This window comes from Pseudomonas sp. CGJS7 (assembly GCF_036961695.1).
Map to the genome: position 1 here is coordinate 1 of NZ_JBAMDI010000089.1, position 46,792 is coordinate 46,792.

The following is a 46,792-nucleotide window of genomic DNA, read 5'->3' on the forward strand; positions in this document are numbered from 1 at the left end:
GCCGGCGCCGCATCCGTCCCCGCTAGAGCGCCACCATGACCGATACCCCGCCCGACCACCTGTCCAACGACCCGCGCAGCAAGTTCTACGACCCGACCGTGCTCGAACGCGGCATCGGCATCCGCTTCAACGGCGTGGAGCGCAGCAATGTCGAGGAATACTGCATCAGCGAAGGCTGGGTGCGCCTGCCGGTCGGCAAGGCCCTGGACCGCCGCGGCAATCCGATGACGATGAAGCACAAAGGTCAGGTCGAAGCGTATTACCTGACGCCCGCGCCCGACGCGGAGTGAGCCCCGTCGCGGGGATGCCGGTGTAACGGCGCCCCTCGGCCGATGCAGCCGCCACGACCGCTGGCGGCTGCCGGCGCCCGCGAGAACCACGGACCGGCGATTTTTTTCCGCGCCGATGTCGCAAACGCGCCGCCTGGATCGTCGTAAGAGCATGAACCCCGAATCGCCGTCCGGCGCGGGGCCACACTCAGACCTTCCGGAGTATCGCCATGTCGCTCGCCGCCAGCCTGCTGCTGTTCAAACTGATCCTGCTCGCCGGACTGGCGCTGTGGATCAGCCTGATCGCCTTCAACAACCTCATCGCCTTCCGCAACGGCGTGTTCGCGATCGGCCAGCTCATGCGCATGGCGCCGCTGGAACAGGCGCCTGCGATCCAGACCCCGCTGCTGGCGCGCAAGATCGACAACCCGCGGCTGCATCGCGCGGTGCTGAGCATCGTGCTGGCCGCCGAGATCGTCAGCGGGTTGTTGCTGTGGTCGGCGGTGGCCGCGCTGGCCGGCGCCGGTGGGTTCGCCGATCCGGTGGCCCAGGCCAACCTGGCGCTGAGCGCGTTCATGGCCACCTGCTTCCTGATGCTGATCGGCGGCAGCTGGTTCGCCTACTACATCCGTCAAGACAACGTGCAGCTGCTGCACTTCGTGCTGATCGGCGTGTCGGCGCTGGCGCTGCTGGCGGTGAATCTGCGGGTCTGAGCGCGACTCAGGCCGCCGCGGTCTCGCGCAATTGCTGGCACAGCCGCCGCATGTCCTGGGCCAGCGTCGGCACCGTCTGCGGCAGGCGCAAGGCCGCTTCGATCAGCGCGCAGGCGCGCGCCGGCTCGCCGTCGATCGCCGCCAGCAAGCCTTCGGCGTAGGCGCCCAGCGGCGCCGGCTCATCCAACAGCGGCAGCAGCCATTCGCGCGCATCCTTGGCGGTACCACGCATCACCAACAGCTGGGCCAGTTGAAAACGCGCGACGACGAAGTGCGGCACCGCCGTCAACACCGCACGCAAGCGTTCTTCGGCGCGCTCGAACAGACCCAACTGCGCGTGCTGGATCGCCAACAGATATTGCGCGTGCAGATTGCCCGGGTCGCGTTCCAGCACGGTCTTGAGCAAGCGCACGGCCTCGACATCGCGCGCCTGGGCGATGGCGGCGAACGCGAGTTGCAGCAAGGCCGGGTTGTCGAGCCGGGTCGGGTCCATGGCGGGCCGGCGCCTCCCCGGCGCCGGCTATCGGTTGCGAGCGGGCATTGTGCCTTGGACCGGGCCAACGAAAAACCAACGCGCGTCATAACGAAAAGCGAAGACCCGCTTTCGTATGTTTCGCTCGCCGCCGCCCGGAGTGGAACCCCGAAGCGCCGCGACCGACGTTGTTACGTCGTACCACCGCCGCACAGCCCGATCATTGGAGGATCACCATGTTGCCGCGAACCGCGTCCCCGCTCGCCCTGCCCACCCGTCGCCTGCCCGCCGCCGCCCTCGCCGCGGGCATCGCCCTGTCGCTGATCCTGGCCGGGTGCAGCCGCAAGATCGAACATACCGACGAAGCCGCCTCCGCCGAACCCGCCTATGTCGAGAAGGCGCTGATGGCGGCCGACGCGCAGCCGGCATACGCCCCGCCTGCGTCGGCCAACACCGAGCGTTACGCCAAGACCGAGACCAACCCGATCCACCGCGCCGCCGAACAACCGGTATCGACCTTCTCCATCGACGTGGACACCGGCAGCTACGCCAACGTGCGGCGCATGCTCGCCGCCGGCGAACTGCCGCCCAAGGACGCGGTGCGGGTGGAGGAACTGATCAACTACTTCGACTACGGCTATCCGCGCCCGTCGTCCAAGGACACGCCGTTCAAGGTCTCCACCGAACTGGCGCCGTCGCCGTGGAACGCCAAGCGCGTGCTGATGCAGATCGGCATCCAGGGCTATGACGTCGACAAGAGCGAGCTGCCGCCGGCCAATCTGGTGCTGCTGATCGACACCTCCGGCTCGATGGATGAGCCCGACAAGCTGCCGCTGCTCAAGCGCGCCTTCGCCCAGTTGGTTCCGCAGCTGCGCGAACAGGACCGCATCTCGATCGTCGCCTACGCCGGCTCGGCCGGGCTGGTGCTGCCGCCGACCCCGGGCGATCACGGCGGGGAAATCCTCGACGCGCTCGAACGTCTGCAAGCCGGCGGATCGACCAACGGCGGCGAAGGCATCCAACTGGCCTACGCGACCGCGCGCCAGGCCTTCGTCAAGGGCGGCATCAACCGCGTGCTGCTGGCCACCGACGGCGATTTCAATGTCGGCGTGTCCGATCAATCGGCGCTGGAAACCATCGTCGCCGATCAGCGCAAGTCCGGGATCGCCTTGAGCACGCTCGGCTTCGGCACCGGCAACTACAACGACGCCATGGCCGAGCAATTGGCCGACATCGGCGACGGCAACCACGTCTACATCGATACGGCGCTGGAAGCGCAGAAGGTGTTGAACGAGGAATTGGGTTCGACCTTGTTGACCATCGCCGGCGACGTCAAGGTGCAGGTGGAGTTCAATCCGGCGGTGGTGGCCGAGTACCGGCTGATCGGTTACGAGAACCGTGTGCTCAAGCGTGAGGATTTCAACAACGATCGCGTCGACGCCGGCGACATCGGCGCCGGGCACGACGTGACCGCGTTGTACGAGCTGGCGTTGGTCGGTTCCGGCGGCGAATCGGTCGATCCGCTGCGTTACGGCAAGGGCAAACAGGCCGAAGCGGCTGGGCCGGCGTCGGCAGACGGCAAGGCCGGCGAAGTTGCGCTGCTGCGTCTGCGCTACAAGCGGCCGGGCGAAAGCGACAGCCGTCTGATCGAAGCGCCGCTGTTGCGCAGCGACATCGCCGGCGAACCCAGCGAGCGCATGCGCTTCGCCGCGGCGGTGGCCGGCTACGGCGACATGCTGCGCGGCGGCACCTATGTAGGGCAGAACTTCGGCTGGGACGGGGTGATCGGGCTCGCGCGCAGCGCGCGCGGGGACGATCGCGATGGGTATCGCGGGGAGTTTTTGCAGTTGGTGCAGACGGCCAAAAGTTTGCAGGCTGCGGGTGGGGCTACTCAGAGTGCGGCTGTGGCTGCGGAGTAAGCCCGGCGGCCCTCACCCTAGCCCTCTCCCGCGCTCCGAAGGAAGTCACCTTGGGTGGCGAGCGGGAGAGGGAACAGATGCGCCGCGTCTAAAGCCCCTCTCCCGCTTGCGGGAGAGGGGTTGGGGTGAGGGCAGCTCTAAGCGCCCTGCACCACCGCGCTATCGCGCTTGTTCAACCCAACCGCGTAATACAGCACCACCAGCAAAATCAAAAACGCCGGCCCGACGTACAACGCCACCCGCGTATCCGGGAAGTACGCCATCAACCCGATCACCAGCACCAGGAACCCCAGCGCGATCCACGACGCGACCGGAAACATCGGCATCTTGAACGCCAACGCCTCACGCTCGGCGGCGCTGAGACGCGCACGGAACTTCATGTGCGACACCAGGATAACGCCCCAGGTCCAGATCGCGCCGAAGGTCGCGATCGAAGTCACCCACACGAACACCTTGGCCGGCGCCACATAGTTCAGCACCACGCCGATCAGCAACGCCGCCACCGACACCAGGATCGCCGCGCGCGGCACGCCGCCGGGCGAGGTGTTGGCGAAGAACGCCGGCGCCTGCTTCTGCTGGGCCAGGTTGTAGAGCATGCGCCCGGTGCTGAAGATGCCGCCGTTGCACGAGGACAACGCCGCGGTCAGCACCACGAAGTTGATGATGCCGGCCGCCTCGCGGATGCCCATGCGTTCGAAGGTCATCACGAACGGGCTGCCGGTGGTGCCCAACTCGTTCCAGGGGTACAGCGACAGAATCACGAACAACGCGCCGACGTAGAAGATCACGATCCGCCAGAACACCGAGTTGATCGCGTCGGGAATCGACTTGGCCGGATTGGCCGCCTCGCCCGCGGTCAGGCCGATCATCTCCACGCCCAGGTAGGCGAACATCACCATCTGCAGCGACATCAGCACGCCCTGCGCGCCGTTGGGGAAGAAGCCGCCGTGCGCCCACAGATTGCTGATGCCGGTGGCCACGCCGTTGTTGCCGAAGCCGAACACGATCATCGCAAGGCCCGCCAGGATCATGCCGACGATGGTCACGACCTTGATCATCGCGAACCAGAACTCGAACTCGCCGTAGGCCTTGACCGTGATCAGGTTGACCGAGCCCATCGCCACCAGCGCGGCCAGCGCCCACGCCCACTGCGGCGAATCGGGGAACCACACCTGCATGTACACGCCGACCGCGGTGATCTCGGCCACGCAGGTCACCAGCCACAGGAACCAGTAGTTCCAGCCGGTCAGATAGCCCGACAGCGGGCCCAGGTAGTCGCGCGCATAGCGGCTGAAGGAACCGGCGACGGGGTTGTGCACCGCCATCTCGCCGAGCGCGCGCATGATGATGAAGATCGCGCCGCCGCCGAGCAGATAGGCCAGCAGGATGCCGGGGCCGGCGAGCTTGATCGCGTTGGCCGAACCCAGGAACAGGCCGACGCCGATCGCCGCGCCCAGCGCCATCAGGCGGATATGGCGCTCACTGAGGCCACGGTGGAGTTGCTGCTGGTTGTTCTGCATCCGCGGGGCTCCCGGCTGCTCCCGACGCGACGACCGCGCTGCGCTCAACGCGGCCGGGCCGGAATCGGCGAAGCATACTCCGGGCGTTGCGGACGCGGCAGGGCGGGGGTTCCTGATTTTTTCGTTTTTTCTTCCTTTTGGGGTTTCGCGGTGCTGACAGAAGCCTCAGGGCACTGTGCTGTGTCGCGACCTTGTCCCCTCATCCGCCCCTTCGGGGCACCTTCTCCCGCTTGCGGGAGAAGGGCTCCAACCACCCCTCTCCCGCCGCTCCAGGCTCCCTCTCCCTCTCCCTCTCCCTCTCCCTCTCCCTCTCCCGCTCGCGGGAGAGGGCTGGGGTGAGGGCACGCGAAAAACCAACAACGACGCAAGCCCCTCCCCAAACTCAACTCTTGAGCTTGTACCCCGTCCGGAAAATCCACCAAACCGCCGCCAGACACAGCAGCATGAATCCCGCCGTCATCCCCACGCTCAGCACGATGTCCACATCGGACTTGCCGTAAAAACTCCAGCGAAACCCATTGACCAGATACACCACCGGATTGAACAGCGACAGCCCGCGCCAGAACGGCGGCAGCATATCGATCGAATAGAAGCTGCCGCCCAGGAACGTCAGCGGCATCACGATCATCATCGGAATCATCTGCAACTTCTCGAACCCGTCCGCCCACACCCCGATGATGAAGCCGAACAGGCTGAAGGTGACCGCGGTCAGCACCAGGAACACCGCCATCCACACCGGATGGACGATGGTGAAATCGACGAAGCAGCGCGCAGTGACCAGCATCAACAGCCCCAGAATCACCGACTTGGTCGCCGCCGCGCCGACATAACCGCAGATCACCTCGACGAACGACACCGGCGCCGACAACAGCTCATAGATCGTCCCCGACCACTTGGGCAGGTAAATGCCGAACGACGCATTGGAAATGCTCTCGGTCAGCAGCGACATCATGATCAAGCCCGGCACGATGAACGCGCCGTAGCTGATCCCGCCGATTTCCACCATCCGCGAGCCGATCGCCGAGCCGAACACGATGAAGTACAACGAGGTCGACAGCACCGGCGTGGCGATCGACTGCATCAGCGTGCGGAAGGTGCGGTGCATCTCGAAGAAATAGATCGCCTTGATCGCATGCAGGTTCATGCGCGCGCCTCCGCCGTTTTCGCCGCTTGCGGCGACTTGACCAGATTCACGAAGATTTCCTCCAGCGAGCTCTGGCTGGTGTTGAGATCCTTGAACTCGATCCCGTGCTCGCCCAGCCGCTTGAGCAACGCCGCGATGCCGGTGTCCTCGGCCTGGGCGTCGAAGGTGTAGATCAGTTCGTTGCCGTCCTGGGCCAGACTCAACGAGTCGTGGACCAGTTCCGCCGGCAGCGCCGCCAGCGGCGCCTGCAACTGCAGGCTCAGCTGCTTCTTGCCGAGTTTGCGCATCAAGGTGCGCTTGTCCTCGACCAGGACGATCTCGCCCTTGTTGATCACCCCGACCCGGTCGGCCATTTCCTCGGCTTCGTCGATGTAGTGGGTGGTCAGAATGATGGTCACCCCGCTGTCGCGCAGTCGCGACACCATCGCCCACATCTCCCGGCGCAGTTCCACGTCCACGCCCGCGGTGGGTTCGTCCAGAAACAGAATGCTGGGCTCGTGCGACAGCGCCTTGGCGATCAGCACCCGCCGCTTCATCCCGCCCGACAGCGCCATGATCTTTTCGCCGCGCTTGTCCCACAGCGACAGCTCGCGCAGGATCCGCTCCAGGTACGCGGCATCCGGCGCCTTGCCGTACAGGCCGCGGCTGAAGCGCACCGTGTCCCACACGGTTTCGAACGCGTCGGTGTGCAGCTCCTGCGGCACCAGCCCGATCGCCGAACGCGCGGCGCGGTAGTCGCGGACGATGTCGTGACCATCGGCGAACACCTTGCCTTCGCCCGGATTGACGATGCCGCAGACGATGCTGATCAAGGTGGTCTTGCCGGCGCCGTTGGGGCCGAGCAAGGCGAAGATCTCGCCGCGGCGGATGTCCAGGTCGACCCGTTTGAGCGCCTGAAAACCGCCGGCGTAGGTCTTGGTCAGGCCCTGGATGGAAACGATGTTGGCGGTGGGTGTAGCGGCCGGTTCGGCAACGGACGGCATGGCGACTCCGCGAAAGACGGCACTTGCGTGCGTTCGCCGGCGCGATGGCGCCGGCACGGACCGCGCACGATCCGCGGTCGATTCATGCGAAGCGGCGACACCGCTTCGCGCGCGGGCCAGTGTACGGCGCGCGCGCGCCGGCCGGTTGCGCGGCGCACGCGCGATCGGCCGCGCTGGCGCAACTCAGCGTTCGGCCAGGTACGCGTCCAGGCGTTCGAAGGTCTCGGCCCAGCCGGGAATGATCTGCTGCGATTCCATCTCGACGCGTTCGGCTTCGCTGGCGAAAACAATCTCCAGGCTCAGCAAGGTCCGCTCCGGACCGTCGTCGGCGAAACTCACCGTCACCCGCGATGGCTGCGACGGCCGCTCATCGTCCCAATCGTCGACATAGACCAGGCGCTCGGGTTCAAGGATCTGCTGATACACGCCCTTGATCGGATACTCGGTGCCGTCCGGGGCGATCATGCAGATGCGGAATTGGCCGCCGACGGCCACATCCATCTGCCGCACCACACTGCGGAACCCGTGCGGGCCCCACCAGCGCGCGACGTGGACCGGATCGGTCCAGGCCAGAAACACCAGATCGCGCGGCGCATGGATGATGCGTTGCAGGGTGATGCTGCGTTCTTCGATGCGGTGAGTGGTGCGGGCGGGAGGAACGGCGAGCGTGCTGGAACCGTCTGACGTCATGTCGGAACTCCTGAGCAGGAAAATCCGCGCCGCGCCTCGGGGGAGCGAGGCCACTGCGGCACGAACCGAATTGAATCGATCTAATCAACCGCTTTATATTTAACCGCCAAGGAAACTACAACCCGTAGGGGTTCGCGTCAAGGCGGCCGACAAACAGCATCCAGCTACTCGTCCCAGACGCTGAGACCGGCGAACGCAACCACCTTCTCCGTCATTCCGGCGCAAGCCGGAACCCATTTTGATTTCACCTCCGCCAGCGCGCCCGACGCTACCTATCGCCGCATCCCGCGGCTCACTGCTGCGGCTCCACCGGCGGCGGCTTGCGCGGCCGCTTCGGCCCAGGCGCCGAATGCCGCCCCTGCGCCGAATCGATCTGATCGATCCAGCCCGCGCGCGACTGCGCGAATGCATCGGCGTAGGGCACGTAAGGCTTGATATCCAGCACCGGCGTACCGTCGAGCAGATCGACCCCGCGCACCACCAACGCCCGCGCCTCCACCGCCACCAATTCCACCGCCGACAACCCCAACGGATTGGGCCGATGCGGCGAGCGCGTCGCCAACACCCCGCGCTTGGGCCCGCCGCGCGGCGGTTTGACCTGCGCCTTCCAGCCCTGACTGCGGCTGAAGGCGAAAATCAGCCAGATCCGCTCGAACCCTTCCAGATCGGCGAAGGCCTCAGCCGGCAAATCCTCGACGAACTCGACCCGCGCCTGCGCCGCATCGCCGCTCTGCGTGCCCTGCACCACGGTCGACTGATGCGGCGCGTCGATGCGCAGCGCGTAAGGCGAGCGCAGGTAGGCGATGGGCGTGCACAGATACTGTTCGGACATGTCGGGGGCAACGGCGGCGGCGGCCTGAGCAAGCGGCATTGTCGCCCTCGCCGCGGCGGTTCCACCAGCGCCGCGGCAACGCCCGATATGCGTTTTGTCACTGCTGCGCCCTGCGCCGATGGCGCTATCCTGCCGAACCACCGGCGCGACCGCCCGGTCTCCCCCGACGCCACCTCGAGGCCACGATGAAATACCTGGTGATGATCTACAACGACGACCAGCTGATCGAAGCGCTGCCCGACGGCGAATACGCGACCATGATGCGCGGCTGCCTGAGTCACGCCGACGAAATGCGCGAACAGGGCGTGCTGCTGGATTCGCAGATGCTCGCGCCGCCGGCCGAGTCCAAATCGGTGCGCACCCGCGCCGGCCGCACCACCTTCCTCGACGGCCCCTTCGCCGAAGCCAAGGAATACCTGGGCGGCTTCAACCTGATCGAAGCGGCCGACATGGACGAGGCGCTGCGGATCGCGCAGGAATTCCCGTGGAGCCGCACCGGCCGGATCGAAGTGCGCCCGGTGCTGGATTTCGAGAACGTGCGCAAGCACTTCGACGCCTGAGACCGTACCGCCAAGGCCCCGACTGAACGGGGCCATCGGCGCGCCGCGGGCGGCGAAGCGTGAATTGCCGCCAACCGCGATCGCGCGCAACGCTGCGTTTAACCCAATGACGCTAGGCAGGGCCGCCGGGCGGGCGGAGAATCGGCGCGTACCCACCGAATCGGAGTCCGCCATGCACCTCCGGACCGCAGTCGCCATCGTCCTGGCCGCCGCCGCGCTCGCGGCCGGCGAGGCCGGCGCCAAATCCCGCACCGTCACCGATCCCGACGCGCCGCGCGCCCTGCCCGAACAAGGGCCGGTCAGCGTGCGCTGGGACAATCCCGAACAATTCAGCGAAATCCGCCAAAGCCGCAATCGCTTCGAATCCCGCCGCGGCAACTGGGTCGAGCAACTGGCCGAGTACGTGCGCAAGCGCGCGCAGAAGCAGCTGCCGCCCGGCGAACGGCTGGAAGTGGAGATCACCGACATCAAGCGCGCCGGCGATTACGAGCCCTGGCACGGCCCGCAGTTCGACGACACCCGCTTCGTCCGCGACATTTACCCGCCCAAGATCGCGCTCAACTTCAAGCGAGTGAGCGAGGACGGTCAGGTGATCGAAGAAGGCCAGCGCAATCTGCGCGACATGAGCTTCCTGATGGGCCCGCGCACGATCAGCGACTCCGATCCGCTGCGTTATGAGAAGCGGCTGATCGACGACTGGCTGTACGACGAATTCAAATCCACCGACGCGCGCCGCAGCGCCTCGCGCTGAAACCCAAACGAAACGGCCGGGCAATCGCCCGGCCGTTTCGCATTCGCCCGCGGCGAAAGCGGCGCTTACTGGTCCGCGTGCGGCGGCGCGGCGTTGGGGTCCATGAAGAACACTTCCCAGGTGTGGCCGTCCAGGTCGTCGTAGGCGCGCTGGTACATGAAGCCGTAATCCTTGGGCTCGTGCGCGGTGGCGCCGGCGGCGATGGCCTTGTCGACCAGCGCATCGACCGCGGCGCGATCGGGCACGCTCACCGCCAACAGCGCCTGCACCTGCTTCTTGGCGTCGACCAGGGTCTTCTGGGTGAAGCTCTGGAAGAACGGCTCGACCAGCAGCATCACGAAGTTGTTCTCGCCGACGATCATGCAGGTGGCGTTCTCATCGGTGAATTGCGCGTTGAAGCTGTAGCCCAGCTGGGTATAGAACTCGACGGTGCGGGCGAGGTTCTTGACCGGCAGGTTGACGAACAGTTGCGAATGGGTGGTCATGGCGATGGCTCCGATATTGGGAAGGAACACGGCAGAAGGGGTTGGCTGCGGCGGGCGAGTCGGTGCGGATCGCTTGGAATCCGGTCCGTTTCCTGCCTGCTCCTGACAACGACGAACCAGGATCGCGGGAATCGACAAACTCTACGAAAAATTTTTTGCCCTCCCCAGTACCGCCTGTACCGGCCTCGGCCGGGCCGCTTGGCCCGGCGCCGGCCGGGGTTTAACGTGACCGCACTCGCGCCACCCGGACGTGGCCGAAGGGGAACCCCGTGGCCACCAACCGTATCTGGCGCACCGCGCTGCTCGCCGCCCTGCTGGCGCCGGCCGCCGCCCAAGCCTGCATCAACACCACCGCCACCGATCTGCAAGGCCGCCAGTTCGAACCCGCCTGGTACGCCGTCGGCAGCGAGATGACCGACCGCCTCAGCAAACCCTCGCGCAACCGGCCCGGCCTCAAGCAAGTGCGGGCCACCATCGCCCGCGTCCGCGCCGAGCCCAACTTCAACAACCTCAACGACCTGGGCGTGGTGCTGATCTACCAGGGCCAGTACGTGCCGGCGATCCGCCATTTCACCCGGCTGGAACAACGCTTCCCCGGCCGCCACCAGACCGCGGCCAATCTGGGCACGGCCCTGGAACTGGCCGGCTACGACGACATCGCCCTGCGCTGGATCCGCCTGGGCTTCGCCCGCAACCCCGATGAGCACTACCGCACCGAGTGGCTGCACGCGCGCATTCTGCAAGCCAAGATCGCGCTCAAGCGCGATCCGCGCTACCTCGACGCGCGTTCGATCGCCGGCGTGGACTTCGCCGCGCAGACGGTTCCGCCGATGCCGCCGATGCCGGCCGGCAACGACGGACGCCCGGTCACGCCGGGCTTGCTGGAACGCTCGCTGAGCTATCAGTTGTTCGAACGCACCCAATTCGTCGCGCCCAAGGATCCGGTGGTGGCCAATCTGCTGCGCGACTGGGCCACCTTGCATCTGATCGGCGGTTCGGTCGAGAACGCCGATGCGCTGTACGACCTGGCCGTGCGCTACGGCGCGCCGCGCGACCGGCTGCTGCAACAGCGGCAGGCGCGGGCGCGTGAGGCGCTCAAACGCGCCGGCGACGCCAATGGCGGGCAATGCGCGATTTGCGGCAGCTGAGCGCGAGGGCTGGACTGGACCTTTAGGCCGGCGAACGTGGCGAGTGCATCGACTCGCGCGAGGCACTGGTCTGAGTCGATCGCGTCGGACCGGCGCATTGTCCTCAATCCGCGTTCCCCCCCAGAACGTCATTCCCGCGAAGGCGGGAATCCAGAGCCTTAAGCGTCATCTCACCAGATCGTCATTCCCGCGAACGCGGGAATCCAGAGCCTTTCGTGCGAGAACGCTTGAAGTCGCTGGATTCCCGCCTTCGCGGGAATGACGTTCTGGAGGGATAACGCTGAAGTCTTCAGGCATCAGTCCTTCAGGGGCAAAGCGGCCCGGTCTTCGCGCCGCGGCGGCTGAGCAATCGGCAGCGCCGCCCGCGACAACCTCGAAACCCACGGCCTCAGCGACTGATCCGGCCGCGCGCACTGGCCCGGTCCGGGCGCGTGGTCGATAATCGCCGGGCGGCAACGGGCCGCGCAGCCGCAGCCAGGGGGCCGGGTGTCGCATAACGCTTGCCGGCAGTGCAAAACCCGCCTCGCGCCGGCCGCCATCGTGTGCCCGCACTGCGGTCTGGCGCGGCCGGCCTGGCAGGCGGTGCGCCCGTTCCCGTCGATGCTGCGGGTCATGCGCGCCAACGGCCTGCTGTACAAAATCATCGGCGCGATCGTGGTGGCGATGATACTGACCACCACCTGCTCGCTGGTCACCGGCGACGTCGACTACCACATCGCCGCCCTGCACAAGAAACGCAATCTGGTCGCCGACCGGCGCGAACTGCTGCTGCACGAGCAACAGCGCTTGAACCTGCCCGACGCAGCCTCGCTCAACCAGCCTCCATCGACCGCCAACACCCGCCTGCCGCCGGCGCGCGACAACCAGGCGCTGCTCGACGGCATCGGCGTCATCGCCGGCGAAGTCGGCAGCCGCAGCCGTTACCGACAGGCCCAGGCGCAGGCGCAGATCGACGCGCTGCATCTGGAAGACCAATTACTGCCGGAAAACCTGCTCGGCCCCGAGGGCATCCGCAGCGGCCGCGCCAACAACCGCCGTTACCTGGAACTGCTCAACTATTCCGTCGGCGTCAGCCGCGCCAGCCAAGCCGAATTCGAACAACGCCTGCGCGCGCTGATCGGCGAAAACCCCGAAGGCCGCCAAGTCATGACCGACTTCGTCGCCAACACCGCGCGCCTGCGCCAGGAAGACACCGCCCTGCTCAAGAACCAGCGCGCCAGCATCGCCAAGAGCGAACAAGTGCTGGACCTGGCCCAGGCCCGCCTGGGCAAGATCCAGATGCAGGACGGCACGATGATCTTCGAAGATCCCAAGGACGCCGAACAGTTCAACCGGCTGATCGCCGAGATCAAGTCATTGGCCGAACAACGCACGCTGATTGAGCGCCAGCGCCAGGTGCGCATGCACGCGTCCTTGCAAGTGATACAAAAGAGCCGCCCGCCCGAGAGCCGCTCCGACCAACCCACCAAGCGGTAAACCCACCCGCCGTAAACCCTCACACCGTCATTCCGGCGAAAGCCGGAACCCATTTTGACTTTGCTCTCACCAACCAGAGCAGCACCACTCGATCCGCGCCGCTATCCCCGCGCCCCCACCGCCAACCGCCGCCCAATCGCCTCCCCCAACTCCGGCCCAGACGGAAGCCGCAAGCCAAACTCCTCCCGCAACACCGCCATCACCGCCTGCGCACCCTCCAACTCGCGCCGCTCGCTGGCCGCGCCGATGCGATGGATCGCGAAACTGCCGTTGCTCAAGGTCTTGCGCCAACCCGGCCCGGTACGCGCGACGAACAACTGATCGCGGAACGGCGACTGCGGATGCGCCGACACGTACCAATTGCCGACCTCAAAATCGATCGCCGCCTGCGGCTGCGTATCGAACACATACAACGCCCGCCATTCACCGCCGACCTTGGCGCGCAGCACATAGCTGTCGTCGCGGCGGTCGAGCCGATAAAGCTCATGCGGCGTGCCCTGCTCGCCGCGCTCGGCCAATCGCAACGGCGCAGTCGGCACCATCCCGCCGAAACCGACATCGGCCAGATACTCCACGCCCTCGACCGTAACCAACACCACCAGATGAGTGCGCGCGGTCATCGCATCCTCCGGACCGCCCATCACCACCCGTCCGGTGATCCCGCGCGCCTGGAATCCCAGATCCTGCAGCAGCGCCAAAAACATCAGATTGAGTTCGTAGCAGTAACCGCCGCGGCCCTCGTGCAACAGCTTGCGCTGCAACGAAGGCAAGTCGATCGGCACCGGCGCGTGCACCAGCGTGGCGATGGTCTCGAAGGCGAACTCGCCGGTGTGGCGCAGCTGCAACTCGCGCAGGGTCTCCAGACTCGGAGGCGGCGCGCGCTGGAAACCCAGGCGTTGCAGATACAGCGGCAGATCCTGCAGTTGCGCGGACATCGGCTTACCCGTGATCGTTCGAATGCGGCTTACGTTAAGGCCTCAAGCGTGGTTGAGGTCAAGCCGAGCCCGCCCGAAGCCGAGACGCTCAGCGAATCACCTCGGCGCAAGCGTTGCCCTCGGTCAGATACGAGAACACCCGGTACGCGCGGGTGAACACCGCGATCTTGCACGAGCGCTGCGCGCCGGCCTTGCTTTGGAAGCTCTTGTCGTAAGTCAGCCGCGACTCGCCGCGCATGACCTCGGTGGTGTCCGACGGCTCGCCCCAATGCGCGCGGAACTCGGCCTCGGCGCGGTTGACCCACGGCTCCAGCAAGGCCGCGCCGGGCTGCCGCCCGCGATCGGTGTCGGCGGCCTTGGCGCCGGTGTGCACGCGGGCGAAATCGTAGCCGACGTAGGCGCGGCCGGCGCAATTCGGCGCCGACACCGCGCACGCGGCGCCGTGCACCGCACTGCATTGGCTCAGCGCGTCGATCCGCGCGGCTTCGGGGTAATCGCTCTCGGCCACGAACGGCGCGCCGCCCTTCTTCGGCCACGCCGCGGCCAGACAGCTGTTGCTGTGCGCGGCGATCGGCTTGCACGCGCCGCCGCCGCACTTGGCCGCGGCCTCGCTGAGCGCCTGCGCCTGCGACAAGGCATTGGCCGCGGCGTACACGGCCTTGCCGTTGCCCGCCAACGCGCCCCACAACAAGCGGTCGTCGGCGGCGACTTCGAACAAACGCGCGCGCTGCTCGCCGCTCAGACCCTGGGCATGGAACAACCCGCCCGCGGTGCCGCTGCACAGCGGCTCATCGACCAGATTGCAGAGCTTGTCCGGGCTCTTGCCGTTGCAGCCGCTCAAGGCGACCCGGCTGGCCGCGATCTCATCCGGCCCGGTACCGCTGGCGAACTGAGCATCGGCGTTGCGCGCCACCGCGACGCAAGCGTTGTTGGCGCTGGCCAACACCGCGCAACCCTGCCCGCCGCGATCCGCGCACGCCTTCAGCGCCGCGCTTTCGGCCTTGCGCTGGCTGCCCACGTCGCCGGCGCCGGCGACCTGCGCCAACCCCGGCGATGCGGCGACCGCGCCCCACCCCTTGCGCGCCTGCGCTTGCGCCCGCTCGCGCATCATCTCCATCGGAGTGGGTGGCGGCGGCGGTGGCTGATTCTGCGCCGCCGCCTGCATCGCCTGCTGATGCGGGATGATCACGTTCTGCACGAAGTTCTGCACGCATTGCTGCTGTTGCTGCGCGCCGGGCACCGAGCAGATCGCGCCGGCGTCCAGACTCCAGCCCAACAGCGCCAGTGCCGGCAACAACAGAATTTTCTTGGTCACGTCCATGAGTGCGATTCCTTGGTCGGGTTTCATCGTCGCCGCCGGAACTTCGCGCGATTCCGCGCTAGCCGCCGGCGGGTTCATCCTTGAGCCGCGGCTCGGTCAAGCCGTCGGCATCAAACACTATCAACTGCGGTGCATCCTCAAAGCCAGGCCGATGGTCGCACAGATGCTGGTGACCGTACCCGTCACCCATGCGTTCCATGGCCTCGGCCGCTTCTGCGAGAAAGGCCGCGATCTGCCGCAATTCCTCGGGACGGGCCGCCAACGTGACCTCGCGCAACCGAAGCGGACCCGGCGGCCCGATGGCCGCGCCGTCGTCGCTGTAGCCGAACAGTTGCATGCGCCCTTCCGAAGATCGATCTCGAATCGCCCGATCATAAACTCTGCCCGCCGACCTGATCGGACGCACTGGCCGCCGGCCGCGCCTTGACCGATACTCCGGCTGGCCGCCGTAGCGATGGGGATCGCCGGGCCGGCCTACTCAGCCAAACCAACTCAAGGGGACGACAGGATGTCGAACGCAGTCTGCGATCAATGCCAGTCCGAAATCGGCGCGGGCGCGCGCACCTGCGCCCGTTGCGGCGCGCCGGCCTTCGCTAACTTCATGCCCGACCCGCGCCGCACCTCTCGGAGGCAGGCACCATCGAACGCCTTCGTCACCTGGGCCGCGATCGGCGGGGCGCTGGCGATCATGGCGGTGCTGGTCGGCATCGGCATTTTCTTCGGCATGCAACAGCGTGCGGCCAGCAATCGCGAGGCCAATGCCCTGGCCGATACCAGCCGCGAGCTGCTGATGCAGCAGCAGCAACGGATCAAGAACGGCGGCGCCGGGCGCGCGCCCGACGGCCCTGCGCCCGGCGCGTCGACCGAATTGGCACCGGCGCGCAGCGAAGCCGAATTGCTGCGCGGGCTCAACGTGATCCTGCGCGAAGTCGGCCACAAGAGCCAATACCGTCAGGCCCAGATCGAGGCGCAGATGAACGCGCTGAAGATCGAGACCGTGCTGGAACCCAAGAGCCTGGTCAGCGCCGGCGCCATCCGCAACGGCCGCGACATCGCCGCGCGCTACACCGCGTTGCTGGAACAATCGGTCACCGCCAGCCGCGAAAGCAACGACGAACTCACCCGCCGGGTGCGTGCGCTCGCCAGCGGCTTGCCCGCGGGCAAGCGCCAGTTGGGCTTGTTCGAAAGCAGCACCGCCAAGCGGCTCGCGCTGGAAAGCAGCCTGATCGCCAACCAGCGCCGGATGATGGCGTTGATCGGGCAAATGCTGGATCTGGCCCAGTCGGGCCTGGGCCGCATCCAATTGCAGGACGGCAGTCTCGCGTTCCAGAACCAGAACGACCTGGACCGCTACAACCAGCTCGCCGACCAGATCCAGGCCACCGCCGCCGACGAAACCCGCATCACCCGCGAGCAGCAGGCGATGCTGCGACAGGCCATGACCCAGGTGGACCGACTCAAGCGTTCCTGAGGCGCGCGCCGCGCCGATGCACCGCGATCAAGCGCCGGCCATCTCGATCAGCTTGGCCACGGTGTTCAAGTTGCGCGCGGTGCCGGCCTTGGCCGCGGGCACGACCAGTTTGGAATCGGCCATGCCCTCGCCGTAATGCACGTAGATCTCGCGCTCGCCCAGCGCGATTTCCTCGCCGTTGCGGTGCTTGACTGCCGCCAACGCATCGGCCGGCGGCGCGCCGTCGAGAAAGATCACCACCGCGCGATTGGGCGCGGCCTGCTTGAACGGTTGCGCCGCCAGCGCGCGCGCCATCTCCGCGCCGCTGCGCAGGATCACTCCGACCGGCTTGCCCGCGTATTCGGCCAAGCGCTGCTCCAACGCCGCCTGCACGCGTGCCGCGCTTAGCGCGCTGCGGAACACCACGTTGCCGCTGGCGATGTAGGTGCGCACCTCGGTGAAACCGGCCGCTTCGCACATCGCGCGCAGTTCGGCCATCGGCAGTTTTCCGGTGCCGCCGACGTTCACGGCGCGCAGCAAGGCGATGTAGGTCTGCATGGCGGCGGCACCGCGGCGCTGAGAGAGGAAGGAAGAAGAACCGGACGGTGCGGCGGGCTACCGGTTACCAGATCAGATCGTCCGGCACCTTGAACTGGGCGTAGTACTCATCGTCCTCGCTCAGCGGTTCGGCCGGCGGGTTCTTTTGCCCACCATGATCGAGCACCACCATCGCCGCATCGCGCTCGCGCACCTTTTCCGCCGCCGCGCGCGGTATCAGTTCGTAGTCCTCGCCGTGGCGCGCGATCGCCAACGCGCCGCTGGCCAGTTGCGTGCGCAGCGCCGCGTCGATGTAGATCGTCTTGATCGCGGCGCCGTCGTTGAATCGATAGGCGATCTCGCCCTGACGCTTGACCTTGTTCTGCTCGACGATCTGATGGATCTGCGCGCGCAACTCGTGCGCGCGCGCCTGCGCCTTGCGCTCGGCCTCCAGCGCGCGGTCGCGCTCGACCTTCTCGGCGCGGACGCGTTCGGCCTCGGCCTGTTCGGCGCTGGGGCCCTGCGGCTGCTTGGACTGGCGCTGTTTGTTCTGCTCGCGCACGGCCTGGGTGGCCTGGGACTTCTTGGCCAGGCCGGCCTTGAGCAGTTGGTCTTGGAGGGGGTTTCGCATACGCCGCAGTCTAGTACGGGCGCTGGGCCGCGGAAACCAGGGCGCGCGGGCGGCACTGCGATTTCAACCGCCAACCGGGCCCTTTCTGACGAACAGCTCACGTTTGACCTGCGCCAGCGTTTTGCGTTGCGGGTCTTCGGGCAGCAGGCCGAAAGCCAGCACCATCTGCGCGAGCAGGTCCGAGTCGGTGAACAGGTAGGCCAAGGGAACTTGCAGTTCCTTCGCGATGCGTTCGACCGCGGCGATGTCGAGCGTATCGTCCGGCTTCAGGTACTGGGTGAATCGGGCTTTTTCAAAATCGAAATGCCAAGCTGCGTCCATGCTTGATCTCCTTCGCTATGTGCCCAAAGTCGGCACTGACAAATAGTCATTTATCGACTTTTATTTGTCAACCATTTCTGACGGGACAACATTCCTGGACTTATACAGACTCTGTTTATGGATACCTTCGGCTCAAGAATACGATCGCTGAGAAAGACACGAGGCTGGTCTCAAGAAAAGCTTAGTTTCGAGCTCGATGTTTCTCCTGCCACCGTGTCCAAATGGGAAACGGGCAGAATCGAGCCGAACTTAAGACAACTTGAGCGGTTTCTCCGCATATTCGCGCGAGACGGAATGACACTGGAGTGGTTGATCACCGGTAAAACCGGCGGGAATTCGGTGAGCAAGAAACCGCGCTCAGGCACAGAAACTTCACCTCGCAATGTCGAAACGCAAGACGAACAGATCTTGCTGGTGCGCTACCGCCTGCTCTCTTCCAAGAAACGCAAAATGCTTCTTGGCCTGTTGGAAGACTGAGCCAACCGCGCAACCTCATCCCGCGGGCGCATCGTTAGAATCGCCCCGACACATTTCCCTTGCTTCAAGGAACGACAGCAACCCCATGAAGATCGCCCCCTGCCTGCTCGCGCTCGCCGCCGGCTTGTTCGTCACCGCTGCCCAGGCCGAAGAGCCCAAGGCCCGGTTCCGCGTCCACACCGCGCCCGCTTCGGCGGCGCCTGCCGCCTCAACCGCTGCGGCCAGTCCCACCGCTCCTGCGGCGGCCCCGACGCTGCCGAAGTCCACGATCCCCCGCCCCGCCGGTGGCGTGCCCGCCCCGTGGCAGGGCAAACCGAAACCGGCCTCCTCGGTGCCGGCGGTCTATCTGACGGAATGGAAGAAAGCCAAGAACCGCGACCGTTGTGCGGTGCTGGCCTTGCAGGACGCGGAAAAGGAACCGGGCATCAAAGTCCGCCGCGCCGATTTCTCCGACGGCTGGGCGGTGGCTTACGACGCACCCGGCCAACGCAGCGCGTTCGGTGTCGCCGGCACGGGCCTGGACGTGGACGGCAAGGGCTACACCTTCCCCAACACCGTGGCGTGGAGCGACGGCAGCAAGGCCAGTTACGGACTGGAAGGCGGCACCGGGCCCAAGTATCTGGGGTATCTGGAAGTCGCTGGGCAGCGGTGCCTGTACAACGTGTGGTCGGCGCGCGGCAAAGAGCATCTGGAATTTCTGTTGAACAGTCTGCGTAAAGTGCAGACGCCGTAACAACGCCGAAAGATCGCGCGATACAACCACCCCGTCATTCCGGCGAAAGCCGGAATCCATTTTGACGTTGCTCTTGTTGGCCTGAGACCGCGAACAAAGCAACAGCAAGATCAAAATGGATTCCGGCTTTCGCCGGAATGACGGGTGTGTGTGAGTTCGAGGGCGGCGGCAGGTGCGCGCCGGTGACCGGAGTGTGCGAACGCGTGCTGGATGTTCTCGCAGCCAGGCTGAGCGCTTACTCCGCCTCGCTCGCCGCCACCAATTCATCCGAACGGCGCGCATCGGCACGCGCCCAGAAATAAATCAGCAACCCACCCAGCGCAGTCAGCGCACCGACCACACCGGTCGAAGTCCAGCCGTAACCCGCGGTAATCGCCATGCCGCCAAGCCACGGCCCCAGCGCATTGGCCATATTGAACGCCGAGTGGTTCGACGCCGCCGCCAAGGTTTGCGCCGAGCGCGCCACGTCCATCAGATGCGCCTGCAACACCGTCGCCAACGCACCCATCGTGCCGACCGCCAGCACCGCCGGCAGCACCGTCCACAGCGAACGCGCGGCCAACGGGAACAACAGCAAGATCGCCATCGACCACAGCAAGATCCAAGCCGCCGCGCGGAACTGCAACCGGTCGAACAACCAACCGCCGCCGAGCGTGCCGAGGATGCCGCCGATGCCGAAGGCGACCAACCCGAGCGGAACGAAGGATTCGCGCACACCGGTCACGTGCACCAGCGTCGGCGCCAGATAACTGAAGACGCAGAACATGCCGGCGAAGCCGATCGCGCCGATGCCCAGCGCCAGCCACACCGGCTTGCGATTGAAATCGCGCAGCTCGCTTAACGCATCCGGACGCGGCGCGTGCATGCCCTTGGGCAACACCCGCGCGGTCATCGTCACCGTCGCCAACGCGATCAGCGACACCAGCGCGAACGCCCAGCGCCAGCCGAAGTGCTGCCCCAGCCACGTCGCCAGCGGATTGCCCACCAGCAGCGCCACCGACAAACCCAGCATCACCCGCCCGACCGCTGCGCCGCGTTGATCCGGCGGGCTGATCCGCGCCGCCACCAACGCGGCGATGCCGAAGTACGCGCCATGCGGCAGGCCGGCGACGAAGCGCGCCAACGCCAACGTGTAGTAACCCGGCGCCAACGCGCTGGCCAGATTGCCGAATGCGTAGAACCCCATCAGCACCAGCAACAGACTGCGCCGCGACATCTTCGCGCCGAGAATCGCCAAGGTCGGCGCGCCGACCACCACGCCTAGCGCGTAGGCGCTGATCACATGCCCGACCGCCGGCTCGTTGACGCCCATCGCCCGGGCGATGTCGGTGATCAGCCCCATCACCACGAACTCGCTGGTGCCGATGGCGAAGCCGCCCATGGCCAGGGCGAACAGGATCAGGCCGACTTGGCGCGGCGACAGGACGGGGGCGGGCGCGGCGGCGCCCGGGGAGACGGGGCTGGCGGAGGTCATGGGGGCATTATTGTGCTTTGCAGCATTTGGCGCCATTGCGGGGATTGGCTGCTGGGCCTGGGGTGGGGCCAAAGCGTATGCTCCCGCCTCGCCTTTGCCTCATCGCCCCGCCCGCATGGAAGACGCCTACCGCGAAGTGGAAAAAGCGCTCGGCCGCCCGTTGTTGGAGCGCGACCGCAACAGCGTGCCCAACCTGAACGACGTGTCCGATGCGCTGCTGGCCGACGCGCGCACGGTGCTGGCCAACAGTCCGTCGCCGCTGATGGCGCATGTGTTTTTGCGCTACTACTGCGGCGGCGAGAACTTCCGCTATCTAGCCAATTTCATCGAAGACGTGGTGCGCGGAAACCAGTCGGCGGCCGAGTGGGGACTGGGCGATCACGCGTGGGCGCCCGACACCAGCCTGCAGGATCAACTGTACAAATCCCGCGACGCCCTGCTCGAGCCGATGGGCGGCTATCACGGGCTGCGGTTTCCGGCTTATTTGCAGGCATGGACCGACGGGGCCAGTCATTCCGGCGCGCCCGTCAGACCCTTGTATGGCGTGAACTACCGCAACTGGACCGAGTACTGCAAACCGGGCGTGTCGCTTTTTTCCACCTCGACGCTGGAACCCGCGCCGGACATTCACTCCACCGTCTGCCGATGGATCGCGGCCCGTATCGCGCGTTGCACCGCCGCAGGCCATCTGCCGGGAGTCGAAGGCTTGCGAGCCCGCTGGGGCGAGATCGAGATCGCCGACCTCGCCGATTGGTCGCCCGATGCACGAACCGCGCTGGCGGTGCTGTTGCGAGAGTTGCGCGAACTCGGCCCCAGCACCCAACACATTCCCGGATTCAGAGCCCCGGATGAGTGGTACCACCACGCCGCTCAGTCCGATAACGAGTAAGTCAGCCGCGCCAACCCGTCTTCGAGCGCAACCGCTTCGCGCAAACGCAGCCGCTGCCGCGCGCTCAACCCCGCGAACAGCGGCTTGCCCGCGCCCAACAACACCGGCTGCACGACCAGACACAGCTCATCGACTAAACCGGCGTTGAGCAAACTGCTTACGAACGCTGCGCCTCCGACAGCATGCATATCGCGACCGGGCAGCGCCTTCAGCCGTCGCAGCTCATCGAGTTCGCACACGATACGGGTCTGCGGCCACGCCACCGTCGACAACGTGCGCGACAGCACCACATGCGCAGTGCGCGCGGCGACCTGCGCGTACTCGATCTCATACGGCAACGCCGGCCGTCCGGCGAACGGCAACACCGCGGTGGGATCGGCCTGGATAGCGCTCCAATAGGCCTCGTAACCGGGATACATGCCGGCGCCGAGCAAAAAGGTATCGACCCGGTCGACCAGCCCGAACCGGTCTTCCCAACTGTCGACCCAATCCAGCTCGCCTTGCGGCCCCTCGATGTACCCGTCCAGCGAAATCTGCAACGCGGCGATGATCTGGCGCATACGGCGGCTCCGTCAGTCCCTGGGAAATTCCCGCGCCGGTCTCGGCGCGGGCTGTATCTGTTAGACGAACCGGCGGGCCCGGATTCGACAAACCGGCCGGCCGGGCGCGCCGGCCCCGCCCCTGCCGCATTCGCAAACCGTCATCACCGCCACGGCGGTAAGCTCCCCCCATGCGCGTCCTCCTGCTCGAAGACCAAACCGACCTGCGCGAAGCCGTCGCCGGACGCCTGCGCGGCCACGGCCACGCCGTCGATGAAGCCGGCGACCTCGGCGAGGCCGAGTCGTTCGTGCAGTCCTATGCCTACGGCGCGCTGATCCTGGACCGCACCCTGCCCGACGGCGACTCGCTGGCGTCGCTGCAGCGCTGGCGCGAGCGCGGCATCGCCACGCCGACCTTGTTCCTGACCGCGCGCGATGCCGTCGCCGACCGCATCGAAGGCTTCGCCAGCGGCGCCGACGACTATCTGGTCAAACCGTTCTCGATGGACGAACTGATCGCCCGCATCGGCGCCATCGCCCGGCGCGGCGGCGCGATCCGCCCCAGCGTGATCCGCATCGCCGATCTGGAGATCGACCTGGGCCGGCGCGAGGCGCGCCGCGCCGGCATCGCGCTGCCGCTGCGGCCGAAAGAATTCGCGCTGCTGCAATTGCTGGCCGAACGCACCGGCCAGGCGGTGCCACGCCAAGAGATTCTGGCCGCGTGCTGGGGCGAGGAGCAGCAACCCGCGTCGAATGCCGAGGAAGTATTGATCGCCACCTTGCGCCGCAAACTCGGCGACCCGCCGCTGCTGCGCACCGTGCGCGGTTCGGGCTATCTGCTGGAAGCGCCCGATGCCGCGCGCGCGTGACCGTCTGCTGCGGCGGCTGCACCTGCGCCTCACCGCGATCTGGACCGCCGCGTGGCTGCTGTGCGTGGCCGCGTTGTGCACCGTCGCCATCCTCACCCACGCGCGCCTGACTCAGCTCGACCTCGCCTCCAACCTGCGCCTGCGCGCCACCGCGGTGTACGGGCTGGCGTGGTTCGACGCCGAAGGCCGCCTGCACGACGACATGCTGCGCAAGGAACCGGGATTGCTGGACGGCGATGCCGATATCTGGATCATCGACAACGGCCTGACGCCGCGGGTGTTGCTCAAACCCGCACGTCCGCGCTTCGACCTCGCCGCCCCGTTCGCGCTCGCCGACGCGGCGATGAGCGACGGCCCCGAGGGCCTGCGCGAAGGCCGCGACCGCAACGGCCGCGCGTATCTGCTGCAGGGCAAGGAAACCTACGACGATCACGACCGCGCCGTCGCCACCATCCTGGTGCTGGCCGATCCGTCCGCGCGCGACGCCGCGCAGGCCGCGTTCGTGCGCTGGACGTTGTTGATCGCCGCGGCCTTCGCTGCGCTCGGCATCGTGGTCGGCAACGTGCTGTCGCGGCGTTCGTTGCGGCCGGCGATCGCTTCGTTCGAGCAACAAGAGCGCTTCCTCGCCGCGGCTGCGCACGAGCTGCGCACGCCGGTGGCGCGCTTGCAGGCGCTGTGCGAAACCGCGCACGACGGGCGCGAGCCGGCCGAGCAGGTGCTGGGCAAGGTCGAGCGCGTCGCCGGGCAGACGGCTGGGTTGGTCGACAAGCTGCTGCTATTGGCGCGGCTGGATGCGGCGGCTGCGCCTGCGAGCAAGGAGCCGGTTCGGTTGGATCTGTTGGTAGAGGCGGTGATTCCCGAAGACCGCGATGTGACGTTCGAGGCGACCCAATCGATCGTCGACGCCGACGTGCGGCTGATTCAGACCGCGGTGCGCAATCTGATCGAGAATGCGCTGGTGCATGCGGCGAAGGGCGATGCGAATGAGCCTGTCGCGGTCACGGTCGAGGCCAACAAGATAATCGTCGAAGACCGCGGCCCTGGATTCCCCGAGGACTTGCTCGCGCGCCTGCGCGAGCCGTTCGTTTCGGGACCGGGCAGCCCGGGTAGCGGTTTGGGATTGTCGATCGTTCAGCACATCGCGCAGTTGCATGGTGGCGAGCTGCGTTTGTTGAATCGGCCCGGCGGTGGCGCGCGGGTGGAGCTGATTCTGTAAGGCCAGATCTCTGCGCCCAGCAAAGCCGCGTCACTCACCTCCCGTAATCTCACCTACCGTCATTCCGGCGAAAGCCGGAATCCATTTTGATTCTGCTGTTGATCTCCGCAGCCTTGACGCTGAAGAGCAGCGAAAAGCAACGTCAAAATGGATTCCGGCTTTCGCCGGAATGACGGTAGGAGGGATTGCGGCAGGTGGGATTACGACGGTGGGATGACGCGGGACGGGCCGCACAGCCCGGCAAACGACGTCCAGCCAGCCCAGGTTCACGTCCAAGGACCGGTATCAGCTGGATATCAGGTTCGCCCCGTAACCTGCGCCCCGACCTCCCCCCAACAGACCCGCCGCCATGCCCACCCCGAACGTCCCCGCCGCCCGCCCGGGCTTGCTCGCCCTCGCCGCCGGCGTACTGTTCGCGCTCGCCCTCGCCCAGCCCGGCACCGCGCGCGCCCAGTCCGGCTACATGCCCGACGAAACCGCGCGCCACGACGCCACCTGGCTGCAATGGCCGCACGCCAACACCTACGGCCGCGCCTACCGCGACCGCCTCGACCCGACCTGGGTGGCGATGACCCGCGCCCTGATCGCCAGCGAGAAGGTCAACATCATCGTCTACGACCGCAACGAAGAGACCCGCGTGCGCAAGCTGCTCGGCGCGGCTGGCGTGTCGCTGACCAAGGTCAACTTCCTGATCCGCGCCACCGACGACGTGTGGGTGCGCGACAACGGCCCGCTGTTCGTCTACGACGGCAACGACCGCCTGAGCATCGGCGATTGGGGTTTCAACGGTTGGGGCCTGGACGCCTCCTACCGCAAGGACGACACCGTCCCCGCCGCCGTCGCCCGCAGCCTCGGCCTGCCCAGCGTCGACTTGAACGATGTGATCCTGGAAGGCGGCGCGATCGAAGTCGACGGCCGCGGCGTGCTGATGGCCACCCGCAGCTCCACCCGCGAACCCAACCGCAACGCCGACCTCAGCGAGGCCGAGCTGGAAGAAGTGATGCGCGATCAGCTCGGCATCAAGAAGTTCATCTGGCTCGACGGCAAGGACGGCGGCAAGGAAGACATCACCGACATGCACATCGACGGCTTCGCCCGCTTCGGCATGCCCGACACCATCGTCACCATGAGCCGCACCGATCTGCGCGAATGGGGCCTGTCGGCGACCGACGTGGAGCGGCTGTACAACGCCAGCGACGTCGACGGCAAGCCGTACCGCTTCGTGCAACTGCCGCTGACCGCGCGCGACGTGGTCACCACCTACGGCTATGAGCTTGGCTACAAGGGTTCGTACGTGAACTTCTACGTCGGCAACACCGTGGTGCTGATGCCGGAATACAAGGATCCCAACGACGCGGTGGCCAAGGCGATCCTGCAACGCGCGTTCCCGGGCCGCACCGTGATCGGCATCGACGTGCGCAACCTGTACCGCAACGGCGGCATGGTGCACTGCGTGACCCAGCAGCAACCCGCCGCGCTCTGAGCCGCGGACCGAGGTGGGCGCCCGCCATCGGGCGCCCACATCCTTGCCGATTACGTGTCACCATATTCGGCAAGGAGCTTCTCATGAGCAAATACCAAGTCACCCCACGCAAAGACAAATTCGAAGGCGAAGACCTGCCCGGCAACACGGTCTGGCACGGCACCCACGTGCATTACCTCAGCGACGCGGAACTGCCCGCTTATCGCATCACCGTTCGCGCTGGCTTGCTGTACCGCCCCGACGGCACCTTGTTCGACACCCGCGACGCTTACACCCTCTGGCACGGCGATGGCCGCGCGATCTTCGTCATGCACTGCGATGGCGCGATCTATTCCGCGCCCGAACACCGCATCGGCGTGTTCCACCATTCCAGCCTCGGCCAAGGCCGGCCGGTCGCCGGCGCCGGCGAACTGGAAGTCCACGACGGCGTGCTGCGGGCGCTCACCGATCACAGCAGCCACTACTGCCCATCACGGCAGTACACCGAGCAAGTGCTGGCGGAACTGGCGGCCGGCGGCGTGGATGTCGCGTCGGTCGAAGTGGTGCGGCGTTACTGACCGCACGCGCCCGGTTTCATAAGCCGCGCAAAACAAACGGGCCCGTCCACGCATGGACGGGCCCGTTTTGCTTTGTCGCGACCGCCGTTACAGCGCGCCGGCGACGATGCCCGACGCCGCGCCCGCCGCGGGGCCGGCGGCCGGCGCGGTCACCGGGTTGGAACCCAACACCGCGCCCACCGCCGCATCGGTGGCCACCGTCGCCACCACCTTGATCACCACCTTCAGCCACTTCGGCAGCTTCGACTGGCTTTCCTCGCGCTCGATGTAATACGGCGTCCAGAACTGCAGCGAATGCCGCGCCGTGCTCAGCGAGGCCAGAATGCCGCGCGCGCCCGGCGACTTGTCGCCCAACTGCGCCAGCGCCTGATCTTCCAGCGCCGCCAGCGCCCGGTCGATTTCCTCCGGCGACTGCGCCTGCGGCGACAGCGCGCGCTCGATCTTCGCCACGAACGCGTATTCGGCCGGGGTGAACTGGGTGCGGTACGGCGCCACGCGCTGGCTGTAGGTCGAACGCGCCTCGGTGGGCATGTACGGCTGGTAGGTGCGGATGAAATCCGACACCGAACCCTGCGGGCGGTAACCGCAGCGGGTGACCAGCAACTCCAGCGACGGCGGCGGCGCGCCATCGGCCATCAGGCAACCGAGATAAGCGTTGTGCTCGACGCCGACGTTGTCGAGCGGATTGCCGGCCCACGCCGACGAACTGAAGCAGGCGCCGAGCGCCAAAGCCAGGGTGGCGGAAAGACCGATGCGGTGTTTCGCGTTCATGAAAGCGTCCTTGGTCGATGAGAGCCCCATGCGGGGAGAAAGACCGCATCCGTACTCGTTCGGCGGTTGCGGCGTGGGCCAAGAGTTGCCACGGCGCCGACGCTTCGGCGAGGACGATTCGGGGATGTTTCGGGGACGTTTTCGGAACGGTGCGGGCGTTGCCGGGAAGGTTTTCCGGGAGGTGTGATGGGCGGCAAATCTGACTTGTTGTGCTGGTCGCGATGGCGCGCCTGCCGGAAACGCGGACTTACGCCGCGTATTCGAACACGCCGCTGCGTAGGGCGATCTGATCGATCGCCCTACGGCTCGATGCGTAACAGTCCAGACAGGGCCATTAAGCCCGCGACAGCAGGATCAAGTTGGCGTCGCTGATAAAACCTTCGGCGTCGTAATGGAACAGCCCGAACGCCGGGACATCGATCATGCAACCGTCCTTCAGATAGGCCCAATCCGCTGCCTGGTGTCCAGGCATGTCGGTCTGCTCGGCGATCATCACGACGATGGTTCCGACCTCCGTATCGCCAAAACGAATGCTGTCGCCGATGCGGACATCCTGTCCGCCGTTGTATCGAAGCGTCGTCATTGCCTTCTCAGCCGCGCCTTGCGGCTTCAATCGCCGCGATATCGATCTTGCCCATGGTCATCATCGCCTCGAACGCGCGCTTGGCCGCGGCGCGGTCGGGATCGGTGATCGCTTCGCTGAGCACGCGCGGGGTGATCTGCCACGACAGCCCCCATTTGTCCTTGCACCAGCCGCAAGCGCTTTCCTTGCCGCCGTTGCCGACGATGGCATCCCACAAGCGGTCGGTTTCGGCCTGATCGTCGGTGGCGACCTGGAACGAGAACGCCTCGCTGGGCTTGAACGTATCCCCGCCGTTCAAGCCGAGACAGGGAATACCCATCACCGTGAACTCGACCGTCAACACATCGCCCTGCTTGCCGTCGGGATAGTCGCCGGGCGCGCGATGGACCGCGTCTACCGAGCTGTCGGGGAAGGTTTTAGCGTAGAACTCGGCGGCTTCCTGGGCGGCGCCGTCGTACCAAAGACAAATCGTGTTCTTGGCGATCATCAGCTGCTCTCCTTGGGTTAGGTCGAACATCCGCACGCAAGCCGCGCGACCGGCGAAACGTATACCGATGGTGTCACGCGCACAACCCGCGACCGATCACATTTTATTAATAGGCGGTTTGACCGCCCCGAGGTGGCCGCCAGGCCGGCTCTGCTGCGTTGGTTGGACATGGCGTCGCCACGCCATTCACCTAACGGGGAGCGGACCATGAATTATCCGGATTGTCAGTACTCGCACGTCGCCTGGATCAGAAAGGACAGTGCGACGTTCAAGGCGCTCAGCGCCGGCCTGAGCAAGAAAGAAACCGCACCCGCCGCCGCGACCGCGTTCCTCACCGCCTTGAACTCGGCGCATCAGGATTTCAAAAACAAGCTGGAGCCGGGCGCGAACCTGACTGCGCTGCTGGGCGCGTATCAGGACAAGACCGGGATCATCTCGACCCGCGAATACTCGCTGCCCGACATCCCCGGCAATCCCAGCGACCCGGACAGCGGTTTCATCAGCGACCTGATCGGAGGCATCGCCGGCGCGCTGGTGACCGAGATCGGCGTGGGCATCAGCCTGTATACGCTGGCCCAGGATCTGATCGCGATGTTCGACATCAAACTGCATCTGCAGGGCGTGCTGTTCAACAACGCGGCCACCGATCTATCGGAGATTTACTTCCATTTCGGCCCCAACGGCCAGCCGAACATACTGCCGCTGTCGACCACGCTGCCGCCGGCCAAGGCGATCATGAATCCGATCGACAAGAAGAACTACGACTGCGTGCCGTTCACCTTTTTCGGCGGTATCGGCTTCCTCTCGCTGGAAGGCTTTTACATCACCATGAAGGCGCAGCGGCAGCGTAGCGAGGAGATTTCGGTGTATTGCGAGTACTACGCTGGATATCGGGGCATCGCTCCGGGGGACCACGAACGGCATCCGCCGTTGGAAGATGTGTTTTACACGCGTTCGGTCACTGGGGTGATGGTGGAGAACACGGCTAACCCTAATGGGATTGCGATGATTGTGTGTGAGTGAGGCAGCGGCGCGACCCGGGGCCATCAGAGCAAGATCAAAATGGGTTCCGGCTTTCGCCGGAATGACGGTGGGCGGGCGGCTTGCGTGGTTTGTGGAGCGGCACGGGGCGCTGAGCGTGCGAGGCGCTCAGTCGCCGAGGCCGCGCGGCAGGGCCAGACCCGAGGCGCCGGCGACTACTTTGCGCACGCTGGAGATCGCGGCCGATTGCAGCTTGCCATGCACCAGGAATGCCGGCGTATTGCCGCCAATGTCGGTCATCGAGGCGTAGGTCAATCGCGTGCCCGCGCCGCTGGGCGTCAGCGTCCATTCGCCGCGCGAGCGCAGCGCGATGCACTCGGACTTGGGTTTAGCCCCGGCCTCATCGAGCGAAGCGAACTTCACCCGGATCGCCCCGTCGGCCAGCGCCTGCCGATCAAAGCGCATGGAATAGCAGCGATCGCTGGTCACCGAAGTGCTGAGCACATCCGACCAGATCGCCGTGTCCGGCCCGCGCTGGACGAAGGTGCGGCGGATGTTCTTGTTCTTCGCGTCTAGGTACTTGCCCAGCAAGTAATCCGCGACCGCATCCGGCGCGACCTTCAGCGACGTGGTGACACGCAGTTCATCGAAGCGTTCACCGGCGATACGCCGCGCCTCCAGGCGGATCCCGTCCTTGTCGCTGACCGTCCGCCACGGCGCGGCCTGCGCGCCGGCCAGCAACGGCCATGCCGCCAGCGCGCACGCCAGACAGCCAATCAAGCGTTTGGCAACTGATGGAGCGCGACATGAAACTGAACTGCGCATCGATGCCACGGCCTGTCTCCTGGCACTGAAGCCGTTGCGCGGATTCGATGCCATGGGCATGACAGGGTGAAGACAAACGGCCATCGCACACTCGTTGACCGAACGCCACACCACAACGATGACCAACGCCGCGACGATGACCAAGGCCGCCGAAAGCCGTGTCGCAGCATCGCCGCCTAGGCGGATGCGACTTGAAGCCGCCAACTGCGCCCCGAAGCAACCAACCACACCGCGCAACCACCCCACCACCGTCATTCCGGCGAAAGCCGGAACCCATTTTGACTTTCGCCCTGCCAATTCAGCCAGAGCCGATCCGCCAGCAACGCTTATCGCCGCCCCCCTTCCCCGAGCCCGGCAGAGCGCCGCCACCGTCAAACGTCGCAGCCGCCGCAGACGGCCCAGCCGCACATATCGAACGAGACGCGCGCACGGGGCTAACCCGGATGGCGCATTGACCCGGCCCCACGCCGGCGCGCCAATGGCAGCGACCAGGAAGGACCGGGCCCGCCACCGCGCCGCCCCGCACGCATGGCCGCGCTCCCGCCCGCCTCGCCCTGGAGCCGAAACGATGAGCATCACCCGCCGCACCTTCCTGCTCGGCAGCGCCGCCGGCGCCGTCGCCGCCGCACCCCTCGCCCGCGCGCTCAACCGCGCCCGCATCCAGGCCGCCAGCGGCCCCGGCGACGTCGTCGGCAAAGTCACCGTCGGCTACCAAGGCTGGTTCGCCGCCCCCGGCGACAGCGCCCCCATCAACGGCTGGTGGCACTGGGCCCACGACTGGGGCCGCGCCCCCGACCCCAACAACAACGCGACCAAATCCTGGCCCGACATGCGCGAATACGCGCGCGGCTACCAGACCAACTTCGCCCCGCTGCGCAACGGCCAACCCGCGCGCCTGTTCTCCAGCTACGACCAAGACACCGTCGACACCCACTTCCGCTGGATGCAACAACACGGCATCGACACCGCCGCCTTGCAACGCTTCAACCCCTTCGGCGGCGAAGGCCCGACCCGCGACGCCATGGCCGCCAAAGTGCGCCAGGCCGCCGAACGCTACCAGCGCAAGTTCTACATCATGTACGACGTGACCGGCTGGACCCAGATGCACGGCCAGATCACCGCCGACTGGCGCGAGAAAATGTCTGCGTTGACGGCTTCGCCTGCTTACGCGCGTCAGAACGGAAAGCCCGTCGTCTGCATCTGGGGCTTCGGCTTCGACGACCCCGGCCGGCCGTTCGGCGCCGCCGAATGCGGCGATGTGGTTGCGTGGTTCAAAGCGCAAGGTTGCTACGTTATCGGCGGCGTGCCCACGCGCTGGCGCACTGGCGACTCGGTGCGGCCCGGGTTTCTCGACGTGTTCAATCAGTTCGACATGCTCTCGCCGTGGATGATCGGCGTGATCGGCAAGATTCCCGAAGTCGACGCGTTCTTCCAATCGGTCAACATCGCCGACAAGAACTACTGCGATGCGCGCGGCATCGACTACCAGCCCTGCGTACTGCCCGGCGACCTCGCTTTGGGCCAGCGCGCCCACGGCAACCTGATGTGGCGGCAGTTCTATCACCTCGCCGGCTTGGGCGTCGCCGGGTTCTACATCTCGATGTTCGACGAATACAACGAAGGCAATCAGATCGCCAAGACCGCGGAAACGCAGAACGACGTCCCGGCCAACTTCAACTTCGCCGCATTGAACGAAGACGGCGTTCCCTGCTCATCCGACTACTACCTGCGACTGACCGGCGATGGCGGCCGCATGCTCAAAGGCGCGCGACCGCTGAGCCCGGTGCGGCCGACTGCGCCGGTGGTCGGCAGCGATGCTGGCGTGGCGACGGTGTTGAGCCTTCGGTCGCGGGTGAACAATCGCTACGTGGCCGCGGAGAGCGGCGGCGGCGCGCCGTTGATCGCCAACCGCGAAGCCATCGGGCCGTGGGAACGATTCGACATGGTCGATGCCGGTGGCGGCGACGTGGCGTTGCTGTCGCATGCGAATGCGAAGTTCGTGACGGTGGATGCGGCGCGGGGGAATGCGTTGATTGCCAGTCGGGATACGGTTGGGACGCGGGAGCGGTTCTTCATCGAGACCCTGCCCGGTGGATCGGTGGCATTGCGTGCGCGGGCCAACGATCGGTATGTGACAGCTACCAATGAAGCCAAGGGATCGTTGATTCCGACTGCGGTGCAGGTTGGCGGATGGGAGGTGTTTGAGTTGTCGATCTCGTGAGATCCGCAGCAGAACGTGTGCAGCACCGGCGCAACTCACACCCTTATTCCTTATACATTTTCTGCTCGCACAAGACACCGCCACAGAGCAACCGCTTAGCGCCACGATCAGCGCTATGATCGGCTCGGGGCGTCGGCGACCTAACCAGCGGACCTCCCTCTTCACTTGAACGCCGCTCTGACTCAGTGCGCCGAATGCGCAGCATATGGCCATCCTCTCAAACAGGACTTGCGATCGTGGCGCTAACCAGCGATAGAAGCGGACCCTGGCGCGAGGATACGAAGCTGTCGACTCGCAGGCAGAACACAACTCTAGGTTTCGCTATCGCGGCCGCACTGATTGTGTTGTCCGGCTGCGCCTCGACCAACGGCATCATTCCAGTTTCAGACCAAGCCCCTACGGTCGAGCGCCTGCTGACTACTCCCCTAGAAGGAGTCACCGGGCGGGACGGCATGCGGTCGGCAATGATTCGAGCCTACGAGATCAAGGATCTTGATTCGAAGCACATAGACAACCGCCCCAAGACTCTGGCGGACAATCACATCTTGTCGATGTTCTGGCTCGAACCAGCTCCGGTCGACTTCATGTCGATGGCCGTGGCCCCTCAGCCGTGCTTCCCCACCGAGCGCGCACTGCACTTAACACAAGCCAAGCCACACAGCCAAACGCAATCCTCTGACGAGCAGACTTACGACGCGTCTCGGAACGGAATACTGGTCAGCTTCAGCACCACACCGGATCGTAAGTGCGTCTCGTACATTCACATCGAAACAGAGGCTCTAACGGTTGAACGCATCCTCACCGAGCCATTGAGCGGAACCGCTGGAAGAGATGGGGTACGAACGGCGCTCGCCAGGTCATACGCCATCGATCCGTCGATGACGAAATACACCAATCGCGAGCCCAAAGTACTGGCGGACAGGCAAGTGGTTTCCCTGCTCTGGCTGGAGCCGCCGCCGGCCGACTTCATGTCAATAAGCCTTGACTCAGTGCCCTGCTTTTCCACACAGCGCGCATTGGCATTGACTCAAGCCAAACCTTATTCGGGCTCGGGCGGCACCTCCCACCCGGCCTACAACGCCTTCAAGAACGGAATGCTGGTCGGATTCACATCCACTCCCGATGGGAAGTGCGTGAAGGCGATACATATCGAGGAAGACAAGTGAGCGAGTGGGACAAGGATGCCTTTACGAACAGCGCGCAATTTCAACAGATGCCGGAACACATCCGGCGATGGATTTTGCTATCGCCTCATGCCAGAAAGAAACTCCCGAACTTCTTCGCACAGGCGCGTGCCAGAACTTTTCTTAGTCAGCGATCCACATGGTTCCGCCTATAGAACGAACTGGATCAATCACCTCCTTCGCCCCCACTCCCATGCCGCCACTAGCGTAACCGCGGGGCGTTGGGGCGAAGACGAAGCGCCAGCGCCTTTTGGAGCGAGAACCGACCAACGAGCATGCGTTGCCGACGGCGACCGAAGCTATGATCCCGGACGAATTTGCGCTGGATCTGGCGTATCCCTCGATACCCAATGCCTCCAGGCTCCTTGTCGAGGCCGAGTGATCGACGAAAAAATCGTGCGGCTGCGCAATACCCAGCCTAGAAACGTGTACGGGCTATTTTCCCAATTGCGTCAACGTTATAGAGCTCACGCAGTCAGATTCCGGGCCAACGGTGGAAAATATCGCCAACATGCCATTCCGCTCGGCGGTGAAAGTACGACCGCGTTCGTTGTCGTGCTCTTGCGGCGCAGCCTTCCCGATCTCTACGCCTGCAACCCCCGCAGCTTGCGCGAGCGGGAAACACTTGCGTCGGTCGAAAGCGAGACCCAACTTCCGCTCGCCTTTGTAGTCCTCAATAGTTGCATCGCTAACGACGTAGCCGTCGGCGAGCGTGATGGCAGTAGCGGCTTTCAGTATGGGCGGCTCCGGGCGGAGCACCTGGAAATCAGCGTTCGAACGAAGACCCCGGGCGACCTGGTCGTAGCCGGTCACTCCTTGCTCAAGAGGCAACCGAAGAATGTCCTGTGCTGTCAATACAGCGACCATGTTTTTCTGTGCCGGATTTCCATTAGGTTTACTGACACACCCCATTAACAGCGGTAGAAAAAGTGCGCCTATGGCGTAACGCTGGATTCTCGGACATCTCATACGAATCGACACTCCCTGTTCTCTAGCGCTAGCCTAGGCGGGCCGAATGCAGGCGACAAGCTGTATCCCCCCGCAAGCTCAATAGGGACGGTGATGAATAGCATGGAACGCACTACCAAGCACCAACAAGATCTCGCCATCCTGAATGACAGCGCCGAGTTTGCGCGGATGCCCGAGCGCACAAAACAGTGGATCAAGCAATCGCCTCATGCCAGCGAGGACTTCGCGGAGTTCTTTCGTAAGGACGGCAGGATCGACAGCTCGCAGCGCATTGACCTGCCCTATTACCAAGCCACTGAGCCACCGATCATTCGAGTGGACAGCAATACCTACGACGCGCTTCGCGGGCCGGATGCAGGGAAGTATCTGCTCATGGAACAGGCTATGTTTACGACCCTGGCGCATGAGATCGGGCACGACCGCTACAACACCGCGTCGATCAAGTTCCCGGCCGAAGGGTCCAAGGAACAGTACGTCGACTATCGCAGCAAACTGGAAGCGCAAGCGATCTTCAACGCATTCCCTATCATCGACGAACTCAAGGACAACTCCACCTACTCCGCACGCTGGCAGGATCTGGGTTACTTGCCGGGCCTTGAGCTAGCGCAGATGTTCAACGACTGGAAACGGGGCACCGACCCCACAACCACCGTCGATCGGATCGCCAAGCAAGTGGCTGATCGACCGTACACTCGCTCGGAACCGTTGACCGATCGGAACCGGGACGGCCAGCTGACGCACCGTGACCTGTATTTGCGTGACTACGAGTACTTCCGACGATCTAATCCGCCTCCCATCAATGAGCCTGCCAATCCCGACGAAATTCATACGCAATCAAATCGTATGAGCAGCAACGACCGCCAAGCGGCTTGGCCGCAAACGCGCGAACTCACCCGAGAGGCTTTCGAACGGCAAGGGCGCCCATTGAGTCCCGAAGCCCTCGACTGCATCGCCGGCTGCCTTGCCGTTCAGGCCAAGCGCGATGGCCTGGATCGAATCGACCATGTCGTGCTGAGCCAACACCCTGGCGGGGAAATAGGTCGGAATGTCATCGCCGTACAAGGCGGGCTGCACGATCCCGCGCAGAAGCTCTCGCACGTTGAGGCACAACGCGCCTCGCTGACTCCGCTGGATGACTCTCTTCACTCGCTGAAAGTGATCGCCGAGGCTCAAGCTCAGCTAGTCACGCAACCCGATCCGACACCAGATCGACCGATCACCCGATAAGTTCCCGCACGCACCGGGCGACAACAGGTGTATTGCCGGATAGCGACTGGAAATGCAACAAACACCCGGCTCGCCTCGGCTACTTCAGTGCTTGGAGCAGTTCTCTTATCTGAGCAATGCGAGCCTGGGTCCGCTCCACGCGGCAGGCTTCAGTCAGGTCGCCGGCCTCACGTCGCGACATACCTTGAGCAAACGGCTCCAACAAGCAATCGGTATCGCGGGACGCGGCCCAGGCCTGATCCGAAGCGCTCAGATAGTCAGCCAGATCGGTGAGATAGCCCGCGTCATTGCTCGTGTACGACGCGTATTGCTTCCGAGCCCGGGCCAGCAGCTCCCGACTAAGCGCAGCCGCCTCCTGGTCGAGCCGGTACATGTCGCGATAGGGCTTGCACGCGTGCACTCGCACACGTTCGCACTCGGCGATCTCGTCATCGGACTTCTTGGAGAAGCACAGCTCCCGCGCCTTCAACTCCCCAACAACGAAGCAATCCCCCTCTTCAGACGTCGCCAGGACGGCGGCCGATGCGGCGTGCACCGTCTCCGACGCTTTAGGCGGAGGCGCCGCGATGGCGTAACTCGATCCCAGCAGAAGACTCGTTAACAGCAGGCTTGATCGCAGCGGTCTGAATCCGGACATCCTGTCGAACCCTTTGTGATGATTGATCGGCGGCACTGAAGAACCGAAGCCACCATGCCCGTTCGGCGCTTGTTTGGATAGGCGTACGCCAGAGTTTTGACGTAGCAAGCGATCTACGCGGCTCGGCGTATCGAGCGAACCGGATCAATCGCCTCCTTCGCCCCCGCTCCCCGCACCGCCACCATTGCAACCGCAGAGCGTTGGAACGAAATCCGGCGAGGCGCCGTCGAACCCGCCTGGTGCCAAGTCGTGCGGAGGGAGCGATCCGTCGGCTTGCGACGTCTCGTTCCTCACCAACAGAAAACATGCGATCGCCCCGATCAGCGGCACCAGCCAGATCAGGCCGAACTGCCAACCCTTTTGAGCGGGCGAGAACACATCACTGCGCACGACGGCCACCGTTGCCGTCACGTTGAGCATCGCCAGTATGCCCAGCACCACCGTTTGCCATTCCATAGCACACCTCGTATCGAGCCGATCCGATGCGCGCACTGTCGGCGCCGGGCGGGCCGTCGTCTATAACTCGAACGTACTGGGTGGCGGGGCCGCGGTGGCTAGGTCGCCACTGTTCGCGAGACGGAAGCGACTTTGTGTGACTTCTGAGCAGCAAAAAGCTTTACCGGAATCCCGTCGAGGTGTTCCGGAAGCCGCGCGAGTCATTCCGTTGAAGCTTATTTGGACTCGCGTGAGCGAAATTCAGATTCGCGAATACGAATTCCGAGTTCGCGAGCACCGAAACGGGACTCCCGAGAGCGAAATCCGGACTCGCGAAGGCGAATTTCGTACTCGCGAAGGCCAGAACGGCATTCGCGAAAGCCAAATTCAGACTCGCGAGCGTGAATTTCGGATTCGCGAGAGCGGCGCCGGGGCTCGCGAGTAGCGATTCGGGATTCCGGAAAGCCAATTTCGCCTTCGCGAAGACCCAATAGCCGCATCGCAGCACCCGCCGGGCCTTCGCGCCCCCTGGAATCGCCGTTCGCACTCGCTCGGCAGGGCTCACTAACCCCCGGCAGCTCAGGCGGCACAGCCCGCGACGGCTACGCACCGCCGCGGTCGTATTGAGGTGGACGCGCGATCGGCCCTAATCGCCCGCCCCGCCCGCCTGCGCCAGCCGGGCCTTGAGGTCGGCCACGGCCTTGCGCTGCTCGGACTTGGACAGCAGGCCCAGGGTCAGGATGGCCTCGGCCAGCACGTCGGTGTCGGCGTAGAGGAAGGCGAGCGGGACGCCCAGCGACTGCGCGATGCGGCGCGCGGTGGCCAGATCGGCGTCGTGGACGCCCTTTTCGTAGCGGTTGATGCGGACGGCGGCCGTTTCTTGCGGTAGACCCACAGACATACCCAGCTCCTTCTGAGTGAGCCCGGCATCTTCCCTGGCTGATTTCAGCCGCTGCGCAAAGATGGAGCGGGCATCTACGTTGGTCTGGGCCATGCGCAAAGGATGGCTTCAAACCTCAAGAGCGTAAATTACGTTAAACGTAATAAAATGTCTAGGCCAAAGTCCAAAGAGAACACCGTGAAATCCTAGACGTTCAAGCACAGGATGTCCGCCACCGCCGCCTTTTCGCGTATGGCAGTTTTTGTGCGTTGAGTTCATTGCTCAACTGGTTCCAATGGATTGAAGCTCCAACTGGCTCACTCAGCTGTAGTAGGCTCGTATTCATCGAGCTATTACACAAACGAACTGGACCAAAGATATCCAGGTCAAACTTCAGAAGCCGACAAATCGCATACGAGCAGCCGACGGAACGAACTTCATGGCAAAGCGCAAAGACACTCCAACGGAACACGTCTTCAAGGTAAGCACTGGCTTAAAAGACCTGATCGGGCGAGAGCTAATAACTGATGATTTCGTTGCCGTTTTCGAGCTGGTAAAAAATTCGTTCGACGCGCACGCGAACTCAGTACATCTAATATTCGATGAAGACCGAATAATAATATCGGACAATGGCAAGGGAATGTCGCGAAATGACATACTCGACAAATGGCTATTTGTCGCGTATTCCGCAAAACGCGACGGCACGGAAGACGTTGATTACAGGGACCGAATTGAAGACAGGAATCGCCCTTTTGCTGGAGCTAAAGGCGTTGGTAGATTCTCATGCGATCGATTGGGCCGAGAACTAGTTCTGAGCTCTAAATCCAAAACCTCTCCGGTCCAGAATCTTTTAGTTAACTGGACTGACTTTGAGAGAGACCATCTTGAAGAGTTTTCAAACGTCGGGGTAAAGCTTTGGGAATCGGCAGATTATCCTGACCCGGCGTCGAGAAAAATGAAGGGCGGGACGATCTCAGGCACGACATTGGAAATTAATGGATTAAGGACCTTATGGGATCGCGACAAACTCAAGTCACTTAAAAGAGAGCTAAGCAAGCTAATAGATCCGTTCTCGGGGACTTTGTCTAGATTTTCTATATCCATTAGCGCACCTGCTGAGAAAAAAGCAGATGCGATAGATCGTCAACATAACGAAGAACTCGAAAGTGATGACGGGGCACGCCTATTGGTAAACGGGCCTGTCACAAACCCCATCATTGATGTGCTTGCCACAAGGACTACTTCTATCGAAGCAGTCCTCACAGATGATGGGAAGTCGATAGAATCAACGCTGGAAGACCGCGGGCAGATCATTTATAAAATAAGAGAAACCAATCCTTACCCGCTCTTAGAGCTTTCACAGATTCGTGCAAATTTATATTTTCTAAATAGAAGCGCAAAGTATGTATTCGCCAGACGCATGGGCTTGCCATCTGTCCAGTTCGGCTCGGTTTTCTTATTCAGAAATGGATTCCGCATCTTCCCCATCGGAGCGGAGGATGATGATTTCTTTGGCTTAAATCGCCGGAAGCAACAAGGGCAAAGACGATTTCTGGGTGGTCGCGATCTAATCGGAAGGGTTGATATTCACGGCGCAGAAGGATTCGATGAGGCCACCAGTCGAAATCAGGGATTAATTCGAACTCCTAATGTAGAGGAGCTGATAGATTTTGTTCGAGACAAATGCGTTAAGCGCCTCGAAAGATACGTGGTCGACATCACCTGGAAGGATACTTTCGATAAAGATCTCGAAACCCCAGAACGCATGCTACTTGACCAAAGTAGCGCGCGAATTGCGCAACTGGTTTCTAAACTAGCCGCAACTGAGGGCGTAGATCTAGTCCACTATAATCCTGACATCGTTCGAATTGTCGATGAAAAATCGCAAGAGTTTGAGTCCTCACTCCGAGCTCTTGAATTATTAGCTGATAGAACTGGCGATGAAGGCCTTCTAGCGAAAGTAGATCAAGCTCGAGCGAGGCTGGCAATTCTTGAAGCTGCAGAGAAGGAGGCGCGTGAGGCCGAGCAACGAGCAGAAGCTAGGGCAGCTCGCGCCGAGAGCGCGGCTGCAACCGCCGAGGCAAGGTATTCGAGCGAAGTTGAGAGAAATAAATTCCTTATAGCGGCTTCTACGTTAGACCAAGACACCATTCTCAACCTTCATCACCAGATAATTATTCACGCCGCGGACGTACATAACGAGATAAAATTACTCCTAACGAAAATACGCACTGGAAGCGAGCTCACGACACACGAGTTATCTGACGCATTAGAAAGGATTTTTTATCGAAACAGCCAAATACTGACCGCAGCCAAATTCGCAACCAAAGGGGGGTACAAACAGCAATCATCTGAAATTAGCGACAACTTACCATTGTACATACAGGATTACGTTGACAGCATCGCCAGCCTGTGGTCACGAAAAATTGCAATTCGCGCCGAATGGGACGGGACACCATTCACCAGGAAATTCAAGCCAATTGACATTGGAATATTAATTGACAACATTACTTCCAACGCAGAAAAGAACGGTGCGTCTACTATCACTCTCAGCATTAGAGTGATTAAGGGAGCAAGAGGCGCGCTCGAATTGAATGTCACTGATGACGGAGACGGATGGCCTGACTCAATAAAGCCATTAGAGCGAGTCTTTGAAAAAGGAGTAACGTCTAAAACGACCGGCTCCGGATTAGGGCTCTTTCATGTCCGCCAAATTATCGAGGGGATGGGTGGTACGATCGAAGCGTTAGCGCAGGCTTCAGCTGATAACTACGGCGCCCACCTGAGAATGAGACTGCCACAATGAAAATGGAATTTCGGCTGTTAGTAATCGATGATGAGCCGGAAAGTGCTCAAGCAGCAATACAAGCCCTGAAGCTTCACTTAAACAATCTCGGCTTCAGCTTAAAAATTGAATCTGCAAAAGATCTGTCCGACAACGGCCTCCGAACGCTCACTCGAAATCTCGGGAAAGATTTTGACTTGGTCCTGATCGACTACGCGCTTGGCACTGATGTCAATGGATCAGATGCAGCAGCCCACATGCGGCGAAGCATGCCGTATACAGACATTATCTTCTTCTCGTCTGACGCCGGGAATCAATTGATAATTAAACTGGCCGATAAAGGCGTATCGGGCGTATTTGTCAGTCATCGCACCGAGCTCATTGATACCCTCACGGGCGTCGCCGACACGATAATTAAAAAAGCCATTGATCTAAATCATATGCGCGGCATCGCGATGGCCGAAGTCGCAGAATTTGATGTTTTGCTACAAGAGTTACTATTGCACATCTACGCATATGATCCGGAGATTTTTCCGGGCGAGGCCGAAAAACTCCTCGGAATGGTACAGGGAAGCTCTAATAGAATAGTTGACCGGCTTACCCCATTGCTATCCAGCAAAGACATAATCGCCATCATAGCGGACGGAAGCATTTTCTCTTCTCACCACAAATATAATGGAACAAGAGAATTAGCTAAAGCGCTCCCTTTTCCACCCAAGGAGCACCTCCGTACCCTTGCGCCGTACGGTGACGCCATATTAAAAAAGAGAAATATCCTTGCCCATGCGAAAGAGGAGCTAGACGCGAATGGAGAGACAATTCTTCGATCCGTCGTTCACGGCGAACCTCCTGTGCGAATTGATGAGCAGTGGATGACTGATTTTAGAAAGGATCTTAAAATATACAGAGTGGCTCTTGAAACAATATGCCAACAGGTCCGCGATCATTCAACAGCGGTATTAACGGCTAGAGGCTGAGACTCCAGCAATCTGTATCAGCGCCAAACCGAGCTGCTCTGCCAGCAATGGCGGAACGGCATTAGCCACCTGAGTAAACCTTGGGACTTCGCTTCGTCGTAAATGCCCCCCGGAAGTATATTTCCCCTTGAACGCGAACCAGTCAGGAAATGTTTGCAGCCTGGCATTTTCGCGAACGGTTAGCGTTCTAGGCTCAGAATAATGCAAGAGATCGTCTGGCAGACTCGTTACCGTTGGAGCATGCTTCAGTGGGTCGAGCACTCTAATTGCCATTTTCTTCAAGCCAAATTTGGCCTTAACCTCCGCGGACAGACTCGTCGCAAGCCTGCCATCTTCGTTACAAATGCGAATTATTTCAGAGAATCGCGCTTTGATATCATCTCGATGACGAGCCAGGCGCGTATCAGTAGGAGCGCCAACACTACTGTCTCGCAGGTACCGTTGATAAGATGTTCGCGGCCCCTTATAGAGAATCTCGTCAAATCCCGGGCATTCCATAGAAGGCCCGATGCCATTTCCCTTTATTTCTAAATCGCTGAGGACATCCCTGGATGCGGGCTGCAATGGCACCCCCCGATCCTTTAAGAATCGGACGCGATTACCCGCGAGTTTTGGGAAAAACTCTTCGACCCGCACATTTGCGGCAATGTCTTTTCTCACGCCTAAAAGAATGAATCTGGGGCGCGACTGCGGCACGCCGTATTCATTTGCGCGAAGAATTGCGGTAGTAACCTCATAGTTCTTACTTAGGCGATCCTCTAGTGTCTCGGCAAAATTCTCAATTTGCCCCTTTTTCTTAATTTTGAAGCTTGCTTTAAAACCTCGGACATTTTCAACCAGAACAAACTTAGGCTGTAGGATGTCTACAAGAGCCAAGTAATCCTTAAACAATTGGTTCCGCGGGTCATCCACGTTTCTGCGACCTGCATGAGAGAACCCCTGACACGGAGGCCCTCCTGCTAAAAGGTCGACTTTGCCTTGCATGGCCCGCAGGTCTATCTTCTTTTTTCTAAGCAGCTCAGTGATTGACCATGGTTTAATCTCGATCTGTGCAGGCCATTGATATTTCAGTCCTGGCCGATGCAGTAGGTTGCTAGATAGCGTCTCGAAGGCAAATGCATCTTTTTCAACAGCGAATAGCCCCCTCCAGCCCGCTCGCTTAAGGCCCAAGCTCAGCCCTCCACAGCCAGCGAATACGTCAACAAACGTAGGCCTATCGTTTTTTGTTTTTCGAGTCATTGGCAGGGGCCAGATTTCATTCTTCGCATCATATTGCAAGATACTGGAAGAGACGAAGCACTAACGCTCAATCTGATACAACTTGGGCAAGCCGCGCTACGGCCGAGATACCGAATGCCGGATTTCCTGACCCCAGATGAACGTTCTCAGCGAATGGCGCGTATTCGATCGAAGGACACTAAGCCTGAGCTAGCACTTCGAAGAGTACTTCATCGCCTTGGACTGAGGTATCGACTGGGGGGCTCCGGCTTGCCCGGCAGCCCCGACCTGATACTTCCAAGGTACAAGGTGGCCATCTTTGTTCACGGCTGTTTTTGGCACAGGCACGCCAACTGCAAGGTGGCAAGCACTCCAAAGAGCAATACTGAGTACTGGCAAAAAAATTTGATACCAATGTTGCGCGCGACGCCAACGCCATTGGCCGTCTCGATGCACTAGGCTGGCGGACCTACATCGTCTGGGAGTGCGAACTCACATCACAATCCAAGGCGGAGGCAAGCGGAAAGTTGCTTGCTTCGGTGATAAGACAAGACAGATCAGAACGCATATCCAAGAACGAGGCATAGCAAAAAAGGCAGCGCAAGCTGCCTTTTTCTTATTGCTGCCTCAAACCCCCAACGGATTCGGCTTCTCCACATCAATCTTGTACTGCTTAATAGCCCGCGCCACATCCTTCCCAGTCATCTTCCCCTCCGCCGCCAGCGCCGCAATGGCCGCATGGGCGATGTAGTACCGATCAACCTCGAAGTGACGCCGCAAGTTCGCGCGCGTATCCGACCGCCCGAACCCATCCGTACCCAGCACCGTGTAACGCATCGGCACGAACGCCCGCACCTGCTCCGGATACACACGAATGTAGTCGGTCGCAGCGATCGCCGGGCCCTGACGGCCTTCCAGCAGTTCAGTGATGTAAGGCTTCCGCGGCGTCTTCGCCTCAGGATTGAAGCGATTCCAACGCTCAGCGTCGGTAGCATCGCGCGCAAGTTCGTTGAAGCTCGGGCACGACCAGATGTCCGCGGTCACGCCGAAGTCCTTATCCAACAACTCCGCCGCGGCGATGGCTTCGCGCAGGATCGTGCCGCTGCCCATCAGTTGCACGCGCAGTTCGCCCTTCTTCGGCTTGCCGGCGTCCTTCAACAAATACATGCCCTTGATGATCCCCTCCGCACTGCCTTCCGGCATGTCCGGGTGCGGGTAGTTTTCGTTCATCAGGGTTAGGTACCAGTACTCGTCCTGCTGCTCGGTCAGCATGCGCTGCATGCCGTGTTGCAGCAGGGTCACGACTTCGTAGCTGAAGGTGGGGTCGTAGCTGCGGCAGTTCGGGATCAGGCCGGCCTGGACCATGCTGTGGCCGTCTTCGTGTTGCAGGCCTTCGCCGTTCAAGGTGGTGCGGCCGGCGGTGGCGCCGAGCAGGAAGCCGCGGGCGCGCATGTCGGCGGCTTGCCAGGCGCTGTCGCCGATGCGTTGGAAGCCGAACATCGAGTAGTAGATGTAGAACGGCAGCATCTGCAGGTCGTTGGTGCTGTAGCTGGTCGCCGCAGCCAGCCACGAGGCGAAGGCGCCGGCTTCGGTGATGCCTTCTTCCAGTACTTGGCCGGTGGTGTCTTCGCGGTAGTACATCAGTTGGTCGCGGTCGACCGGCTTGTACTTCTGGCCGTGCGGGGCGTAGATGCCGAGTTGGCGGAACAGGCCTTCCATGCCGAAGGTGCGGGCTTCGTCGGCCACGATGGGGACGATGCGCGGGCCTACTTGTTTGTCGCGCAAGGCGATATTGAGGGCTTGCACGAACGACATGGTGGTGCTGATTTCGCGCTCGCCGGTGCTCTTGAGCAGGCGGTCGTAGGCTTCCAGCTTGGGCACGTCCAGCGAGGTGCTGGCTTTGCGGCGGCGCTGCGGCAGGTAGCCGCCGAGCGCTTTGCGGCGCTCGTGCATGTATTCGACTTCCGGCGATTTTTCGCCGGGGTGGAAGAACGGGACGGCGCCGTCCTTCAGTTGTTCGTCGGTGACGGGGATGTTGAAGCGGTCGCGGAACAGGCGGACGGCTTCGTCGTCCATCTTCTTGGTGCCGTGGGTCGGGTTGAGCGATTCGCCCGACGCGCCCATGCCGTAGCCCTTGACCGTCTTGGCCAGGATCACGGTGGGCATGCCCTTGGTGTTTACCGCTTCGTGGTAGGCGGCGTAGACCTTGTGCGGGTCGTGGCCGCCGCGGTTGAGGCGCCAGATGTCTTCGTCGGACAGGTTGGCGACCAGTGCGGCGGTTTCGGGGTATTTGCCGAAGAAGTTGTCGCGGGTGTATTTGCCGCCGAAGGCTTTGCAGTTCTGGTATTCGCCGTCGACGGTTTCCATCATCAGTTGGCGCAGCTTGCCGGTGGTGTCGCGCGCCAGCAGCGGATCCCAGTAGCTGCCCCAGACGGTCTTGATGACGTTCCAGCCGGCGCCGCGGAATTGGCCTTCCAGCTCTTGGATGATCTTGCCGTTGCCGCGCACCGGGCCGTCGAGGCGCTGCAGGTTGCAGTTGATGACGAAGATCAGGTTGTCCAGGCCTTCGCGGCCGGCGACGGAGATGGCGCCGAGGGATTCGGGTTCGTCCGTTTCGCCGTCGCCGAGGAAGGCCCAGACCTTGCGGTCGGACTTCGGCATCAGGCCGCGGCCTTCCAGGTATTTCCAGTTGCGCGCCTGGTAGATGGCGCTGATCGGGCCCAGGCCCATCGACACGGTCGGGACTTGCCAGTAATCGGGCATCAGCCACGGGTGCGGGTAGGAGCTGACGCCGCGGCCGTCGACTTCCATGCGGAAGTTGTCGATCTGCGATTCGCTGATGCGGCCTTCCAGGAACGAGCGAGCGTAGATGCCGGGGGAGCTGTGGCCTTGCACGCCGATGAGGTCGCCGGGGTGGGCGTCGGACGGGGCGCGCCAGAAGTGGTTGAAGCCGACGTCGTACAGGGTCGCGGCGGAGGCGAAGCTGGCGATGTGGCCGCCGAGGTCGCCGGGTTTGCGGTTGGCGCGCACGACCATGGCCATGGCGTTCCAGCGGATCAGCGAGCGGATCCGCCATTCCATCGCGTTGTCGCCGGGGCTCTTGGCCTCCAGGTGCGCGGGGATGGTGTTGATGTATTCGGTGGTGGGCTGGAACGGCAGGTGGGCGCCGGCGCGGCGGGTGACCTCGACCATGCCTTCCAGCAATTGGTGGGCGCGCTCGGCGCCGTCGCGGGCGATGACGGCCTGGACGGATTCGACCCATTCCTGGGTTTCGGTGGGATCGGGGTCGTTCTGCAGCAGGTCGTGCAGGGAGCTGGCAAGCGGCTGGTTCATCTATCTCGCGGCCCCGTGGCCGCGCCTCGAATGTTGGGGGGCGGATTAGAGCGTCGAGTCTAACAAACGGGGGTGGGGGTTCGGCTTGCTTTGGGTGGTCGGTGGGGTGGGATAGTTCGTATTGGCTACGGGGTGGGTGTGGATACGCGGGCGTGTGGTGGTTGCGCCGGTGGGCGGGGTGGCGTGGTCGCGGCTTGCGCCGCTCCTACAGGTAGCCTAGGTGGGTCCGAAGCCCTTGTAGGAGCGGCGCGAGCCGCGACCGCGACAATTCGGCAGCCGGCGCTACACACCTTCCGGGCTTAATCCGACCCATCGCGGCGGCTTTTCCCGATTTGGCCTCAGCTTGCCGCGCGCGACGCTGCGGCCATGGACGAATCGATGGCGACTGCGCCGATTCGCGGCCATGCGGCGTTACGTCGCGGTCGGGTTTCGGAGGCGCAACGGATTTATTTGCTGACCTTTGCGACGGAGGGGCGCATCGCGTGGTTCTCGAACGCGCGGCTGGCCGAGGCGACGGTGGCGGCGTTCGTGGACTCGCGGTCCTGGCAACGTTCGACCTTGCTGGCGTGGGTGCTGATGCCGGACCACTGGCACGGCGTGATCGAGCTGGGGCCGGACGAATCGCTGCCGGCGTTGATTCGGCAACTCAAGTGCTCAAGTTCGCGGCGTGTGCGCGCGGCCATGGCCGGGACGGTGCCTTGGGCGATCTGGGCGCGGGCGTATCACGATCGGGCGTTGCGTAAGGATGAGGGGTTGTTGCCGATGGCGCGGTATGTGGTGATGAATCCGGTGCGTGCGGGGTTGGTGGAGCGGGTGCGGGAGTATCCGTACTGGGATGCGGTTTGGGCGCAGCGGCGGGTTGCGGTCCCGGCGGAGGGTTGCGCG

The 46,792-nt window shown here is 63.3% G+C and carries 48 protein-coding genes; 23 read left to right on the plus strand and 25 right to left on the minus strand.

Translation table 11 applies throughout. The features are described 5' to 3' along the window. Positions 1 to 35 precede the first annotated feature (35 nt). Entirely contained in the window at positions 36 to 290 is a 255-nt protein-coding gene (locus V7787_RS36380) for a DUF3297 family protein (protein ID WP_336092312.1), read from the plus strand. A 209-nt stretch (positions 291 to 499) separates the two neighbouring features. Beyond that, complete coding sequence (locus V7787_RS36385) at positions 500 to 982, plus strand: DUF2165 family protein (RefSeq protein ID WP_336092314.1); 483 nt, start codon at positions 500 to 502, stop codon at positions 980 to 982. A 7-nt stretch (positions 983 to 989) separates the two neighbouring features. On the opposite strand, the gene V7787_RS36390 is transcribed toward V7787_RS36385, so the two are convergent. After that, on the minus strand, positions 990 to 1,475 hold the full coding sequence (locus tag V7787_RS36390; protein ID WP_336092316.1) for a tetratricopeptide repeat protein: 486 nt from the start codon (positions 1,473 to 1,475) through the stop codon (positions 990 to 992). Positions 1,476 to 1,690: 215 nt separating this feature from the next. On the opposite strand from V7787_RS36390, the gene V7787_RS36395 reads away from it, so the two are divergent. Further along, on the plus strand, positions 1,691 to 3,373 hold the full coding sequence (locus tag V7787_RS36395; RefSeq protein ID WP_336092317.1) for a vWA domain-containing protein: 1,683 nt from the start codon (positions 1,691 to 1,693) through the stop codon (positions 3,371 to 3,373). A gap of 137 nt (positions 3,374 to 3,510) precedes the next feature. Here the strand turns inward: V7787_RS36395 and V7787_RS36400 are convergent, their stop codons facing one another. The 5 genes from V7787_RS36400 to tsaA all read right to left on the minus strand — a co-directional run bounded on the left by V7787_RS36400 (position 3,511) and on the right by tsaA (position 8,581). Next, positions 3,511 to 4,893, minus strand: coding sequence for an amino acid permease (locus V7787_RS36400; RefSeq protein ID WP_336092319.1), 1,383 nt, complete (start codon positions 4,891 to 4,893; stop codon positions 3,511 to 3,513). Positions 4,894 to 5,275: 382 nt separating this feature from the next. Continuing rightward, positions 5,276 to 6,037 carry an ABC transporter permease gene (locus tag V7787_RS36405; RefSeq protein WP_336092321.1) on the minus strand — a complete coding sequence of 254 codons (762 nt, stop codon included), beginning with the start codon at positions 6,035 to 6,037 and terminating at the stop codon, positions 5,276 to 5,278. Next, positions 6,034 to 7,020 carry an ABC transporter ATP-binding protein gene (locus V7787_RS36410; protein WP_336092323.1) on the minus strand — a complete coding sequence of 329 codons (987 nt, stop codon included), beginning with the start codon at positions 7,018 to 7,020 and terminating at the stop codon, positions 6,034 to 6,036. Before V7787_RS36410 ends, V7787_RS36405 begins: the two co-directional genes overlap by 4 nt. A gap of 183 nt (positions 7,021 to 7,203) precedes the next feature. Beyond that, a complete protein-coding gene (locus tag V7787_RS36415; protein ID WP_336092325.1) occupies positions 7,204 to 7,710 on the minus strand; it encodes an SRPBCC domain-containing protein in 507 nt (168 codons plus the stop codon). 292 nt (positions 7,711 to 8,002) lie between these two features. Next, on the minus strand, positions 8,003 to 8,581 hold the full coding sequence (tsaA, locus tag V7787_RS36420; protein WP_336092326.1) for a tRNA (N6-threonylcarbamoyladenosine(37)-N6)-methyltransferase TrmO: 579 nt from the start codon (positions 8,579 to 8,581) through the stop codon (positions 8,003 to 8,005). Between the two features lie 146 nt (positions 8,582 to 8,727). Between tsaA and V7787_RS36425 the strand changes: the two genes are divergently transcribed. Next, positions 8,728 to 9,102, plus strand: coding sequence for a YciI family protein (locus tag V7787_RS36425; protein ID WP_336092327.1), 375 nt, complete (start codon positions 8,728 to 8,730; stop codon positions 9,100 to 9,102). Between the two features lie 172 nt (positions 9,103 to 9,274). After that, positions 9,275 to 9,853, plus strand: coding sequence for a DUF3016 domain-containing protein (locus V7787_RS36430; RefSeq protein WP_336092329.1), 579 nt, complete (start codon positions 9,275 to 9,277; stop codon positions 9,851 to 9,853). 65 nt (positions 9,854 to 9,918) lie between these two features. Here the strand turns inward: V7787_RS36430 and V7787_RS36435 are convergent, their stop codons facing one another. Further along, positions 9,919 to 10,338: a VOC family protein gene (locus V7787_RS36435; protein WP_336092331.1), complete on the minus strand. Its 420-nt coding sequence runs from the start codon at positions 10,336 to 10,338 to the stop codon at positions 9,919 to 9,921. A gap of 269 nt (positions 10,339 to 10,607) precedes the next feature. Between V7787_RS36435 and V7787_RS36440 the strand changes: the two genes are divergently transcribed. Both V7787_RS36440 and V7787_RS36445 read left to right on the plus strand, forming a co-directional pair. Further along, positions 10,608 to 11,486 carry a hypothetical protein gene (locus tag V7787_RS36440; RefSeq protein ID WP_336092333.1) on the plus strand — a complete coding sequence of 293 codons (879 nt, stop codon included), beginning with the start codon at positions 10,608 to 10,610 and terminating at the stop codon, positions 11,484 to 11,486. Positions 11,487 to 11,972: 486 nt separating this feature from the next. Further along, a complete protein-coding gene (locus V7787_RS36445; RefSeq protein ID WP_336092335.1) occupies positions 11,973 to 12,962 on the plus strand; it encodes a hypothetical protein in 990 nt (329 codons plus the stop codon). Positions 12,963 to 13,063: 101 nt separating this feature from the next. On the opposite strand, the gene V7787_RS36450 is transcribed toward V7787_RS36445, so the two are convergent. The 3 genes from V7787_RS36450 to V7787_RS36460 all read right to left on the minus strand — a co-directional run bounded on the left by V7787_RS36450 (position 13,064) and on the right by V7787_RS36460 (position 15,555). Beyond that, on the minus strand, positions 13,064 to 13,897 hold the full coding sequence (locus V7787_RS36450; protein ID WP_336092337.1) for an arylamine N-acetyltransferase family protein: 834 nt from the start codon (positions 13,895 to 13,897) through the stop codon (positions 13,064 to 13,066). A gap of 88 nt (positions 13,898 to 13,985) precedes the next feature. Continuing rightward, the gene (locus V7787_RS36455; protein ID WP_336092338.1) at positions 13,986 to 15,218 is read right to left on the minus strand and encodes a DUF4189 domain-containing protein; all 1,233 of its coding nucleotides are present in this window, start codon (positions 15,216 to 15,218) and stop codon (positions 13,986 to 13,988) included. Between the two features lie 58 nt (positions 15,219 to 15,276). Continuing rightward, positions 15,277 to 15,555: an Imm32 family immunity protein gene (locus V7787_RS36460; protein WP_336092341.1), complete on the minus strand. Its 279-nt coding sequence runs from the start codon at positions 15,553 to 15,555 to the stop codon at positions 15,277 to 15,279. 171 nt (positions 15,556 to 15,726) lie between these two features. Here V7787_RS36460 and V7787_RS36465 point away from each other — a divergent pair, with 171 nt between their 5' ends. Further along, entirely contained in the window at positions 15,727 to 16,689 is a 963-nt protein-coding gene (locus tag V7787_RS36465; RefSeq protein ID WP_336092342.1) for a hypothetical protein, read from the plus strand. 27 nt (positions 16,690 to 16,716) lie between these two features. On the opposite strand, the gene V7787_RS36470 is transcribed toward V7787_RS36465, so the two are convergent. The 3 genes from V7787_RS36470 to V7787_RS36480 all read right to left on the minus strand — a co-directional run bounded on the left by V7787_RS36470 (position 16,717) and on the right by V7787_RS36480 (position 18,157). Continuing rightward, positions 16,717 to 17,226 (minus strand): DUF1697 domain-containing protein, encoded by a 510-nt coding sequence (locus tag V7787_RS36470; protein WP_336092344.1) that lies wholly within the window; start codon positions 17,224 to 17,226, stop codon positions 16,717 to 16,719. Positions 17,227 to 17,290: 64 nt separating this feature from the next. Then, on the minus strand, positions 17,291 to 17,836 hold the full coding sequence (locus V7787_RS36475; RefSeq protein ID WP_336092347.1) for a DUF2058 domain-containing protein: 546 nt from the start codon (positions 17,834 to 17,836) through the stop codon (positions 17,291 to 17,293). A 63-nt stretch (positions 17,837 to 17,899) separates the two neighbouring features. Then, a complete protein-coding gene (locus tag V7787_RS36480; protein ID WP_336092350.1) occupies positions 17,900 to 18,157 on the minus strand; it encodes a hypothetical protein in 258 nt (85 codons plus the stop codon). A 117-nt stretch (positions 18,158 to 18,274) separates the two neighbouring features. Here V7787_RS36480 and V7787_RS36485 point away from each other — a divergent pair, with 117 nt between their 5' ends. Both V7787_RS36485 and V7787_RS36490 read left to right on the plus strand, forming a co-directional pair. Continuing rightward, on the plus strand, positions 18,275 to 18,634 hold the full coding sequence (locus V7787_RS36485; RefSeq protein WP_336092352.1) for a helix-turn-helix domain-containing protein: 360 nt from the start codon (positions 18,275 to 18,277) through the stop codon (positions 18,632 to 18,634). A gap of 85 nt (positions 18,635 to 18,719) precedes the next feature. Continuing rightward, a complete protein-coding gene (locus tag V7787_RS36490) occupies positions 18,720 to 19,367 on the plus strand; it encodes a hypothetical protein (protein ID WP_336092354.1) in 648 nt (215 codons plus the stop codon). Between the two features lie 235 nt (positions 19,368 to 19,602). Here the strand turns inward: V7787_RS36490 and V7787_RS36495 are convergent, their stop codons facing one another. Beyond that, positions 19,603 to 20,841, minus strand: coding sequence for an MFS transporter (locus tag V7787_RS36495; protein WP_336092356.1), 1,239 nt, complete (start codon positions 20,839 to 20,841; stop codon positions 19,603 to 19,605). A 115-nt stretch (positions 20,842 to 20,956) separates the two neighbouring features. On the opposite strand from V7787_RS36495, the gene V7787_RS36500 reads away from it, so the two are divergent. Then, entirely contained in the window at positions 20,957 to 21,730 is a 774-nt protein-coding gene (locus V7787_RS36500; protein ID WP_336092357.1) for a hypothetical protein, read from the plus strand. Here V7787_RS36500 and V7787_RS36505 read toward each other — a convergent pair. Beyond that, on the minus strand, positions 21,712 to 22,290 hold the full coding sequence (locus V7787_RS36505) for a dihydrofolate reductase family protein (protein ID WP_336092360.1): 579 nt from the start codon (positions 22,288 to 22,290) through the stop codon (positions 21,712 to 21,714). The two genes, V7787_RS36500 and V7787_RS36505, sit on opposite strands and share 19 nt — an antisense overlap. A gap of 170 nt (positions 22,291 to 22,460) precedes the next feature. Between V7787_RS36505 and V7787_RS36510 the strand changes: the two genes are divergently transcribed. The 4 genes from V7787_RS36510 to V7787_RS36525 all read left to right on the plus strand — a co-directional run bounded on the left by V7787_RS36510 (position 22,461) and on the right by V7787_RS36525 (position 26,394). Then, entirely contained in the window at positions 22,461 to 23,138 is a 678-nt protein-coding gene (locus tag V7787_RS36510) for a response regulator transcription factor (protein WP_336092363.1), read from the plus strand. Beyond that, positions 23,122 to 24,354, plus strand: a complete 1,233-nt coding sequence (locus V7787_RS36515; RefSeq protein ID WP_336092366.1) for a sensor histidine kinase — start codon at positions 23,122 to 23,124, stop codon at positions 24,352 to 24,354. The genes V7787_RS36510 and V7787_RS36515 overlap by 17 nt, the downstream gene beginning before the upstream one ends. Positions 24,355 to 24,703: 349 nt before the next feature. Further along, positions 24,704 to 25,837 (plus strand): agmatine deiminase family protein, encoded by a 1,134-nt coding sequence (locus V7787_RS36520; RefSeq protein ID WP_336092368.1) that lies wholly within the window; start codon positions 24,704 to 24,706, stop codon positions 25,835 to 25,837. A gap of 83 nt (positions 25,838 to 25,920) precedes the next feature. After that, positions 25,921 to 26,394: a hypothetical protein gene (locus V7787_RS36525; RefSeq protein WP_336092370.1), complete on the plus strand. Its 474-nt coding sequence runs from the start codon at positions 25,921 to 25,923 to the stop codon at positions 26,392 to 26,394. An 87-nt stretch (positions 26,395 to 26,481) separates the two neighbouring features. On the opposite strand, the gene V7787_RS36530 is transcribed toward V7787_RS36525, so the two are convergent. The 3 genes from V7787_RS36530 to V7787_RS36540 all read right to left on the minus strand — a co-directional run bounded on the left by V7787_RS36530 (position 26,482) and on the right by V7787_RS36540 (position 28,235). Further along, positions 26,482 to 27,165, minus strand: coding sequence for a hypothetical protein (locus V7787_RS36530; protein WP_336092372.1), 684 nt, complete (start codon positions 27,163 to 27,165; stop codon positions 26,482 to 26,484). Between the two features lie 334 nt (positions 27,166 to 27,499). After that, positions 27,500 to 27,748 (minus strand): hypothetical protein, encoded by a 249-nt coding sequence (locus V7787_RS36535; RefSeq protein WP_336092373.1) that lies wholly within the window; start codon positions 27,746 to 27,748, stop codon positions 27,500 to 27,502. Between the two features lie 7 nt (positions 27,749 to 27,755). Beyond that, positions 27,756 to 28,235: a VOC family protein gene (locus V7787_RS36540; RefSeq protein WP_336092374.1), complete on the minus strand. Its 480-nt coding sequence runs from the start codon at positions 28,233 to 28,235 to the stop codon at positions 27,756 to 27,758. Between the two features lie 168 nt (positions 28,236 to 28,403). Here V7787_RS36540 and V7787_RS36545 point away from each other — a divergent pair, with 168 nt between their 5' ends. Beyond that, positions 28,404 to 29,258 (plus strand): hypothetical protein, encoded by an 855-nt coding sequence (locus V7787_RS36545; protein WP_336092376.1) that lies wholly within the window; start codon positions 28,404 to 28,406, stop codon positions 29,256 to 29,258. Positions 29,259 to 29,384: 126 nt separating this feature from the next. Here V7787_RS36545 and V7787_RS36550 read toward each other — a convergent pair whose 3' ends face one another. Continuing rightward, the gene (locus V7787_RS36550) at positions 29,385 to 30,617 is read right to left on the minus strand and encodes a hypothetical protein (RefSeq protein ID WP_336092377.1); all 1,233 of its coding nucleotides are present in this window, start codon (positions 30,615 to 30,617) and stop codon (positions 29,385 to 29,387) included. Between V7787_RS36550 and V7787_RS36555 the strand changes: the two genes are divergently transcribed. Both V7787_RS36555 and V7787_RS36560 read left to right on the plus strand, forming a co-directional pair. Continuing rightward, positions 30,610 to 32,262, plus strand: a complete 1,653-nt coding sequence (locus tag V7787_RS36555; RefSeq protein WP_336092378.1) for a DUF7910 domain-containing protein — start codon at positions 30,610 to 30,612, stop codon at positions 32,260 to 32,262. The two genes, V7787_RS36550 and V7787_RS36555, sit on opposite strands and share 8 nt — an antisense overlap. Positions 32,263 to 32,498: 236 nt before the next feature. After that, a complete protein-coding gene (locus tag V7787_RS36560; RefSeq protein WP_336092380.1) occupies positions 32,499 to 33,428 on the plus strand; it encodes a hypothetical protein in 930 nt (309 codons plus the stop codon). 453 nt (positions 33,429 to 33,881) lie between these two features. Here the strand turns inward: V7787_RS36560 and V7787_RS36565 are convergent, their stop codons facing one another. After that, complete coding sequence (locus tag V7787_RS36565) at positions 33,882 to 34,427, minus strand: hypothetical protein (protein WP_336092382.1); 546 nt, start codon at positions 34,425 to 34,427, stop codon at positions 33,882 to 33,884. A gap of 90 nt (positions 34,428 to 34,517) precedes the next feature. On the opposite strand from V7787_RS36565, the gene V7787_RS36570 reads away from it, so the two are divergent. After that, positions 34,518 to 35,642 carry an XVIPCD domain-containing protein gene (locus tag V7787_RS36570; protein ID WP_336092384.1) on the plus strand — a complete coding sequence of 375 codons (1,125 nt, stop codon included), beginning with the start codon at positions 34,518 to 34,520 and terminating at the stop codon, positions 35,640 to 35,642. 79 nt (positions 35,643 to 35,721) lie between these two features. On the opposite strand, the gene V7787_RS36575 is transcribed toward V7787_RS36570, so the two are convergent. The 3 genes from V7787_RS36575 to V7787_RS36585 form a co-directional block, all read right to left on the minus strand. Next, positions 35,722 to 36,315 carry a lysozyme inhibitor LprI family protein gene (locus V7787_RS36575; protein WP_336092385.1) on the minus strand — a complete coding sequence of 198 codons (594 nt, stop codon included), beginning with the start codon at positions 36,313 to 36,315 and terminating at the stop codon, positions 35,722 to 35,724. Between the two features lie 108 nt (positions 36,316 to 36,423). Next, positions 36,424 to 36,735 (minus strand): hypothetical protein, encoded by a 312-nt coding sequence (locus tag V7787_RS36580; RefSeq protein WP_336092386.1) that lies wholly within the window; start codon positions 36,733 to 36,735, stop codon positions 36,424 to 36,426. 625 nt (positions 36,736 to 37,360) lie between these two features. Next, a complete protein-coding gene (locus tag V7787_RS36585) occupies positions 37,361 to 37,708 on the minus strand; it encodes a helix-turn-helix transcriptional regulator (protein WP_336092389.1) in 348 nt (115 codons plus the stop codon). Between the two features lie 325 nt (positions 37,709 to 38,033). Between V7787_RS36585 and V7787_RS36590 the strand changes: the two genes are divergently transcribed. Both V7787_RS36590 and V7787_RS36595 read left to right on the plus strand, forming a co-directional pair. Continuing rightward, positions 38,034 to 40,400, plus strand: a complete 2,367-nt coding sequence (locus V7787_RS36590; protein WP_336092392.1) for an ATP-binding protein — start codon at positions 38,034 to 38,036, stop codon at positions 40,398 to 40,400. Then, a complete protein-coding gene (locus V7787_RS36595) occupies positions 40,397 to 41,356 on the plus strand; it encodes a response regulator (RefSeq protein WP_336092394.1) in 960 nt (319 codons plus the stop codon). Before V7787_RS36590 ends, V7787_RS36595 begins: the two co-directional genes overlap by 4 nt. On the opposite strand, the gene V7787_RS36600 is transcribed toward V7787_RS36595, so the two are convergent. Further along, the gene (locus V7787_RS36600) at positions 41,339 to 42,595 is read right to left on the minus strand and encodes a DNA cytosine methyltransferase (protein ID WP_336092396.1); all 1,257 of its coding nucleotides are present in this window, start codon (positions 42,593 to 42,595) and stop codon (positions 41,339 to 41,341) included. The genes V7787_RS36595 and V7787_RS36600 overlap by 18 nt on opposite strands. 153 nt (positions 42,596 to 42,748) lie before the next feature. Here V7787_RS36600 and V7787_RS36605 point away from each other — a divergent pair, with 153 nt between their 5' ends. After that, a complete protein-coding gene (locus V7787_RS36605) occupies positions 42,749 to 43,033 on the plus strand; it encodes a very short patch repair endonuclease (protein ID WP_336092401.1) in 285 nt (94 codons plus the stop codon). Between the two features lie 168 nt (positions 43,034 to 43,201). Here the strand turns inward: V7787_RS36605 and aceE are convergent, their stop codons facing one another. After that, positions 43,202 to 45,907 (minus strand): pyruvate dehydrogenase (acetyl-transferring), homodimeric type, encoded by a 2,706-nt coding sequence (gene aceE, locus V7787_RS36610; RefSeq protein WP_336092397.1) that lies wholly within the window; start codon positions 45,905 to 45,907, stop codon positions 43,202 to 43,204. A 366-nt stretch (positions 45,908 to 46,273) separates the two neighbouring features. Here aceE and V7787_RS36615 point away from each other — a divergent pair. Continuing rightward, positions 46,274 to 46,792: REP-associated tyrosine transposase (locus V7787_RS36615; RefSeq protein ID WP_336092399.1), on the plus strand; the 519-nt coding region annotated here is incomplete at its 3' end.

Bases quoted from the DNA above. Each gene is read 5' to 3' on its own strand.
- V7787_RS36380 (WP_336092312.1), top strand. From the start codon at position 36: ATGACCGATACCCCGCCCGACCACCTGTCCAACGACCCGCGCAGCAAG.
- V7787_RS36385 (WP_336092314.1), top strand. From the start codon at position 500: ATGTCGCTCGCCGCCAGCCTGCTGCTGTTCAAACTGATCCTGCTCGCC.
- V7787_RS36390 (WP_336092316.1), bottom strand. From the start codon at position 1,475: ATGGACCCGACCCGGCTCGACAACCCGGCCTTGCTGCAACTCGCGTTC.
- V7787_RS36395 (WP_336092317.1), top strand. From the start codon at position 1,691: ATGTTGCCGCGAACCGCGTCCCCGCTCGCCCTGCCCACCCGTCGCCTG.
- V7787_RS36400 (WP_336092319.1), bottom strand. From the start codon at position 4,893: ATGCAGAACAACCAGCAGCAACTCCACCGTGGCCTCAGTGAGCGCCAT.
- V7787_RS36405 (WP_336092321.1), bottom strand. From the start codon at position 6,037: ATGAACCTGCATGCGATCAAGGCGATCTATTTCTTCGAGATGCACCGC.
- V7787_RS36410 (WP_336092323.1), bottom strand. From the start codon at position 7,020: ATGCCGTCCGTTGCCGAACCGGCCGCTACACCCACCGCCAACATCGTT.
- V7787_RS36415 (WP_336092325.1), bottom strand. From the start codon at position 7,710: ATGACGTCAGACGGTTCCAGCACGCTCGCCGTTCCTCCCGCCCGCACC.
- tsaA (WP_336092326.1), bottom strand. From the start codon at position 8,581: ATGCCGCTTGCTCAGGCCGCCGCCGCCGTTGCCCCCGACATGTCCGAA.
- V7787_RS36425 (WP_336092327.1), top strand. From the start codon at position 8,728: ATGAAATACCTGGTGATGATCTACAACGACGACCAGCTGATCGAAGCG.
- V7787_RS36430 (WP_336092329.1), top strand. From the start codon at position 9,275: ATGCACCTCCGGACCGCAGTCGCCATCGTCCTGGCCGCCGCCGCGCTC.
- V7787_RS36435 (WP_336092331.1), bottom strand. From the start codon at position 10,338: ATGACCACCCATTCGCAACTGTTCGTCAACCTGCCGGTCAAGAACCTC.
- V7787_RS36450 (WP_336092337.1), bottom strand. From the start codon at position 13,897: ATGTCCGCGCAACTGCAGGATCTGCCGCTGTATCTGCAACGCCTGGGT.
- V7787_RS36455 (WP_336092338.1), bottom strand. From the start codon at position 15,218: ATGGACGTGACCAAGAAAATTCTGTTGTTGCCGGCACTGGCGCTGTTG.
- V7787_RS36460 (WP_336092341.1), bottom strand. From the start codon at position 15,555: ATGCAACTGTTCGGCTACAGCGACGACGGCGCGGCCATCGGGCCGCCG.
- V7787_RS36465 (WP_336092342.1), top strand. From the start codon at position 15,727: ATGTCGAACGCAGTCTGCGATCAATGCCAGTCCGAAATCGGCGCGGGC.
- V7787_RS36470 (WP_336092344.1), bottom strand. From the start codon at position 17,226: ATGCAGACCTACATCGCCTTGCTGCGCGCCGTGAACGTCGGCGGCACC.
- V7787_RS36475 (WP_336092347.1), bottom strand. From the start codon at position 17,836: ATGCGAAACCCCCTCCAAGACCAACTGCTCAAGGCCGGCCTGGCCAAG.
- V7787_RS36480 (WP_336092350.1), bottom strand. From the start codon at position 18,157: ATGGACGCAGCTTGGCATTTCGATTTTGAAAAAGCCCGATTCACCCAG.
- V7787_RS36485 (WP_336092352.1), top strand. From the start codon at position 18,275: ATGGATACCTTCGGCTCAAGAATACGATCGCTGAGAAAGACACGAGGC.
- V7787_RS36490 (WP_336092354.1), top strand. From the start codon at position 18,720: ATGAAGATCGCCCCCTGCCTGCTCGCGCTCGCCGCCGGCTTGTTCGTC.
- V7787_RS36495 (WP_336092356.1), bottom strand. From the start codon at position 20,841: ATGACCTCCGCCAGCCCCGTCTCCCCGGGCGCCGCCGCGCCCGCCCCC.
- V7787_RS36500 (WP_336092357.1), top strand. From the start codon at position 20,957: ATGGAAGACGCCTACCGCGAAGTGGAAAAAGCGCTCGGCCGCCCGTTG.
- V7787_RS36505 (WP_336092360.1), bottom strand. From the start codon at position 22,290: ATGCGCCAGATCATCGCCGCGTTGCAGATTTCGCTGGACGGGTACATC.
- V7787_RS36510 (WP_336092363.1), top strand. From the start codon at position 22,461: ATGCGCGTCCTCCTGCTCGAAGACCAAACCGACCTGCGCGAAGCCGTC.
- V7787_RS36515 (WP_336092366.1), top strand. From the start codon at position 23,122: ATGCCGCGCGCGCGTGACCGTCTGCTGCGGCGGCTGCACCTGCGCCTC.
- V7787_RS36520 (WP_336092368.1), top strand. From the start codon at position 24,704: ATGCCCACCCCGAACGTCCCCGCCGCCCGCCCGGGCTTGCTCGCCCTC.
- V7787_RS36525 (WP_336092370.1), top strand. From the start codon at position 25,921: ATGAGCAAATACCAAGTCACCCCACGCAAAGACAAATTCGAAGGCGAA.
- V7787_RS36530 (WP_336092372.1), bottom strand. From the start codon at position 27,165: ATGAACGCGAAACACCGCATCGGTCTTTCCGCCACCCTGGCTTTGGCG.
- V7787_RS36535 (WP_336092373.1), bottom strand. From the start codon at position 27,748: ATGACGACGCTTCGATACAACGGCGGACAGGATGTCCGCATCGGCGAC.
- V7787_RS36540 (WP_336092374.1), bottom strand. From the start codon at position 28,235: ATGATCGCCAAGAACACGATTTGTCTTTGGTACGACGGCGCCGCCCAG.
- V7787_RS36545 (WP_336092376.1), top strand. From the start codon at position 28,404: ATGGCGTCGCCACGCCATTCACCTAACGGGGAGCGGACCATGAATTAT.
- V7787_RS36555 (WP_336092378.1), top strand. From the start codon at position 30,610: ATGAGCATCACCCGCCGCACCTTCCTGCTCGGCAGCGCCGCCGGCGCC.
- V7787_RS36550 (WP_336092377.1), bottom strand. From the start codon at position 30,617: ATGCTCATCGTTTCGGCTCCAGGGCGAGGCGGGCGGGAGCGCGGCCAT.
- V7787_RS36570 (WP_336092384.1), top strand. From the start codon at position 34,518: ATGGAACGCACTACCAAGCACCAACAAGATCTCGCCATCCTGAATGAC.
- V7787_RS36580 (WP_336092386.1), bottom strand. From the start codon at position 36,735: ATGGAATGGCAAACGGTGGTGCTGGGCATACTGGCGATGCTCAACGTG.
- V7787_RS36585 (WP_336092389.1), bottom strand. From the start codon at position 37,708: ATGGCCCAGACCAACGTAGATGCCCGCTCCATCTTTGCGCAGCGGCTG.
- V7787_RS36590 (WP_336092392.1), top strand. From the start codon at position 38,034: ATGGCAAAGCGCAAAGACACTCCAACGGAACACGTCTTCAAGGTAAGC.
- V7787_RS36595 (WP_336092394.1), top strand. From the start codon at position 40,397: ATGAAAATGGAATTTCGGCTGTTAGTAATCGATGATGAGCCGGAAAGT.
- V7787_RS36600 (WP_336092396.1), bottom strand. From the start codon at position 42,595: ATGACTCGAAAAACAAAAAACGATAGGCCTACGTTTGTTGACGTATTC.
- V7787_RS36605 (WP_336092401.1), top strand. From the start codon at position 42,749: ATGGCGCGTATTCGATCGAAGGACACTAAGCCTGAGCTAGCACTTCGA.
- aceE (WP_336092397.1), bottom strand. From the start codon at position 45,907: ATGAACCAGCCGCTTGCCAGCTCCCTGCACGACCTGCTGCAGAACGAC.